The sequence below is a fragment of the Actinomycetospora chiangmaiensis DSM 45062 genome, from assembly GCF_000379625.1.
Classification (GTDB): Bacteria; Actinomycetota; Actinomycetes; order Mycobacteriales; family Pseudonocardiaceae; genus Actinomycetospora; species Actinomycetospora chiangmaiensis.
Genome location: NZ_KB903243.1, coordinates 279,072 through 334,053, shown reverse-complemented (window position 1 = coordinate 334,053; position 54,982 = coordinate 279,072). Strand labels below are relative to the sequence as shown.

The window sequence follows — 54,982 nt, the reverse complement described above, 5'->3', positions numbered from 1 at the left end:
GCGTGCAGGCCCCGACGATCTACCGGCTGTTCGGGGACAAGCAGGGCCTGCTCGACGCTGTCGTGAGCCGTGGCTTCGAGGACTACCTGGCCGAGAAGACCGTGCGGTCGCCCACCGACGACCCGGTCGCCGATCTGCGCACCGGCTGGGACCTCCACGTCGGGCTCGCGCTGGAGCGTCCTGCGCTCTACCGGCTGATGTACGCCCGCCCCCAGGCCGTCGGCTACTCGCCCGCCGCGCGGGCCGCCTTCGCCGAGCTCGCGGTGTTGATCCGCCGCATCGCGGCCGCCGGGCGGCTGCGCGTGCCCGAGGGGCGGGCCGTCGGCCTGGTGCACTCCGCGGGCTCGGGCGTCGCCCTCTCCCTCATTGCCGTGCCGCCGGAGAAGCGTGACCGGGGGTTGTCCCACGCCGCGCGCGACGCCGTGATCGCGGCGGTCACCACGGAGGAGGTCCCGACGACGGGTTCCGGTCCGGTCGCCGCCGCCGTCGCCCTGCGAGCGTCGGTGGACGACCTCGACGCGCTCACCCCGGCCGAACGGGCCCTGCTGGGGGAGTGGCTCGACAGGTGCGCTGCGCGCCCGTGAGCACTTTCGGTCGGTATGACCACGGCAGGTGCTCACGTCGCGAAGCGACCCGGCGGCACCCCGAGCAGGCGACGGAAGTGCCGCGTCAGGTGCGCCTGGTCGTGGAAGCCCGCGTCGACGGCCACCCGGGCCGTGGGCACACCGGCGAGCAGGAGGCGGCGCGCGACCTCCACGCGCCGCCCGACCAGGTAGCGGTGCGGCGGCAGCCCGAACGCGGCCGAGAACGCCTTGACCAGGTGGTTCGGGGTCACGTGCAGCTGCGTGGCCGCGTCGTCGAGGGCCAGCCCGTCGACGACGTGGGCGTCGAGGAGGTCCCGCAGACCGGCGGCCGTCCGCGGATCCCGCACCGGCCCGTCGTCGGGCACGCCGCCGCCGAGGTGGGTGGCGAGCCGGTCGGTGACCAGGGCCAGCCCGGAGCTCGCCGCGAGCTCGTCGCCCGGGTGCTCGAGCACCCGGTGCAGGCGGTCGACGGCGCCGCGCAGGGCGTCGTCGAGGACGGAGGGCCGGTCGACGGCGCGCCCGACGAGCCCCTCCGGGAAGTCGGACAGGTAGAGCACCCGCTTGCGGAGGCCGCCAGACGTCGCCGAGCGCCCGTCGTGCGCCACGCCCGGCGGCAGCAGCGTCACCGAACGGCCGAGGGCGCCGTGCTCGGCGCGGTCGAGGTCGTAGCGGACGGCGCCGTCGTCGACGACGAGCAGCGTCCACGTCGAGTGGGTGTGCCGCGGGTAGGCGTGTTCGACGAACCGGGCGTGGAAGACCTCCTCGATGCCCGGCACCCCGGGGTTCCACGCCCGCACCTGCTCCGGACCCACCCCAGGAACGTACAAGAACCGCTCCCCGGGCCCGGTCGATCGTGGACGCCATGAGCCCTCGTTTCGACACGAAGATCGTGGTGGTCGTCCGCGACGACCTCGCCGGGTGGCAGCGCAGCAACGTCGTCGCGTTCCTCGCGAGCGGGATCGCGGCGACGGAGCCCGAGCTGCTCGGGGAGCCCTACGCCGACGCCGGCGGCACCGTCTACGCCCCGATGTTCCGTCAGCCCGTGGTGGTGCTGGAGGGCGACGCGGAGGCGGTCCGTGCCGCCCATCGGCGCGCGGTCGACCGGGGGCTGCGGGTCCCGGTGTTCACGGCCGAGCTCTTCGCGACCGGCGGCGACGAGGAGAACCGCGCGGCGGTCGCGGCGGTGCCCCGCGACGAGCTGGACCTGGTCGGCGTGGCCGTGCACGCGCCCCGGAACGCCGCCGACAGGATCACGAAGGGTGCACGGACGAGCTCGTAGGTGCGCTGCGCGCCTGTGAGCACTTTCCGTCGGTATGACCACGGCACGTGCTCACAGGGCGGAGCCACCGACCGAGTAGACCTCCAGGTCGTCCGGCGCGCCCTTGAGGTGCACCCGGCGGCGCCGCTTCGCCTGCACGGTGCGGGCGTCGACGCGTCCGAGGAAGTCGCCGCTGACGAGGATCTCGTCGGCCCGGGCGGCGTCACCGAGGCGGGCGGCGACGTTGACGGCGATGCCCAGGTAGTCCCCGCCGACCCGGCGCGGGCGCCCGACGTGGAGGCCCGCCCGCATCCGGGGCGACCAGCCGTCCACGTGCAGTGTCCCGAGCCGCCGTCGGGCCTCCAGCACGGCGTCGAGGGCGGCCCGCGGGTCGGCGAACGCCACCATCAGGCCGTCCCCGAGGCGTTTGACCACGGTGCCCGCCCGCTGGGTCATCGGCGGCTCCCACGCCTCGCCGACCTGCCGCAGGACCCGGAGCACCTCGTCGTCGCCCGCCTCGAGCGACCAGCGGGAGAACTCGACGAGGTCGGTGAACACGAGCGCCACCTCGTGGTCGCCGACGCCGCGGCCGAACCGTTCGAGCACCGACTGCCACAGCTGCACCCCGCCGAGACCGAGCTCCCGCACGACGCCGGGGCGGTCCCCGGTCAGTCCCACGATCGCCCGACCGGCGGCCTCGGTGTGCCGGGCCCCGCCCAGCGACAGCGGGTCGCCGAAGTGGGCGTCGCCGGGCAGCGTCTCCCGCAGCCGACGCACGGCCCGCTGCAGCGCGGGGGACCGGTCGAGCTCACGCGCCCGCGCGGCCCCGCGGACGGCGGCGACCCGGAACCGCTCGGCCCGGGACGGGGCCGAGCCGTCGTCGTGGGCCGGGGGCGAGCCGTCGTCACGGGCCGGCGTCGAACCCCCGTCGGCGTGCTGCTCCGGGTCTCCGTCGGGAAGATCGAGATCGTCCGATCCGGTCATCGCAGCAGCCCCTCGAACACCTGACGGTCGACCGCCTCGACCAGCTCCGCCACGGGCACCCGGCCGGGCCGGTACCACTCGATCAACGAGTTCACCGTGCCGCTGAGCAGCCGGGCAGCGACGACCGGGTCGACGTCGGACCGGACGTCGGCCACGAGCCGCGCGATGGTCTGGTCGAACTCCCGGCGGCGGGCCAGCGCCCAGCGCTCGGTCTCGGTGTTGCCGTGCAGCCGCAGCAGCAGCGTCACGTACGGCAGCTCGGTCGCGAGCACCTCGACCTGGCGGCGCACGATGTGACGGAGCCGGTCGACGGGCGCGCCGGCCGACGCCCCGGGCTCGGCGAGGATGCCGAAGAGCCCGTCGAGGGCGCGGTCGAGCGCGGCGCGCAGCAGCGCCTCCTTGCCCGAGACGTGGTGGTAGAAGGACGACTTCGTGATCCCGGCGGCCCGGGAGAGGTCCTCCATGCTGGTCGCGTCGTACCCGCGCTCGTTGAACGCCCGCGCCGCGACCTCGACCAGGGAGGCGAGCGTGTACGGCTCGGCGTGGCCCGATCGGCGCCCCGCCCGCCCGGGCCGCGCCGACCCGTCGCTCCGCTCGTCACTGGTCATGATCCTGCGGACCCTAGCGGCGCGGGGCGGGATGGTTGACGCTGTCCGCCGGGACGGGTGTCACCGGTCACCCGCCGCTGCTATCGTCGCGTCCGACCGAACGATCGTTCGGTGCACCGCCAGGCTCCGGGAGAGGTCATGACGACGACCACGGGCACCGCGCCGCTGCTCGCCCCCGCGGGCGACCACCGCAACGCCACCCGCACGGTCGGGGCGCCGCTGGCCCGGGCGCTGGCCGTGTCGCCGGGCGCGACCGCCGTCGTCTGCGCCGGGGTGGAGCTCACCTACGCCGAGCTCGGCGCCCGCGTCCGCCGCCTCATCGGGGCCCTCGCGGGCCTCGGGCTCGAGCGGGGTGACCGGGTCGCGGTGCTGGGCGCCAACGGTCACCGCTATCTGGAGCTCTACCTCGCGGTGCCCGCCGCCGGCCTCGTCATCGTCCCCCTCAACACCCGGCACACCGACGTCGAGCGCTGCTACGCGATCGCCGACTCCGGGGCGCGCGTGCTGATCACCGACCGTGCCGTCGCGGGGGTCGACGCGGGCGTGCGCGTGGTGGACCTCGAGGCCGGGGCGAGCGGAGCGACGGGGGAGGGGCTCCTGTACGACCGGCTCCTCGCCGACGCGTCCGAGGTGCCGGTCCCCGACGGGGAGGACGCCCCCGCCGAGCACGACCTCGCCGGCATCTTCTACACCGGCGGGACGACGGGCGCGGCCAAGGGCGTGATGCTGACCCACGGCAACCTCGTCGCCAACGCCTTCCACTTCATGGCGTGCTGGCCGTTCACCGAGGACACGCGGTTCATGGTCGTCGCGCCCATGTTCCACGCCGCGGGCACCATCGGCACGCTCGCCACGATCTGGGCCGCCGGCACGCAGGTGATCGTCCCGGCGTTCACCCCGGGCGGCGTGCTCGACGTCGTCGAGACCGAGCGGGTCACCGCCACCCTCGTCGTCCCGACGATGATGGACGCGCTCGCCGTCGAGCAGCGCGAGCGGCCGCGGGACGTGTCGTCGCTGCGCTGGCTCTCCCACGGCAGCTCGCCCGCCGCGCGCGAGCTGCTGCGCCGCACGCACGCGACCTTCCCCGCCGCGTCGATGCTGCACATCTACGGGCTCACCGAGACCTCGCCCATCGTCACGCTGCACCCCGACGAGCAGCTCCGGCTGGACTCAGCACGTGCGATGTCGTGCGGGCGACCCGCCGTCGGGGTGGAGGTGCGCATCGAGGACCCGGTGGAGCGGACGACGCTGCCGAGCGGGCAGGTCGGGGAGGTCGCGATCCGCGGCGCCAACGTGACCGCGGGCTACTGGCACAAGCCGGAGGAGACCGCCAAGGTGCTCGACGGCGGGTGGTTCCGCTCCGGCGACCTCGGCTACCTCGACGACGCCGGCTACCTGTTCCTCGTCGACCGCGCCAAGGACATGATCGTCTCCGGCGGTGAGAACGTGTACTCCGCCGAGGTGGAGAACGCGCTGTACTCCCATCCGGCGGTCGTCGAGGCCGCGGTCTTCGGCGTTCCCGACGACCGGTTCGGCGAGGCCGTACACGCGACCGTCCAGGTGCGGGCGGCCGTCACCGCCGACGAGCTCGTCGCGCACTGCCGGCTGACGATCGCGGGCTACAAGGTGCCGCGCACCGTGGAATTGCGCGAGGACCCGCTGCCGAAGTCCGGCGCCGGCAAGATCCTCAAGCGGACCCTGCGCGACGCGTACTGGGAGGGGCGGGAGAGCAAGCTGTAGGTGCTTCGCAGGTGAGCATTAATGGGGGCTATAGGCCCACTGAGTGCTCACCTGACGGAGTCACCTGGCGAGCCGCGGCAGCAGCGCCGACGCCACCGTGATCATCACCGCGGCGGCCACGAGGAGCACAGCGAAGCACAGGCCGAGGCGGGCGGGCGTGCCGACGAGCAGTCCGCGCAGCGCCTCCACCTCGTAGCTCAGCGGGTTGACGCGGTTGACCATCTGCAGCCAGCCGGGCATCACGTCGACCGGGTAGAGCGCGTTCGAGGCGAAGAACAGCGGCATCGTGATCGCCTGGCCGATGCCCATGAGCCGGTCGCGCGAGAGCACCACACCGGCGAGCGTGATCGACAGGCAGCAGAAGAACGCCGACCCCAGCACCACGACGACGGCGGCGCCGAGCAGCTTCAGCGGGTTCCCCGTGAGGCCCACCCCGAGCAGCAGCGCGATCACGACGACGACGAGCGCCTGCACGAGCGCGCGGATGCCGGCGGCGAACGCCTTGGCGGTCACCAGGGCCGCCCGCGGCGTCGGGGTCACGAGCAGCTTCGCGAGCACGCCCGCGTCGCGCTCCCAGATGACCTGGATGCCGTAGAAGATGGCCACGAACAGCGCCGACTGCGCGAGGATCCCGGGCGCGAGGAAGTCCAGGTAGGGCGTCGAGCCGGTGGGGATGGCGTGGATCCGGCTGAACGTCGTGCCGAACACGATGAGCCAGAGCGCCGGCTGGACGGTGCGGGTGACGAGCTCGGTGCGGTCGTGGCGCAGCTTCTGCAGCTCGACCAGGCACATCGCGCCCACCCGGCGCAGCAGCAGCGTGACCTCGCCGACCGGCGAGGGACGCTCAGCCGACGCGGCGGGCGGTGCGGCGGGCAGCACGGACATCGCGCATTCCTCCTGCTTCCAGGGTGTCGCCGGTGTGGTGGCGGAAGACGTCCTCGAGGGTCGCGTCGGGACCGATCGCCGCCGTGAGCTCGGCGGGCGTGCCCTCGGCGCGGAGGCGGCCGCGGTGCATGAGGGCGACGCGGTCGCAGTGCAGCTCGGCCTCCTCCATGGCGTGGGTGGTGACGAGCACGGTCATGCCGTTGGCGCGGCGCACCTCGTGGATGCGGTCCCACACCCCGGACCGGGCCACCGGGTCGAGCCCGACGGTCGGCTCGTCGAGCACGAGCACCCGCGGCGCGCTGACGAGCGCCTGGGCCAGCTCGAGCCGCCGGACCATGCCCCCGGAGTAGGTCGAGGCGGTGCGGTCGGCCGACTCGGACAGGCCCATCGCGTCGAGCACGGCGTCGACGGCCTCCGCCCGCTCGCGGCGCGGGACGTCGAAGAGGCGGGCGAACAGCGCCACGTTCTCCCGGCCGGTCAACGACCCGTCGGCGGAGAGCTGCTGGGGGACGTAGCCGAGCAGTCGGCGCACCCGTCGTCGGGAACGGACGACGTCGAGACCCTCCACCAGCACCGTGTCCGGCGGCGCGGGCAGCAGCGTGGTGACGACGCGCAGCGTCGTCGTCTTGCCGGCGCCGTTCGGACCGAGCAGGCCGAACACCTCGCCGGGTTCCAGCGCCAGGTCGACGCCGTCGACCGCGACGTGGTCGCCGAAGGCGTAGTGCAGATCCTTCACCAGCACGGGGTTCACGGGGCTCCCTCCACCGCGTCGAGCAGGCGTTCCAGGGCGGGGACGGCCGCCTCGAGGGCGGCCCGGTCCGCGTCGGGCAGGCGGCGCAGCGCGTCCTCGACGAGCTCGCCCCGCGCCGCGCGCCACTGCTGCAACCGGGCGCGGGCGGCGTCGGTGAGGTCGAGCCGGACGGCGCGCCGGTCGGCCGGGTCGGTGTGGCGCTCCAGGTGGCCGTCGGCGACGGCGGCGCGGACCGCGGTGGAGATCGTGTTCTCGGCCAGCCGCAGCCGCCGGGCCACGGCGCCGATCCCGGCTCCCGGCAGCTCCTCGACGGCGCGGAGCAGCTCGATCCGCCCCGCGGGCAGCTGCTCCACCCCGAGCCGCTCGCGGGTGCGGCGCCGGACCGCCCGCCGGACCGCCGTCATCGCCGGCAGGAGCCGGTCGGCGAGCGCGGGGGCGAGGACCACACCCAGCAATTTAGCTCTGCTACAGAGACAAGTCGAGTCATGGGCCATACCGGGGGCCGTTCCGATCGGCCGGACGCGTCTCTACGCTCCACCTGGGAGCGGACCACGACGAGGAGGCCCCGCGTGCACCAGCACCTCGAGGTGCGGATCGGCGCCTGCCCGGACTACGTCTGGGCCGTGCTGACCGACGTCGCCCGGTGGCCGGACTGGTCGCCCACGTTGCGCGCGGTGGAGCCCTTCGACGGCGGGCCGCTGGTGGTCGGCGGCGGCGTGCGGGTGCGCCAGCGCCACCTCCCCGACCGCGAGTGGCGCGTCACCGAGCTGCGTCCCCACCGCGGGTTCACCTGGCGCGGCGTCGGTCTCGGCTCGGCGTCGTCGTTCCGCGTCCGGCTGGGGCGCTCGGCGCAGGGGCGGGGGACCGACCTCGTCGCCGACCTCGACCGCTCCGGCTGGATGGGTACGGTGCTCGGCGCCGTGACGGCGTCGACCACGGCGGCCCACCTCGACGACCTGTTCGCCGGCCTGCGCCGCCGCTGCGAGGCCGGGCAGTGCGCGCCCGTCGCGGTCGAGGCGGTGCCGGCGGGACGGCCGCGTTCCTGAGAACCGGCCGAACGGGGTACACCCCCCGGGTGCAGTTGGTCCCCACCCCCAGTCAGGTCGTCCGCGAGGCGCGGATGCTTACGTCCGCGCCGCGCGGGCTGCTCGCGCTCGGCCGCATCTGGGCGCTGCCCGGGGTCCGGGTCAACCACCGCGAGGAGCCGGGCGACCCGGTGACGGATGCGCCGCCGCCCCTGCCGAGCCCCGGCCCGCGCGACCAGACGCTGTTCGACGGGCACGGGCCGATGCTGCACCGCGTGTTCACCGTCCACGTGCCCGACGCACAGCTCGGCCCCCGCGAGCTCGTCGCCGTCCTGGTCGCGGACATCAACGCCGCGATGATCCCCGGCGCCGCGAGGTTCGACCGCGTCACGGGCTCGGCCCACGCCCTGACCGTTGGCGACGAGTACGTGGTGCGCATCCCGGGACCCTGGGACGGGCCGGTACGGGTCGTCGACCGCACGGACGAGGTCCGCCGCTCGTCGTTCCGGCTCGCCACGCTCGAGGGCCACGTCGAGGCCGGGCAGATCGAGTTCGCGGCCGAGGGCGCCGGCGACGAGGAGGGCGGTGACCGCACCCTCCAGTTCACGATCACCACCTGGGCCCGGGCGGGCGACGTCGTGGCGGACCTCGTCTACAACCGTCTCCGGCTCGCGAAGAACCTGCAGTTCCAGCTCTGGGTGCACTGCTGCGTGCGGGCGGCCGAGCTCGCGGGCGGCGAACCGGAGGGCGGCGTCGAGGTCGTCACCCGCTCCGTGCCCTGGTCCGACGAGGTCGCGGCGGAATTCTCGGCGGCCGGGTAACGCCGGCGTCGCCCCGAGCGAACTCATCGGTGGCCCCGGCGGGCCGCGGGACCCCCGACCTCGCGGCTCACCGGGGCCGTCGTCGTTCCCGGCGCGCCTGCGTGTGGTCACCGCAGCGTCGACCTAGCCTCGATCGGGTGTCCTCCGGTCGAGTCCGCGTCCCCGTCCCGGGCGCCGTCGTCGGCGTCGTCATCGCGCTGTGCGCCGTGCTGCTGCTCAAGTGGTTGGCGATCGTCGCCCTGGTCGGGTGGGGGCTGACCCTGTTCGTGCGGGAGGCGTGGCGCCGTCACCGCGGGAGCGCACCCCCGGTCCTCGACGCCGGGCTGGACCTCCTGCTCCCGGCGCCCCGGGCGGAGGCGGTCACCGCGGGGCCCGCCGTGTCCGCCGTCCCGTCCGAGGACTGCACCTGGTGCGGCCTCGTCGGGGGCCACCGCGACCTGCGCGGCCGGCTCGTCCGCCCGCGTCACGCGCATGTGCCTCCGGCAGGTGAGCAGAAAGTGGGGCTATAGCCCCACTTTCTGCTCACGAGCGCGCCTCACGTCATGTCGTCGTAGTCGCTTCCCGACGGCGGGTCGGCGCGGGTGGGGGCCGGTGCGGGCGCGGCGGCACGGGTCGCCGGCTCCAGCGCGGAGGGCGCCACGGCGGTGGAGGCCGTGACGGTGCTCGCCGACGCCCCGGCGGAGGCCATCGGCGAGGGCCCGGCCTCGTCGTCGGCCAGGCCCTGCCACGGCGCCGCCTTCGCGGCCCGCCGGTCGTGGACGCGGCAGACCTGTGCGGCGATCTCGAACAGCACGGTCAGCGAGCACCCGAGCGCGAGCATCGAGAAGGGGTCCTGACCCGGCGTCACCACCGCCGCGAACACGAAGATCGCGAAGATCAGCCCGCGGCGCCAGGCCGTGATCGTGGCGTACGGGAAGATGCCGACCCGGTTCAGCATGATCATGAGCAACGGCAGCTCGAAGCTCACCCCGAAGATCACGAGCAGGGTGATCAGCAGGCTGAAGTAGTCGTCGCCGCGCAGGGCGGTGATCTGGATGCCCCCGCCCACGGTGACCAGGAAGTACAGCGCCTTGGTGAGCACCAGGTAGGCCATCACCGCGCCGCCGACGAACAGCACCGTGCCGGTGCCGATGAACACCCGGGCGAACTTGCGCTCGTGGGCGTGCAGACCGGGCGTGATGAAGCCCCAGAGCTGGGAGAGCCAGATCGGGCTGGAGAGCACCACGCCCGCGGCCACGCTGACCTTGATGAGCAGGGTGAGCTGCTCGAACGGGGCGAAGGCGACGAGCTGGCAGCGGTTCGGGTCGCCGAGGGTCAGCCGGGCGCTCGGGGGCAGCGCGCAGTAGGGCTCGGTCAGCAGCTCACCGAGCGACGGCAGCCCGAAGATGTGGAACTGGTACCAGAGGACACCGACGATCGTGCCCAGCAGGATCGCGATGACCCCGATCGCCAGCCGACGCCGCAGCTCGTGGATGTGCTCGAGCAGCGTCATCGTGCCGTCCGGGTTCCCGGCGCGCGGGCGCAGCCAGCGGGGGACGTGCATCCACGACGGTCGTGCCACGGCTCGTCAGCCTACGGGCGGGGTGTGTACCCGCGGTGACCCGGCAGCCGGTCCGGCTCCGAGCCGCAGTCGCACCAGCAGGGCGCGGTGGTCACTGCCGGGGAGGTCGAGGACCTCGAGCGACCGCGCCTGCGGTCCTGAGCCGTCCGGAGCAGTGCGGGTGAGCACGTGGTCGATCTGGGTGCCCAGCCATCGGGGCACCCCGCTGTTCCAGGTGCCGACCAGCGAGGTGCCGGTCGCCGTCCCGGCGTCGGTGCACCCGGCGGTGCCGGCGCGGAACGCCGAGTGGTCGGGCGAGGCGTTGAGATCGCCCACGACCATCGCCGGGCCCGCGGCCGCGCACCACCGCTGCAGCATGGCGAGCTCACCGGGCCAGTAGGAGATCCACTGCGGCACCACGGAGACGAGGTGCACGGCGACGAGCCGGGTCGGGCCGAGGATCCCACCCGTGACCTCCGCCCAGGGGTAGCGGGTGTCGCCGTCGAGCCGCTGGGCCGAGACGTCCCCGGCGCGGGGCGAGCTCGCGACGACGACGCCGCGCACCTCCGCCGCGGACGGCGGCACGTTCGTCCACGTCCGCCAGCCCGGCAGCAGTCCGGCCAGCGCCCGCCGCATCCGGTCCCCGGCCTCGGGTAGCACGACGAGGTCGGCGCCCGCCCCCAGCGCCGTCGCGGCGATCGCGCGCGGGTCGGCGTGCCCCTCGAAGGAGTTGAGCTCCAGGACCGTGAGTTCGGTGCCGCCGGGGGCCGGGGCGGGCTCCGGGACCGCCCGCGGGACGACGAGCGCGACCGCCAGCACGGCGACGGCGAGCGTCGGGGCGAGCACCGGCCACCACCGCGGCCGCAGCGCCAGCAGGCCGACCCCGAGCACCCACGTCGCGACGGCGAGCGGCAGCCGCAGGGCCGCGAAGACGGCGAAGGGGAGCACCCGGTCGAGCCCGAACAGGTCCGGGAGCAGGACGAGCACGGCCAGGACCAGGGCGACGGCCGCCCCGAGCAGGCGTCGCCGGCGCCACCGCGGCCGCGTCGGCGACCGCAGTCGGTGCCACGGCGCGACCGGGGGCCGGGAACTCCAGGCGGGACCGGCCTCGTCGGCGGGACCGGCGTGATGCCCCGGGGACGGCGGTCGCGTGGTCGTGGACATCGCCGTCGAGCCTAGAAGAGGGGTGTCGGGTGGCGGTCGGACGTCTCATCCGTCCGGAAAATGGTGATCGGACGGCACGAATGGGTAATGCTGGAGTTTCAACAGGAAGGCGGATCCACGCGGTGGGCGATCGACGTGCGGCGGCAGAGGTGTTCCCGCTCCCGGAGGGCATCGACTGGCACGGCGTGGTCGGCAGCGACGCGGACTCCGTGGAGCTCAAGATGCTCCTCGCCCTCGACGGCGCCCCCGTCCCCACCGAGACCACCCGCCGTCGCGGCGCGCGCCGGGTGTACCTCCTCGACACCCCGGAGCTCGACCTCTGCCTGGCCGGCGTGAACCTCCGGGTCCGGCGCCGCGGCCCCCGCCGCTTCGACCTCGTCGTCCGGGTGCGGGACCGGGACCGCGTGACGGGCCGCCGCGGTCCGCGCGAGGCCCGGGTGGAGCTCGACGTCCTGCCCGGGAACCTGCTGCGCACCACCCAGCTGCGCCGCACCGTCGACCCCGACACCGCGACCGCCTGCCTCGACGCCGCCGCCCCGCTGGGCTCGCTGCTCTCCGGGACCCAGCGCCGCTGGCTGCAGACCCTGCTGCCCGAGGGCATGCCGGAGACGGTGCTCGACGCCCTCGTGCTCCACGGCCCCCTCACCACCCACCGCTACCGCGTGCCGCGCGCCCGGTTCGCCGTCGGCCGGGCGTTCCTGGAGCACTGCCGGTACCCGAGCGGGCGGGAGCTGCGTGAGCTGTCGGTCAAGTGCCGGCCCGTCGACGCGCCGCGCGCCGCGGTCGCCCTCGCCCGGTTCCTCGCCGACCACCGCATCGAGGTCGCCCCCGGTCACCGCACCAAGACCGCGCTGTGGATCGAGGAGATCCGCGAGGGTCGCGCGGCGAGCTGAGAGCGGGCTCGTCGAGGAGGACCGACCGCTCGTCGATCATCCGGACCCAGCCTGAGAGGCCCGGAGACCCTTCCCGGCGGAAGGGTTCGGCCGGACGGACGAGGGTCCCGACCGGTGGGCGCGCGACGAGCGCCCGTGATCGCGACGATCTCCGTGCGCTCTCAGGTTGGCCACGGACCGGTCACGGCCACACCTAGTTTTCCGGTCGTGACGACGACCGACGGTGCTGCGCTCCCCCTGGCCCCGGTGACCCGGCAGGGACTCCTGCGGGTCGGCCTGCACGTGCTGCTCGCCGCGTTGCCCCTGCTGGCGATCTCGGCGCACGTGTTCGGCCTCATCACGATGAACTGGTCGGCCGCGCTCCTGGTGATCCCGCTGGCCACGACGATCCTCGCGCTGTCGATCTTCGACCCGCACCCCGAGGACCGCGTCATCCTCCACGGCTTCGTCTGGGGGATCATCGCCTGCGCGCTGTACGACGTGTTCCGGCTCGACACCGTCTACATGCTCGGCTGGTGGGCCGACTTCATCCCGACCATGGGCACCTGGATCGTCGGTGACGGCACGTCGAAGGAGGCCGGCGCCTGGGTCGGCTACCTGTGGCGCTACGTCGGCGACGGCGGCGGCATCGGCGTGACCTTCTTCGTCCTCGCCGCCTTCCTCGGCCTGCACCGCCGCCCCGCGCCGGTCGTCGTCGCGGCGTCGGTCGCGTTCGCGGTCTTCCCCGTGTGGGCCGGCCTCATCGGCACCGTCTGGCTCGCCCCCCGCGGCCAGACGATGATGTTCCCGCTGACGCCCGTCACGCTCACGCTCTCGCTCGTCGGCCACCTGATCTTCGGCCTGATCATGGGCCTCGGCTTCGTCAAGACCCGCTCCGCGCACCGCTACTGGCCCTGGACCCCGGTCGTCGGCTGGTTCGTCGCCGACGAGGCCCGCGCCCACGGCACGCTGCGCGTCGCCCACCCGTTCCCGACGTCGGGTCCGGTCCCGTCCGCCCCCCGGCCGGCGGTCCCGACCCCGTCGCGTCCGCTCCCGGCCGTGAAGGAGCGTCCGCACGTCGTGCCGCCGCCCCCGATGCCGGTCGGGCACCCCTCCGCCCCGATCCCGCGCCAGCACCCGTCGGGCCCGTTCCCCGTCGCCGGGCCCGCGACAGGTCCGCACACCGGCTCGCACCCGACGACCGGCTCGCACCCGCGGACCGGCTCGGGCCCGATCCCGATCGCCGGGCCGACGACGGGCTCGCACCAGACGACCGGGTCGCGGACGTCCGACACCGGCTCCCACCCGACGACCGGCTCGCACCCGCGCACCGGGTCCGGCCCGATCCCGGTCGGCGCCGCCGCGACGCGTACGGGCAGCGCCGGGTCCGCGGCGCGGACGGGTTCGACCCGCACCGCCCCGTCGTCGGGAACGGGCGACACGGGCAACCACACGCTGGACCCGGAGACCTGGGCCCTGTGGCAACGACAGCTCGCCACCACCGTGAAGGGCCGCCGCACCCACCGCTGGCGCTGACGCCCTGTCGCGGGCGACCGACGAGCGCCGACCACCTTGTCGTTCTGATTCCGAACGACGAGGTGGGGCTGGCAGTCGGCTCCCCGCGACAAGCCGCCCAGGCCTCGGACCACGACGTGCGAGTGGCGCCGTCCTGACGTCGGGTGTCAGGGACGCGCCATCACTCTCGCGGGCCCGGGTCACGGGCGGCCGACTCCCACCGGTCACGATGGGCCCGTGACCCGCTGCGTGCTCCCCGTGCTGCTGCTCGTCGCCCTCCTCGCCGGGTGCGGATCGACGGGCCCGGGCAGCCCCGCCAACCCGGCCACGGCAGTACGGGCGGCGATCGTGGCGACCGCCGCGGCCGGACCGTCCCGGGCGACCCTCGACGGCCGCACCGCCGTGGCGGGCCAGGAGATGCCGCTGCAGGGGCAGGGTGTCGTCGACCCGCGCGCCCAGGCCGCGGACCTCACCCTGCAGCTGCCCTCCCTCGGTGCCGTGCGGGTCGTGTTCGCGGGCGGCCGCCTGGACGCGCAGCTGCCGCCGTCCGCGTCGGGGCTGGCCGGGATGGTCGCGGGCGGGAAGCCGTGGGTGTCGGTGGACGTCGACCGGCTGGCCCGGTCGCGCTACGGGGCGCCGCTCGGTGCGCTCGGGGTGGGCACGTCGCAGAACCCGGCCCGCCAGCTCGCGTGGCTCGACGCGATCCGTGACGACGTCCGCGAGGTCGGGCCCGAGCAGGTCGCGGGCCGGGACGCCACGCACTACGCGGGTGTCGTCGACCTCGACCGGGTGCCCGGCGCGCAGGACCCGTCGACGAAGCCGGCCGTGGACCTCCTGAAGTCCCAGCTGCGCAGCTCGACGCTGCCGGTCGACCTCTGGGTCGCGGACGGCCGGCTGGTCAAGGCCGCGCAGACCGTCACCGTCCCGGCCCAGGGCACCGGCGCGCCCACCTCCACGACGACGAGCCTCACCTTCACCGACATCGGCGGCGCCCCCGCGGTCGTCGCGCCGCCCGCCGACCAGGTCGCCGACCTCAGCGGGCTCCTGCCCACGGGCTAGCCCTGGACGTGGACCGTCACGAGCACCCCGCGGTGGTCGGTCCCCGGCACCTCCACGACGTCGAACCCGTCGACCCCGGCGCCGCCCCCGACGAGGACGTGGTCGAGCTGCGCCCCGAGCCAGCGCGGCAGCCCCGCGGGCCACGTCGCGAGCAGTCCCTTGCCCGCCGCGTCGCCCGCGTCGGTGCACCCCGCGCTGCCGGCGCGGAAGGCGCGCAGGTCCGCGGTCGCGTTGAGGTCCCCGACGACGACGGCGGGTCCGGTCCCCGGCGCGCACCAGCGCGCGAGGGACGCGAGCTCGGCCGGCCACACGTCGATCAGGTCCGGGACGGGCGAGGCGAGGTGCGCCCCGAGCAGCCGGGTGGGGCCCAGCGCGCCGCCGGTCAGCTCGAGCCAGGGGAAGCGGGCCGGGACGGGGGTCACGCGGACGTCACCGAGTGAGGGCCCGGCGAACACCGTGGTGCCCACGGCGTCGGGCTCGCTCACCGGCACGGAGGACCACGACCGGTAGCCCAGCTCCGGGATCGCGGCCGCGAGGCGTGCGCGGAACGGCTCGCCCGCCTCGGGGAGTACCAGCACGTCGGGACGGCGCTCGCGCAGGACGGCCGCCAGGGCGGGCACGTCCGCGCTCCCGCGGTCGACGTTCTGGACCATGACGACGATGTCGGGTCCCGGGTCGGGACCGGGTCCGTCCGGGATCAGCCGGGGGACCAGTGCCGCCGCGGCCACCGCACCGATCGCCAGGACCGGCACCACGGTCGGCCACCAGCGGGCACGGACCGCGAGCGCCAGCAGCGCGAGCACGACGACGGCGAGCGTGGCCGGCGCGCGGACCAGCACGAAGCCCACGAAGGGCAGCGTCTGGTCGAGCCCGAGCCGGTCCGGCACCAGCAGCACCGCGACCGCCGCGACGACGACGAGCCCGGCCACGACCCGCGAGGCCCGGGGGAGCCGCCGACGCCACCGCCGGACGACGACCGGACCCGTGGCGGCCCCGGAGTCGGCGCCGGACCCTCGGTCGGGGTCCGTCACCCGCGTTCCACCACGAGCGTCGCCGCGCCGCGGTTGCCCCGGTACCCGAGCCAGGAGTCGTTCGCGAAGGCGTAGAGGTAGCCGGGTCGCGGCAGGTCCACGACGGTCCCGACGAGGGCGGTGGTCCCGCGGGTGAGCCCGCCGTCCGGATCGCGGCGCGCGTTCGCGACGGCGGCCACCATCGCCATCCGCCGGGCGTCGCCGTCCCGGGGGGCGCCGGGTGCGTCGGCGAGCCGCGTGGTGAGACGCCGGACCGCCCGCCGGTAACCGTCCGCGACCGCGCCGACGGCGTAGTCCGGCCAGGCGCGCAGCGGCCACCGCCGGAAGCCCGACGGCGGGGTCGAGGTCCCGTGGTCGGTCCAGGTCCCGCTCGCCGTCAGGGCCCAGCGGCCCGCCTCGAGGTAGAGCCCGGTCTCGGCCCAGGGGTCGTCGGCGGGGACGACCGCGGAGACGGCGGAGGCCGCCGGGACGAGGCGGCCCGGCCGGTAGGTGGTGGCCGCGCGGCGGACGACGGCCGACGGGTGCACGTCGGGGGCGCCCTCGACGACGCGGGGCACCGAGCGGGGCTGCGGGGAGAGCACCGACCAGATGCCGCGGGGCCGCGGGTCGAGCGGTCCGAGCGGGTCACCCGTCGTCGTGACCGGTCGGTCCCAGGTGAGCCCGACGGCGGCGGTGGCCTCGTCGGCCATCCAGCGCAGCGTGATGTCGGAGAGCGCCCGGGGGCGGTCCTGGGACCCGCCGACGTCGCCGTGGGTGCCGACGAACCACTGCTGGGCGAACGAGAGGTGGTCGCCGGGCGCCGGGTCGGCCCACACCGCGGGCACGAACGGTCCGCGCCGCTCGTCGAGGGCGAGGGCCTGGCGGGCGTGGCGGACGTCGGGGGCCAGGGTCAGGTCGTGGAACCCCTCGACCTGCCGGGGGAGGAGCGTGGAGAGCAGGCCGAAGGTGCGGGGGACGCCGAGGGCGCCGACGGTGTCGAACACGCCGAGGAAGGCGATCGGCGCGGTGTCGTCGGGACCGAAGCCCGGGGCGTAGGTCAGCCCGTCGACGCGCCGGCCACGCTGGTAGCCGTCGAGGAACAGGCGCCGGACGACGCGGTTGCGCTCACGGCGGGACGTGCCCGGGACGAAGGCGACGAGCCCGGTGGCCGCGAGCATGCCGGCGAGGCTGCGGACCGTGAACGCGCCGCGGCTGAAGCCCAGCAGCACGATCTCGTCGCCGGGCCGCCAGGTCTCCGCGAGCCACGCGTAGGCCTCGCGGATCCGCCGGTTCAGCCCGAGGCCGAGCCCGCCCTCGAGCACCCGGGAGACCGGGTCGCCGTCGGCGCCCACCCCGGGGAAGTACTGCACGACCTGCGTCTCGTCCTCACGCAGGGCGGCGGCGAGCAGGGAGACGTTGGTCCGCTCGGACGGGGTGTCCCAGGTGCCGTCGCAGCACACGACCAGGCGTCGTCCCGACGATCCCGTAGCGGCCATCGGGGCCGCACGCTAGCGGCACCGCGACGGCGGGCGGGTGGGACCCGCCGGTCACCAGGTCAGCGGCGAGCGCTGCGGCTCCGCCGACGGGCGCGGCTCGGGGATGGCGGCCATCGCCGCGCGCACCTGGGCCTCACGCACGCGAGCCCGACGGAGGGCGGCGCGGTGCCGGGCCTCGGCGTCGGTCGGGTCGAAGCGGGACTCGCCCCGGATCGCGGCGATCTGCTGCTCGTCGAGCGTCCCCTTGCGGCGCATGGTGACCATCGGGACGGCGAGCCACGCCCCCAGCGCGGCGGCTGCTGCGGCGGCTCCGGTCGCGGGCTTCGACATCGTGGGTTCCTCCCGGTGAACTCTCCTCCGCGGGTGCGGAGTCACCCGGGGTGTCGCGCCACGCACGATGACCGTTAGGCCACTCGGCGTAATGTCACCCGAGAGTGTGATGAGACCTGGTCCGCGGGCCGCCGCGGACCCCGCGGACCCCACGGCGGGCCGGGCGGGGCGCTCCGTAGGGTCTGCGGGCATGGACGACGAGGTCGCCGACGAGGTCGCCGCGCGGGCGGTGCCCGTCGACGCGTTCGGACTCGCGTCCTGGCGCCCGGCGCTGCGCGGCGTCCGGGTGCTCGGCGTCGGAGCGGCCGCGTACGGCGCCCGCGAGCTCCTCGAGATGGGCCGCCGCATCGTCGAGTACGCCGTCGACGAGCTGGGCGTGCGCGTGCTGGTGCTCGGGGCGAGCGAGGCGGGGGCCACCGGGCTCGACGCCGCCGCCCGCGGGATCTCCTCGCCGAGCGACGCCGTCGCCGCCCTGGGCGGGTGGGAGTACGACACGCGCGAGATGGTCGGGCTGGTCTCCTGGCTGCGGGACCGCAACGAGATGGTGGACCCGTCCGACCGGGTGCGGGTGGTCGGCGCCGATCCCGTCCGCGCGGCGCGCTCGGTCAAGGTCCTCGGGGCCTACCTCCGGGACGCGGCGCCCGAGCTCCTCCCGCCCGCGCGGGACGGCCTCGGCGAGCTCCTCGACCGCGAGCCCGACGAGCGCCCGCTCAAGGCCCCCCTCCGCGACGGCGTCGTCGCGTTGCACGGCGAGCTGGTCGCGGCGGAGGCCCGGCTGGTCGCCGAGACGTCCCCGAGCCGCTACGCCGAGGCCCTCGACCACGCCTGGATCCTGGCGCGGGCGGCCGAGGTCGCCGCGGCGCCCCGCGGGCGGGCGTTCCCCACGGCCGCGGAGGCCGAGCAGCTGGACGACACCAGCGCGCCGGTGCTGCGGGCGCGGCTGGTCGCCGACGCCGTCAGCCGCGCGGCGGACGGCGCCGCGGGCACCCCGGCGGTGCTCTTCTGGGGCCACGACGACCTGGTCCGGGTCGCGGACCCCACGACGGCGGGCCGGCACCTGCGCGCCGCGCTCGGCGACGCCTACTACGTGGTGGGCGGGTGGTTCGCCGAGGGCAGCGCGTCGGCGGTCCGCCGCAAGCTGCTGCGGCCGGCGCGGCCCCGGCCGTCGTCACACCGGCTGCCGGTCCTGGCCGGGACCGCCGAGGCGGACCTGCGCCGCGCCCTCGGCGACACCGAGGACCAGCTCGTCGACCTGCGGGGCGCCCGCGGCGGGCTGGCCGACTGGGCCGCCAGCCCGACGACGATGCGCCGGATCGGCAGCGTGGTCGACTCCGGGCAGCTCCGGGAACGCATCCCCGTGGTCCCCGTCCGCGAGTACGACGCCGTGGCGTTCGTCCCGCGGGTGCACCCGGCCTGGATCCGCTGAGGCCCGTCGTCAGGAGGGCTTCGCCGCGGACGGCGGGGCGGCGTCCTCGTCGTGGTCCGCGACGTCCTCGCCGAAGCGCAGCGGCGGTATGTCGGGCTCCACGTCGACCCCGCTGGGGTCACCGGCCCCGTGGGTCTGGCTCGACCCGCGGTCCACCCCCGCGTCCCCGTCGCGTCGTACCCGATTGACCAACGTTCCGTCGTCCTCCACCGGGCAGGCGTTCCCCGGGTGATCACGTTCAACCCCTCCCGGACGACACACGCCCGCCACACGTGCGGGCTACGGTCCACGCGGAACTCGATCCGCGGGAGGCTCCGTTGCCCGATCGCAACTCCGACATCGCCTACCCGGGCCCCGGGTCGCGCCCGTTCCGGCGGGACCTCGACCCGATCGTCCCGCACGTCATCGTGCTGTTCGGGTGCACCGGGGACCTGGCCAAACGCAAGCTGCTGCCCGGGCTCGCCTACCTCGCCGCGTCCGAGCTCGCGCCCGACATCCGCATCGTCGGGACGGCGATGGACGACCTCACCACCGAGGAGTTCCGCGAGCTCGCCCACGACGCGGTGCAGAACTTCGGCATGCACCGGCTCGCGGAGTCCGCCTGGGACGACTTCGCGGCGAAGCTCGTCTACGTCGGCCAGCGCGAGGGCCCCGAGGCGCTCGCCTCGGCGGTGAAGGAGGCCAGTACCCAGCTCGGCGACCGGGTGCGGCTGCTGCACTACCTCTCGGTGCCGCCGAAGGCCGCGCAGGCGGTCGTCGGGATGCTGCGCGACGCCGACCTCGTCCAGGACGCGCGCGTGATCATGGAGAAGCCGTTCGGGTACGACCTGCCGTCGGCGATCCAGCTGAACGACTTCGTGCACCAGGTGTTCGACGAGTCGCAGGTGTTCCGGATCGACCACTTCCTCGGCAAGGAGGCGGCGCAGAACGTCCTCGCGTTCCGCTTCGCCAACGGGCTGTTCGAGCCGATCTGGAACCGCAACTTCATCGACCACGTGCAGATCGACATCCCGGAGTCGCTCGGGCTCGACCAGCGGGCGAGCTTCTACGAGGCGACCGGCGCGTACAAGGACATGGTCGTCACCCACCTCATGCAGGTGATGGCGTTCGTCGCGATGGAGCCGCCGACCGCGCTCGAGCCGCGGGCGATCAGCGAGGAGAAGAACAAGGTCTTCCGGTCGCTGCTGCCGGTGCACCCCTCCGACGTGGTGCGCGGGCAGTACGGCGGCTACCGCGACGAGCCGGGGGTCGCCCGCGACTCGGACACCGAGACGTTCATCGCGCTGCGCGTCGGGCTGGACAACTGGCGCTGGGCCGGGGTGCCGTTCTACCTGCGCACCGGCAAGCGGCTCGCCGAGGGCCAGCGCATCGTCTCCATCGCGTTCAAGGAGGCCCCGCGGACGATGTTCCCGCAGGGCTCGGGCGTCGGGACCCAGGGGCCCGACCACCTGACGTTCGATCTCGCCGACTCCTCGCGGGTCTCGCTGTCCTTCTACGGCAAGCGGCCCGGCCCCGGGATGCGGCTGCAGAAGCTCTCGATGCAGTTCTCCACCCAGGAGACCCAGGAGGCGTCCGACGTCCTCGAGGCCTACGAGCGGCTCATCCTCGACGCCATGCGGGGCGACCACACGCTGTTCACCACCGCCGACGGCATCGAGTCGCTCTGGGACCGGTCCCAGCCCCTGCTGGCCGACCCGCCCCCGGTCAAGCCCTACCCGCCGGGGTCCTGGGGGCCGAACGCGATCCACCAGCTGATCGCGCCCAACGCCTGGCGACTGCCCTTCGAGCGGGCCTGGCGGGAGAACCGCGGCTGACCCGGCGACGACGACGGGTCAGGCGCGGCCGCGCCGTCGGGCGCGGTCAGCCGGACGGCTCGGCCGCGGCGCCGGCCGTCCCCTGGTCCTCGGGCTCGAGGTCGATGTCGAACGCCGGGTCGGCGGCCTCCCCGCTCTCGGGGTGCGGCGGGTCCGCCGGGGTGTCGTCGCGGTCGGTGGGGTCGTCGGAATCGATCACAACCCGGGGCTACCCGCACCGGCCCGTCTCATCGCGCGCCCAGGACCGCCTCGGGCCGGCGTCGGTGGGCGGGCAGCGGCGCGGAGGGGGAGCGCCGGGCGTCGGGGAGGCCCGGCGCGGCCGGGAACGGCCGCGTCAGCGGGTCACGACGGGCGACGGCGTTGTCGATGACGACCTTCGCGGGCGTTCCGCTGCGCTGCGCCGGGGTGCCGTCGACGGGCGTCGCGGCGCCGACCTGCTCGGCGCGCCGCTGGGCGCGCGCCACGCGCGCCCGCTGCAGGCGCGCCTCGTCGCGCTCCCGCTGCAGGGAGGTGTGGTGGTGACGGCCGCTGTGACGGGACATCGCGCTCACGTCCTCTGGTCGGGGTGGTGTCGGGGTGAGGGCCTCGTGAGGCTCTTCCCTGACATCGCCCGCGACACGCTCGAGCTGGTTCCGCCGTTCGGTGTCACCTTCGGTCACGCTCGCCGCTCGCCCGGGGCGACCCGGGCGGGTGGCGGCGCGCGGACGGGTGACGGAGGGGTGAGCGGTCAGGCGTGGCGCGCGGGCGCGTCGAAGCCGGACTCGCGGTAGTCGTCCAGGCGCGGGAGCGGGATCGGCCCGGTCTCGTCCTTCCAGGCCGCCAGCGTGCGCTGGTCGGTGGTGCCGTGGACCGCGGCACTGACCAACGGCGCGGTGAGCCACGCGGCGACGGAGGAGCCGGCGGCGAGCAGGGCGTTGCTGGCGAAGGACATCGGGGGACTCCTCGGTGGGGGAGTGTCGGTCGTCCCGGGGCGCGCTGGGGCCGCGCCCGGTGTGGGAACAACATAAAGGTTCCCGAGAGGGCGTCACTAGTCCACCCGAGTGAGAGCGACGAGGGTTGCGGCGTGTCCGATCACGATCCGATCACGGACGAATCGGAAAGATCCCTCACCTCGGGGTGATGACGTGGGCCGGACGGGGGATCGCGGTCGCGATCTCGTAACGACGACGTCTCTTCGGACGACGCTTCCGTCACAGGGCGTGGCGGTATCGGGGCCCGCCGGTCGGCCGAGGGGGTTGGGGTCATGGGGATCATCGGGGTCGGTGTCGTCGCCGTCGTCGTGCTGGTCGGGTTCGCGGTCGTGCTGCGGGCCGGGGCGGGCGTCGAGCAGCTCGCGCCGCGGCTCTCGCCGGGGTACGCCCCCACGCTGCTCGCCCGGGCCGGGTTCCCGGCGACCGCGCACAACGTCGCGGTCCTGCACGACCACCTCGGGTCGGCCTTCCTGGACGCAGCCCGCACCACGCTGCCCGCCGACGCCTTCGCCGCGCTGCGCGCCCGGTGCCTCGGCGCCCGCCACGGGGTCCCGGTGGCGGGCGGCTCCGCGCGCTCCTGGCCGCAGCGGGTGCTCGACGAGATGGCCGCCGGCGGCGCGGACGTCACCGCCCTGCCCCGGCGCACCGAGGACACGATGCTCGCCACCGCCGGCACCGGGCAGGGACTCTTCGGCGGCTCGGTCTTCGCGCCGCTGCCCGCCCTCGCCGGTCAGCCCACCGTCGTGGGGGTCCCGGCGCCGCGGCAGGCGCCGACCGTCGTCGCGCCGGCCGCCTGACGGCCGGGGCGGGACCTCAGCGCGGGGACGACCGGCGCGGCACCGTGGGCCGGTCGACCGGACCGCCGTCCGCCGCGTCCCGGTCGGCCACGTCGTCGAGCTCCTCGACGTCGTCCCCGCCACGACGGGGCAGCGGCGTCCGACCGGGTCCGCCGCGTTGCGCGGGCAGGGGCTCGGGCACGAAGCGGGCGGGCGCTGGTCCGTCGTCGGCGGCGGCCGCGTCGTCCAGCTCGTGGAGTCCGCGCCCCGCGGCGAGGCCCGCGGGCTCGTCCGGGCCGACCAGGGCGAGGACCCGGTCGTAGCCCGTCCGGGCCGCGTCGGAGCGGCCGCTGTGCCGGTCGAGGTGGGCCAGGTCGAGCGTCGCCTCGGCCTCCCGCCCGGCGTCGCCGGCCGTCCGCGCCGCGGTGACGGCCGCGCGCAGGCAGCCCCGCTGCGCGTCGAAGCGTCCGGCGTCGCGCTCCAGGCCCGCGAGCAGGAGCCCGGCGTCCGAGGCGTCCCGGGCCGGGCCGTCGCGCACCACGAGTTCGAGGTGTCGACGTCGGTCGCCGGGGTCGGCGTCGCGGTCGAGACCCAACCAGAAGGCCGCGCGCGCCCGCAGCTCGCGGACCGACCCGTCGTCGGGGGTCGCGGTGAGCACGGCGGCGAACCAGCGGCGGGCCTCCGCGGCCCGCCCGGCCTGCAGGGAGGCGACCCCGAGCCGGTAGCACTGCGCCGGGGTGAGCCCGGTCGGGCCGTCCGGGGCGGGGGGCGGCCGGAGCAGGGCGGCGGCGAGGTCGTCGAAGCCCCGGACGGCGGCGAGGACGCCCACCGTGCGGCGGTCCGCCCGGTCCACGGGCGCGGCCAGCAGGTCGCCCACCACCTCGCGGAGGCGCTCCGGGGGCTCCCAGCCGTCGCGGCCGAGACGGTCGGCCGCGACCGTGAGCAGCGGGTCGGGCACGTGGTGCACCCCGTCGGGCAGCCGCAGCCGGCGCAGTGGCCGGGCCGGGCCGCCTCCCCGGCCGCCCGCCGTCGCCGCGACCAGGTCCTCCACCGCCCGCGTCAGGTCGTCCACCGCCGGCGGCTCGCCGGGCATCTCCCGGGCGTAGGCGAGGGCGAGGCGGGCGAGCAGCGGCGTCGGGAGGGCGTGGGCGACGCCGAGGCGGGTCCAGTCCACGGCCGCGCGCAGCACGGCGGCGCGGGCGGGCGCCACGGCGCGGCGCGAGGGGCGGGGCAGCCACGACGCGGCGTCGGCGCGGCCCAGCAGGAGGTCCCGGGCGGGTCCGAGGTCGACCGCTGCGCCGAGCGTGCGGGCGCCGGCCCGGTCGGACTCCGCGCGGCTGAGTTCCGCGCCGAGCCGGAGGAGCACCACGCCGGGGCCGGGGGTCGCCGGGGTGACGTCGGGGTGGAGCAGCGCGTCGTCCACCGTGGCGAGCACCCGCGCGCCCTCCGGGGGGCGGGCCGTGAGCAGGGCGGCGAGCAGGGCCGGACCGATCCCGTCGAGCCAGATCACCAGTCCGTCGTCGGGCCGCCGGCGCAGGGCGTCGACGAGCGCCGGGTCCGCGGGACCGGAGAGCGGGGCGGAGCCGCCGAGTCCGGCCGGGTCGGGACGCACGACGTGGTGGTCGCCGAGGAGCAGCCGCGCCGCGCGGGCGAGCGCGAGCGTGCCCCCGGACAGCCGCGGGGCGGCCACGACGACCACGGGGGCGTCCCCGCCGACGGCGGCCTCGATGCGGTGGTCGGCGTCGCGCTCGACGGGCCGGTCCGGGACCGGGGCGTGCACGCCGAGGGCGGCGAGGTCGAGGTCGCGCAGCCGCGGGAGGGATCCGTCGTCGGGACCCGCGCTCCACGCGCGCCACCGTCCCGTCGCGGTCATCGCAGCCGCCTCCGCCCCTGGTCCACCGGGCCGACACCCACACGGGTCGTCGACGAATCGGTGTTCTACCGGGCGGGATGGCGGCGGGGAAGCCCCGCGGCGGCGTGGCTGCGCGAGTTCCGCCGGTCGGTCGACATGGCCGATCTCACCGGGCCCGACCGACCGGGGCCGGGCTATCGCGCGCGGGGGAGACCCGTCGGGCGCTGCACCGGCACCAGGGCCGCGACGAGGTGCCGGACGCGCGCGGCGGCCTCGAGCCGCTGCTCGCCCGCGGTCTCCCGGACGACCTGCGTCGGGAGCCGGAAGGAATCGTGGTCACCAACCATGCCCGGCACGTCGTCCGCGGCGCCCGCAACGTTTCGCCGGACGCCGACGTCACCCGGACGCGCGGCGTGTCGTCGGGGCCGGTCAGACGCCGGCGACGTAGAGCTGCCGGACCTGCGCGGCGCTGAGCGCCACGGTGTACACCGCCGCGTACCCGAGGCTGCCGGTCCAGTAGCTGGTGGTCGGCGACGAGGTCCAGCCGCCGGTCGAGTCCCAGCCCACCCGCCAGAAGCCGGTGTTCGTGGTGCCGCCCTCGGCGCTGGTGATCGTGGCGTCCCCGGCGACCTGGGCGCCGTCGAGGTAGAGGGCCGCCCCCGCCGGGGAGAGGACGGCAACGGCGAGGTGCCATCGGCCGTCGTTGTACGCGGCCGGGCTGACGACGGTGCGGACGGTGTTGTTCGGGTAGACGCCGAAGACGATCTGCCCGCCGTCGGTCATGTAGACATGCCGGTCGTAGGTCGTCGAGGGGCCGGTCCGGAGGTTGCCCCAGCCGATGAGGCGACCGCCGGTGGTGGTGCTGGTCCGGAACCAGACCGCCTCCGAGAAGACGTTCCGGCTGGCGACGGCCGTGAGCGCCGTCGTGGCGACGTACGACGGCAGGGTGGCGGTGGGCGCGAGGGTCACCGCCCGGTTCGGGGTGTCGCGCGAACAGGGTGTGGTCGTGGACGTGAAGCCGTTCACGTAGGTGCCGGTGCGCGCGTTGCCCGACGCGTCGCGGGCGGTCGAGAGCGTCACGACGGCCGCGTCGTCCAGCGGCCAGACGAAGTACGTGTTCGGCGCGCCCGCGACGCCGGGGAACGCGCCGCCGCAGGTGAAGTAGGCCGCGCTCGCCGCCGTGTTCGTGCTGTTGGCGACCGTCGCGGTGTACCCGGCCTGGGTCGGGCGGGCGACGAGGGACAGGAGCAGGGCCGACACGAGCACGACCGCGGGCGCCGCCGCCATCACGCCGGGGCCCGGCCCGCGCCCCTCCGGACCCTCGCCGCCGTCCGGCGGGGCGTCGGGTAGAGGCCGGCGCACCGCGGCGACGAGGCCGTAGACCATCGGGAGCATCCAGAGCCCCATCATCGTCAGCCAGAGCCACCACGGCATGTGGACCCCGCTCGTCAGCGGCGCGCCCCGGGCCCCCGGGGGCGGGATCGTCGTCAGGGTCTGGATCTCGCCCGAGGCGAGGTCGACGAAGCCCCCCGTCATCGCCGTGACCCGGATCGGCAGCATCCCGGTGGAGATGACCGTGATGTGCGTGCCGGCCGCGTCCGCGGTGACGCTCCGCGTGATGGTGGCGACGAAGGGCTTGAGCACCAGGGTGGTGGTGACCAGCAGCAACGAGAAGCCGAGGACCCGCAGCGGGACCCGCCAGAAGCGCGTCGCCAGGAGCTTCGTGCCCCACCACACCACCGCCCCGCCGAGGGCGAGCAGCGGGGTCGCGCGCAGCAGCCACCCCACGCCGTGGGCCGCGAACACGACCTTCCCGACGACGGATCGCTGCGGGATCTTCCACGGGTCCTCGGCCCCGTTGATGTCGCCGCGGGCGATGTAGAGGGGACCGTCCGGCCCGGGCTCGATCCGGACGATGCGGTGCGTCTTGGTGTCCTGCGGCTGCGGGACCGGGGGCTGGTAGGTGATGACGTCGCCCAGCCGGTACGCCGCGGCCGGCTCGGTCAGCACCAACGTGCCGACGGGGGCGAACGTGCCCATCGACGGGGTCGCGACCACCTGGTAGCGACCCCCGTCGCGGTACCAGAGCGCGATCGTGATCATCGCCGCGAGGAGTGCGACCCCGGCGAGGGCCGTGAGGAGTGCGGACAGCCGGCGCCGCGTGCGCCGCCCGCGCCGTTCCTGAGCCTGGTCCACCGTCATGCTCCGGATCGGTGTCGGTGTCGGTCGGGATCTCGAGGGGTCGTCCGGTCCCGGGTCCCGCGGCCGGACGGCCGCGGGAGCCCGTGACGTCAGGACGAGAGCGTCCAGGTGATCGGCTGGGAGCCGGACAGCGCCTGGTAGGTGTTGCCGGCCGAGCTGTCCAGGTAGACGGTGAAGGTGAACGGCACGGTCGACCCGCTCGCGACGGCCGGGACCAGGGATGCCGGCAGGTTCACGGTGGTGTTCGCGAGCGTGGACGCGACGGTGTCGGCCTGCACGGTGGTGGCGCCGCTCGTCACCTTCACGTGGAGCTTCGAGCAGTAGTCGGTCGCCGACCCGTTGTTCGTCGTGCCGTTGTTGCTCTGGGTGCAGGCGCCGAAGGCCATCGTGAACGTCGTCGCCGCGGCGGTCCCGGTGTTCCGGAAGTTCACCGTGGTCACGGAGTTGTTGGTGGTCCCCGTGGCGTTCGACGGCACGAGCGTCGTGCTCCCGCCGTACTTGTTGAACGACGTGCACGTCGACGAGTTCGAGTTGATGCCGCCGGTGCTGTCGGTGCTGTTGCACACCGTGGTGCCCGAGGACCCGGACTCCTGCAGGACCACCGTGCCGGTGGCCGCGGTGTTCTGCGAGTTGGTGATGGTGGCGACGAACGCCGACAGCGTGTTGGTCATCGCCAGGGCCAGGACCACCGCGCCGATGAGACCGGCGGCGACGATGAGCTGGATGAAGCGACGCTGCCTCTTCGACTCGTTCGCGGAGTTGTCCGACACGTGTTGCCTCTCGGAGAGAACGGGACCTCGTCGTTCTGGGTGGTCCCGGGGTGGATGCGGCGGCGGGTCAAGGCAACGCGCCGTCGTGGTCGTTACTGCGATCGGTGTATTGCACCGGACCATTTAGCCCAATCCACTCCAATGGGCGATCCGGGACGGGCGTCCGCATCCGCGGCGACGAACGGTCGACACCCACGGGAGTCCGTCGGGTCGCGCCCGCGGACGAGCTGACGTATCGGCGGCGCGGCACTCCCGCAGCACGCGCGCGAGCGGAACTCACCCGGACGTGTCCCTCTCCTCCGGCCCGGGCGGGAGCCGATTGATCCGAGGGAGGACGACGATCGATCGTCGGTCGGGGAGAGGAGTCGCGTGCGCGGGTTGGGTGAGCGGTGGGGCCGGCAGGAACGGCCCGGCCGGTTCGGGTGGACCCGCCGTCCGGGTGCTCCGGCCCGTCCCGGGGGCGCCGTCGCGATCGCGGCGGTCGCGGCCCTGGTCGTGATCCCGGGGACGGCCCTCGCCCTCGCCGCGACATCGACCTCCTCCCCGGCGCCCGCGGCCACGCCCGCCCCGGGGGGTGCGGCCGACCTGACGGCGAGCGTGCGCTCGACCCCGACGGCACCGGGCGACGGCGCCCCGATCACCTACGTCGGGAAGGTCGCCTCGCAGGGGCCGGCCACCACCGGGCGCACGATGCTCGCGCTGACCCTCCCCGCGGGGGCGACGATCCTCACGGCGCGGGGCGACGACGGCGTGACCTGCGCGGACGAGCGCACCCGGCTCGCCTGCACCGGGCCGGGGCTGGCGCCAGGCGGGTCGTGGCAGGTCACGGTGATCGCGCGCGTCCCGGGTGGGGCGGGCGGCGGGAACACCCGGGCGACCGTCGACGTGTCCTCCGACCTCCCCGACCCCACCCCCGCCGACGACACGGCCGCCACGACCGACCAGGCGGAACGCTCCGCCGACCTCGTCGTCGCCGCGACCCCGCCCGCCGGGCCCGTCGTGGCCGGGACCCGGGTGACCGTCGGCGGCACCGTGACCAACCGCGGGCCGTCGCCGGCCGAGGACACCGTCGTCACCACGGTGCTCCCGCCCGGGGCGTCCTTCGTCTCCGGGACCGTCACCGGCGGCACCTGCCAGGCGGTCGGCGGGCAGGTCGACTGCGCCCTCGCCGCGCCGCTCGCGGTCGGTGCGAGCGCCCCCGTCGCCGTGGTGGCCGCGCTGGCGCCGTCGTTCGACGCCCCCGACCTCCTCGTCTCGTCCGCGGCCGTCACCCGCACCCCGGACCCGCGCCCGGCCGACGACGCCGCCGTCACCCGCACGCCGGTCACGGCGCAGGCCGCCCTCGACGTCGCCGGCGCGGTGGCTCCCGCGCTCGCCGCGGGCGCCCCGACGGCGTACTCCGTCGTCGTCACCAACCGCGGACCGTCCGACGCGCGCGACGTGGACCTGGACCCGGGCATCGTGGGGATGACGCCGGTCGACGTGGCCGCGAGCGCCGGGGAGTGCGGCGGCGGCGCGACCCGCCGGTGCGCGCTGGGCACGGTGCCGGCCGGCGCGAGCACCCGGGTCCGGGTGATGGCGACGGTGCCCGCCGACGCACCGACCGGGCGCCTGACCATGACCCCGAAGGTCACGAGCGCGACGCCCGGCGCGACCGGCACGGCCGCCGCGCCGCCGGTCCCCGCGGCCCCGGCGGTCCCGGCCACGACGACGGTCGCGCGCCAGGCCGACCTCGCGGTCTCGATCGCCACCGCGCGCAGCGGCGGCGGCCTGGGCCCGACGACGGCGGCCTACACCGCGACCGTCCGCAACGGGGGGCCGTCGGTCGGGTCCCCGGCCGTGCTGCAGGCGATCATCCCGGACGGCCTCACCATCGGGCCGGTCAGCGCCGGGTGCGTGGTCGTGGGGCGGCAGGTGAGCTGCCCGGTGCCGGCGCTCCCGGTCGGCGGGGCCTCCTCGGCCACCGTCGAGACCGGGATCGCGCCGGGCCTGCTCGTCACCCCGGAGCCGGTCCGGGCCCGCGTGGTGCCCGCGGCGGGGGCCGGCGGCGCGGCCGGGGCGACCGGTGACCCGCAGCCGGCCAACGACACCGCCGTCGCCGCGGTCGGCGACACCCGGGGTGCCGACCTCAGCGTGATCGCGGCCGCCGCCCCCGGGGCCGCCGGGGGCGCCGTGGTCGCGGGGACCCGCACCACCCACGTCCTCACCGTGAGCAACGCGGGACCGGCGGTCGCGCCCGGCGTGGTCGTGACGGACACCCCGGGTCCGGGCCTCGCGCCCGTCGACCTCCCCGCCGGCTGCACGGCCGTCCCGGGCGCGGTCTCCTGCCCGGTGGGCGACCTCGCGCCCGGCAGCGCGCGGGTCGTCACGCTCCCGCTCGCCGTGGCACCCGAGGCGCCGACGGGCACGGTCACCGGCACCGCGACCGCCCGGCCCGCCGCCCTCGTGGACCCGAGCGACTCGAACGCCACCGCGACCACCTCGACGCCGGTCCGCGCGGTCGCCGACCTGCGCACCGTGCTCGACCGCGTCGAGCCCGGTCCCGTCGCCGCCGGCGGGCCCCCCTCGACCTTCCGGGTCCGCACCACCAACGTGGGCCCCTCGGTGGCGCCGGCGGCGGTCGTCGACCTCGACGCCCTCCCGCGGGGACTCACCGTCGTCGGGGCGACGGTGGCGGGCGCGCCCTGCATGGTCACCGTCTCCCGCGCGGTCTGTCCGGTGGGCGACCTGCCCGTCGGGGTGACGGTGGAGGCGCTGGTGAGCGTCGCGGTGGCCGCGGATCTCCCCGTCGGGGCCGTCCCGGTCACCGCCGCGGCGTCGTCGATGGCGGTCGACCCGACTCCGGGCGCCGCGGCCGCCGAGCTCGCCGCCCCGGTGGCGGCCGCCACCGACCTGCAGGCCCGGGTCGAGGCCGACCCGCTCACGACGCCCTACGGCACCGTGGTGCCCGGGACCCGGGTGGCGCTGCGGACCTCCGCGGTGAACACCGGGCCGTCGCAGAGCGTCGGAGCCACGCTCACGACGACCCTGCCGGCCGGCTCGTCGGTGGTCTCGGTGCTGTCCAACCGCGGCCGCTGCGGCGCGACGGGGGCGCGGGTCGACTGCCCCGCGACCGACCTCGGGCCCGGCGGCACGGTCGCGGCGACGATCGTCGTGGACGTCCCGACGCGTGCGGCCGACGCCTTCGCGGTGCGCGCCGTCGCCGGGTCGCCGACCGCCGACCCGACGCCGGCCGACCGGGTGGCGACGCTGTCGCTGCCCGTGGGGGACCCGGTGGCGGTGGCCGGACCCGCGGGCGCGGGTGCGCCGGGCGGACCGGCGGCCTTCCTCGCCGGACCCGCCGCCTTCCTCGGCGCGCTGCTCACGGGCACGCCGGTCCCCGCGATCGTCGCGGCCGTCCTGGCGCTCCTGCTCGCCGTCCGGGGCCTGCTGCGGGCGGCCCGCGCCCGTCGTCGGGAAGCGGCGGCCGTGGCGCGGGCGGTCGACGCGGTGGACGCCGGCTCGGCACGGACCGAGCGGTTCGCGGCGGTCACGCCCTCCGACGGGCGCTGATCAGGCGGCGCCACGCGGGAGGTGCAGCCGCACGATGCGGATCGACACGTCGTACAGCCCCTCGGCGTCCAGCGAGGCGCGCAGGGACTCCGCGGCCACCGTGGCGTCCGGGCCGCCGTAGGGACCGTGCGCGTCGACCTCGCCGGTCTCCGGATCGACCATGAGGACGATGTAGCCGTCGCAGTCGTCGAGGGCGGCGAGCGCCTCGACCCAGTCCGGACCCTCGGCGGCGTCCTCCCCGGTGACCGGGCGGAGGGACCGCTCCAGGTCGGTGCAGGGGTGGCTCGCGAACCGGTCGCCCATGACTCACAGCTCCTCTCGTACTACGGCCAGTGACTGGATGGAGTGACCCCCCGGATCCCGGACGGGTGTCTTTCCTGGCCTCGTCACCAGGAGTGACCCGCTGGGGGTCGCTCTCTGACAGCAGACGGGTCCGATTCACTCGATCGTGGCAACGGACGGTCCGCGTCGGCGGCAGGAGTGATCATGGCTACGCTCGCGCCGTGGATCGGAGCGAGGGCGCCCGGACGGTGCGTCGGGGCGCGTCCGCCCGCGAGAGCGGCACGGCGGCGGTGGTCGTCATGCCCGATCGCGGCGTCGGCCCGCTCGTCGCGCTCGTGCGCCGGCTCGCGCTCGCGATCGGGGCGCTCGCGGCGGCGGCGCTCATCGTCTACGTGCAGCGCGACGGCTACGTCGACCACAACACCGACGGGCCGATCGGGCTGATCGACGCCTTCTACTACGCCACGGTCTCGCTCTCCACGACCGGCTACGGCGACATCGCCCCGGTCTCCGACTCGGCGCGCCTGTGGACGATCCTCGCCATCACGCCGCTGCGCGTCCTGTTCCTCATCGTCCTGGTCGGTACCACCGTGGAACTGCTCACCGAGCGCTCCCGCCAGGCGTTCCGCATCCGTCGTTGGAGGTCCCGCGTGCGCGATCACGTGGTCGTCGTCGGCTTCGGCACCAAGGGGAAGGCGGCGGTCGACACGCTGCTCGGCGACGACGCCCGGCCCGACCGCATCGTCGTCGTCGACACCGACCGGGGCCGGCTCGACGCCGCCTCCGCCATGGGGCTGGTGACCGTGCGCGGCGACGCGACGCAGTCGTCGGTCCTGCGCACCGCCGGGCTGCCGCACGCCGCCTCGCTCGTCGTCGCCACCAACCGCGACGACACCGCCGTGCTCGTCACCCTCACGGCCCGCGAGCTCGCGCCCCGCATCACGATCACCGCCGCCGTGCGCGAGACCGAGAACGTCCACCTGCTCCGGCAGTCCGGCGCCGACTCGGTGGTGGTGTCCGCGGAGACGGCCGGTCGACTGCTCGGCGTGGCGACGACGAACCCGAACGTCGTCGCGGTCGTCGAGGATCTGCTCACCCCGGACGCCGGGATGAGCCTCTCCGAGCGCGACGTCGAGCCGTCGGAGCTCGGCGGGTCGCCCCGTCACCTGCGCGACATCGTGCTCGGTGTGGTGCGCGGCAACGAGGTCCACCAGATCGACTCGCCGGAGGTCGACGCCCTCGAGCGCGGCGACCGCCTGCTGTTCGTGAAGCGCGTCAGTACGGCGAAGGCACCGAAGACCCTGTGAGGCAGTCGGGGCAGTCGGCCTGATCGGCCAGCAGCCCCGGCACCACCTGCTCGACCGGCGCGCCGCACCGGGCCCGCAGCCCGGTCGGGTCGCCCGCCTCCCCGAGGATCACGTCGACCACGTGGCGGCGGCGGTCGTCCTTCCCCACGCCGACGAAGGCGCGTTCCCGACGACGGGTGGGGTCGGCCGGGCGGCCGGGGGCCGTGGGGTCGGGGATGTCGTCCGGGAGCTCGTGCGGCGGCAGGTCGCCGGGGAACGGCGGTCGGGGCCGCCGGGTCGGCATGGGGTCCATGCCCGACGTGGGGCGGGACGGGTCGGGGACGGTCATGACGCCCTCCTCTCACCGCGTCCCACTGTCCCCGCGCGCGTCGGTGGGCGCCACCGGGTGCGAGCCGTGGCCCACCGCTGAGGTCGGACGTCAGTCGTGTGCCACCGCTGACATCGACGGGCGAGGGATCTCAGCGGCGCCGGGGGAGCGGCACCGGCGTGGCCTCGGGGGCGGGCGCGGTGTCGTCGGCGGGGAGGCGGCGCGTCTGCTCCGGGAGCGAGCGCAGGCCGTCGAGGACCCGGGTCAGCACGTCGACGTCAGGGGCCTCGGGGCGTTCGGGAGCGCTCACGCCGAGGAGGTTACGAGGTCCTCGCAGACCGGACGAACCGGCGGCGATCGACGGTCGACGGGGAGCGACGAGCGTGCACCGGGGAGTGATCGCCACGGAACGTGCGAGTGGCACTGGGCCGAACGGGCTACGCGGAGTAACGTCTGCCGCCGGGCGCCCGACAGCGTTCACACGACCCGGTGACGCCGGGCCGCTCGGGGGGACGAGGACACGAGGGATGACATGAGCGTCGACGCACTGCTCCGTACCGGGGAACCGGAGCCGCCGGAGACGCCGGGTGCGCGGCGCCGCCGTGGCCTGCGGGCCCTGGTCTACGTCCTCGTCGGGGTGCTCGTCCTCGTGCTGCTGGCCGCCGCCGGGATCGTGCTCGTGACGAACCGCCTCGGCGACCAGGTCGGCCGGTACCCGTCGGTCTTCGCCAACATCGACCCGTCGTCGCGACCCGGTGGGAAGGCGGGCCAGACGTTCCTGCTCGTCGGCACCGACTCCCGCTCGCCCGACCCCACCACCGGGCGCGACGCCACCGCGCCCGACTTCGTCTTCGGCGCCCAGCGCAGCGACGTCATCATGCTCGCGACGGTCGCCGACGACGGCCGCAGCGCGAGCGTCGTGTCCATCCCGCGCGACTCGTGGGTCGACGTCCCGGGCTACGGGAAGAACAAGATCAACGCCGCGTACTCCTTCGGCGGCCCGTCGCTGCTCATCACCACCGTCGAGCAGCTCACGCGGGTCCGCGTCGACCACTTCGCGGTCATCGACTTCGCCGGGTTCCAGCAGATGACCGACGCCGCGGGCGGCATCGACGTCAACGTCGGCCAGACCACCGACTTCGGTGGCATCACGGTGCCCGCCGGGCCGCAGCACCTCGACGGGGCCCAGGCGCTCGCGTACGTCCGGCAGCGCAAGGAGCTCCCGGGCGGCGACTTCGACCGGGTGCGCCGCCAGCAGAACGCCCTGCGTGCCCTCATCTCGCAGTCGCTCTCGGCGGGCACGCTCTCCAGCCCGACCCGCGCCTACCAGCTCGTCGACTCCGTGACCCGGCACGTCGGCGTGGACGACTCGCTGTCGAACACCGGGCTCGCCGAGCTCGTGTTCGGGCTGCGCGACCTGCGCCCGGCGAACATCGAGTTCCTCACCGTGCCCACCACCGGCACCGGCATGGAGGGCCCGCAGTCGGTCGTCTACCTCGACCGGCAGGCCGGCGACGACCTCTGGTTCGCGGTGAACAACGACCAGGTGACGCAGTGGGCGGCCGCACGACCGAGCGCGCGGCTCTCCCAGACCCCACGATGAGAGCGTGGCCTGGGACATACTGATCGTGGGGGGTGGCTCGGCCGGCTGCGCGCTGGCCGGGCGGCTCTCCGAGGACCCCCGACGGCGGGTCCTGCTGCTCGAGGCCGGTCCCGCCTTCCCCGACGCCGCGTCGTTCCCGCCCGAGGTCCGCGACGTCGCCTCCCTCGGCGGCGCGGCGGACGACCACGCCCTGAACTGGGCCTTCCCCACCGAGCTCGCCGCGGGGCGGCGCGCGACGACGGCGCGGGGCCGCCTCCTGGGCGGGTCGTCGGCCATCAACGGCGCCAACCACGTCCGGGCCACCCGGGCGGACGTCGACGGCTGGTACGGCTGGCGCTGGGCCGACGCCCTCGCCGCCTACGTGCGGGGCGAGGACGACCACGACTTCGACGGCCCCGCCCACGGCCACGACGGGCCCGTCCCGGTCGAGCGGCCCGCCGACGAGCTGCTCGCCGGGCTGACGCAGCGCGTGGTGCGCGGCGCCGCGTCGCTCGGGGTGCCCGCGGAGCCGGACAAGAACGCCGGGGGAGCGCCCGGCGTCGGGCTCGTCCCGGCCAACGCGGTGCACGGCGTGCGGGTCAACGCGGCGATGGCCTACGTGCTCCCGGCGCTGGACCGGGAGAACCTCACGGTGCGCGGGGACACCCCGGTCGCGCGGGTGCTCGTGGAGCGCGGGCGGGCGGTCGGCGTCGTCACCGCCGCCGGGGAGCGCGTCGAGGCCGCGGAGACCGTGCTCGCCGCGGGGGCGGTCAAGTCACCGCAGCTGCTCGCGCTCTCCGGCATCGGGCGGGCCGACGAGCTGCGCGCGGCGGGCGTCGAGGTCCTCGTGGACCGGCCCGGCGTCGGGCACGGCTGGAGCGACCACCCGTCGGTGTTCCTCGGCTTCCCCCACGACGAGTCGCTGCACCCCGAGGCCGTGTCCACCCAGGCCCTGGTGCACCTCGACGCGGGTGCGCTCGACCCCGCCCTCCCCGCGGACCCGGCGGGCGACCTCGAGGTGCTGCTGTTCTGCCGGCCGTTCTCCCCGGGCGGTCCGCGCCACCTCATGTGCGCGCTGCAGCAGCCGGAGAGCCGGGGGTCGTCCGTCCTCGTCGACGCCGACCCCTCCCGGTCCCCCCGCCTCGAGCACCACTACCTGGCCTCGGCGCTCGACCGCGCCCGGATGCGGGCGGTGGTCCGCTTCGCCGACGACCTGCTCGCCGCGAGCGGGCTCGCGACCCGACGGCCCCGGTCCGACGCCGAGCTGGACGCCTGGATCGCGGGCTCGCTCACCACGTCCTCGCACCTGTGCGGGAGCGCCGCCCTCGGCGCGCCCGACGACCCGGCCGCCGTCGTCGACCCGGAGTTCCGCGTGCACGGCGTCGAGGGGCTGCGGGTCGTCGACGCGTCGGTGGTGCCGGTCGTCCCGCGGCGCGGTCCGGCGGCGACGGCGCTGATGCTCGGGGAGCGCGCCGCGGCGCTCATGCGACCCTGAGGGAAGGGTGTCCCGCGCCGTTCCGTCCGTCCGGTTCCCCTCGGAGGTCGCCGTTCGGTGACGTCCGGATCACGTCACGGTTGCGACACGATGGGGTGGTTCACGGCGCCGACCCGCTGTGGCGGGCGGAGAATGTCCGTCGGCCGTGCTGCGGGGAGCGGGCCTGGCCAGGTCGGACGCGTGAGAGGCAGGCCGAGATGGGGCTGTGGGGTCGTAGGGACGGTTCGACGGGGAAGGTCCCCCGCCTGTCCCGTGCCGAGCGCAAGGAGCTCCGGGTCCGCGCCCGCGAGGACGCCGAGTTGGCGGCCCGCATCCAGCGCGCCCAGCGGCGCCTGGCCCAGGCCACCGGCCCGCTCCCGGTCATCGAGCCCCGCCCGTCGCTGGATCAGGCCGCCCGCCGGTCGGAGATCGTCGAGGGCTGACCCTCCTCGTCCGGGCACCCGCGGCGGCTGCCACGCTGGTCGCGTGCGCCGAGTCGGGGTCCTGCTCGTCGGGGTGCTGACGACGCTCCTGGCGGCCTGCTCGGGCGGCGCGCCAGCCGCGCCGCCACCCGCCTTCGACCCGCCGACGGCGTTCGGCCCCTCGTCGGGCACCCTCCTGCGGGGCACGTCCAGCAGCCTCACCGGCTCCTACGGCGCGCGCCCCGAGCTGCCCGTCGCGCTCGACGGCACCACGGTCTGGTTCGCGGACTCCGGCGGGTTGTCGCGCGCCGACTCCACCGGCGCCACCGTCGCCGTGCCGCTGCCGCCGGACCGCTGGGTGGACGGCGCCCCGCGCCCCGTGCCGTCGGCCGGCCTCGTCGTGGCCGGCGCGGCCACGACGGTGCCCGGGTCCGGGACCACCCCGCCCGGCCTCGCCCTCGAGCTGCTCGCCGTCCCCCGCAGCCAGGCGGGCGGACCCAACCCGACGCTCGCGTGGACGGTCGGGGCCCCGCTGCCGTGGAGCGAGGCGCCGCGGTCGGTGCGGACCGCCGTCGTCGGGGTCGCCGCGGCCGGGGACGGCCGGCGCGTCGCGGTGGTCACGGCGTCGACCGGGACCCACCGGAGCAGCGTCGCGGTCGACCTCGACGCCCGCCGCGTGCTGTGGGTGGCCGACGGGGTGCTCGCCGGTGCCGTGCTCGACGGGCGCGCCCCCGACGGGACGCCGGTCGCGGGCACGACGCCGGTCGGGGCGCCCGTCGTCGTGGGAGCGGCGGTGCCCCCGGGCGGCGGCACGGGCTACTCGCCGTCGTCGGTGGTCGGTCTCGACGTGCTGACCGGGGCCCGCCGCTGGTCCTCCGACGACGGATCCACCGCCCTGTCCGTGCACCGGGCCGGGCCGTCGACGGTCACCGTCGCGGGACGCCGCGCGACCTCGGCGCGGGCGTTCCTCACCGTCTACGACGCCGAGGGCGGCAGCCGCAACGCCGTCGACCTCGGCACGGCCACCGCGCCGCCGGAGTGCACATGGGACGAGGCGGCGACCGCGGTGTGCTCCGGGTCGAACCGGACCTTCGCCCTCGACGCGCCCACCGGGGCGGTGCTGTGGTCGCTGCCGGCGGCCGGCCGCGTCGCCCCCGCCGTCACCACCGCGTGGCACGGCGCGGTGTACGGGACGACGGTGAACGGCCCGGTGGTGGTCGACGCCCGTACCGGACGGGACCGGAACCCGGCACCCGGCGCGGCACCCGTCGTCGTGGACGCCTATCTCGGGGTGGGGACCGGATCGGGGCTGCTGGGCGGAGTGGTGGTGACCCCGGCCACCGGGTAGCCGCGGGGATGGCCGACTACGAGCACACCGCCCACCTCGAGACCGACCCGGAGACCGCGTTCGCCTACCTCGCCGACGTGACCCACCTCCCGGAGTACTTCTCGGGGCTGGAGTCGGCCCGCGCGACGGAGGGCGACTCGGTCCACGTCGTCGCCGTCGTGGAGGGCGAGCGCTACGAGGGGGAGGCCTGGATGCACAGCGACCCCGGCTCCCGGGCGCTGCGCTGGGGCGCCGACCGCCCGAGCGGCTACCACGGTGAGCTGTTCGTGCGCTCCGTCGGCGACACCGCGTCGTCGGTCACCGTCACGCTCCACACCGAGAAGGCCGACGGGCCGGGCATCGACGCCGGGCTCGCGGACACCCTGGCGCAGCTGAAGAAGAACCTGGACGGGCGGACCACCGATCCGGTCGCGTGACCGATCCACATGAGCAGCGTCACTCTGGCACACTGGGGTGATCCTGCTCACGTCAAGGGTCCGGTGATCATGCGCAACCCCCTCGCCGTCCTCGCACCCCGCCGCTTCGGCTCGGGCGCGTCGGACGACTCCCTCCCGCGGATCCCCGCGCCCCGGCGCGTCCCCGGGCCGGACGTCCTCGCCGGGGTCGAGTTCCTGCAGCACGGATGTGGCGCCGAGGGGGAGGACCACGCCCCCGAGGTGTCGGTGCGCGGTATCGACCCGCGCAACGACCGCGGCCCCGCCGTCGCCTCGGTGCACCTGACCGCCCGCCCCGGCGCCCCCTGCCCGGACACCGTGGAGGAGCTGCTCGCGGTCGCCGCGCCGGGCGACTTCCGGCTGCGCCGGCTCACCTTCGACGTGCGGCACCTCGACGAGGTCCTGGGCGCCCGGGGAGGCCGGACCCTGCTCGAGCAGCTCGTCGCCGCCCCGGCGGACCGCGTGACCAACGCGGTGTTCCGGGCCGCGGTCGACGCGGACCCGGCGGGCGACCTGGACTGCGACGTCCGCGTCGTCGGGGAGGGGGACTCGGTCGCGGGCCGCTGCCGGACCGACCTCGGCCGGGCCCGCCTCAGCATCACCCCGCTGCTCACCGGGTCGGAGCGCCTCGCCCGGCGGCTCGCCGAGGCCCGGGCCAGGCCGCGCGACCGCGCCGTCCGGCGCTGCCTCGAGCACGCGCTGGCCTGCGAACTCACGTCGGTGCCGCTCGCACGGCTGGTCGGCGTGCACCCCGACGCCCCGGCCTGCGCGGTGCCGCTCACCCGGTGAGCGGCCCGCGGGCCGTCGGACCGTGCGGACGACTCGGACGGCGTGGACGACCCGGACCGTGTGGACGGCTCGGACCGTGTGGACGGCTCAGACGGTATGGACGATGAGGACGTCGGTGCGGGACTTGCGGGACACGGCCTGCGGCACCGACCCGAGGAAGCGGCCGGCGAAGCTCGCGAGCCCCTTGTTGCCGACCACGACGAGGTCGGCCTTGTAGAGCTCGGACTTCTCGACGATGGCGTCGGTCGGGTCGCCCTGCACCGCGACGGTGTCGACGTTGGTCGCCCCGGCCCCGATGGCCTCGTCCCGCGCGCTGCGCAGCGTCTCCTCGGCGGGGCTCGCGCCGATGATCTTGTAGGCCTCGTCGCCGAGGGCGCGCTCCGCCTCGGCCTGGCTGCGGTTCGACGACGCGTCGCGGGTCTCGTAGGCGCAGATGATCATCAGACGGGCGCCGGAGTCGGCGGCCACCTCGGCCGCGCGGACGACGGCCTTCCGCGCGGACGACGAGCCGTCCGTCCCGACGGTCACGACCTTGTAGTCACCCATGTGCGCCCAGCCTCTCCTGGTCAGCGCGGTGGTCCAGGGGCGTCACCCTAGTGACCGGCGAATCCGGGTGATCGCGACACCCCGGGGTCGCCACCCGCTCGTGGATCCGACAGACTGTCATCACCCGGACCGGCGTGTTCCGCCGTCCGGACGACGACGGAAGACGGCAGAGGGGTCCCATGGTCCTGGCGAGCGGCAGCTACTTCGTGCTCACTGCCATCCCCCACGAGATCGTCGTGGGCCTCGTGGTGTTCGCGATCCTGTACTTCGTGCTCAGCAAGGCGCTGCTGCCGAGGCTCGACGCGGTGTACTCGGAGCGGCACGACCGCATCGACGGCACCTTCGAGCGCGCCGAGCAGGCCCGCGCCGAGGCCCGCCGCGCCGACCAGGAGTACCGCACCCGCATCGGCCAGGCCCGCGAGGAGGCCGCCCGCATCCGCGACGCCGCCCGCGAGGAGGGGCGTCGCCACTCCGAGGAGGTCCTCGCCGAGGCCCGCGACGAGGCCGCGCAGCTCGTCGCGGAAGGCCGCGGCGAGCTCGACGAGGAGCGTTCGCGGCTCCGCACGGACCTGCAGCCCGACATCGCGCGGCTCTCGCGGGAGCTCGCGGGCCGCATCCTCGGCCGTCGGGTCGGCGAGGACGAGTACCGCGACACCGTGGACTCCTACCTGGCGCAGCGCGCCTGAGCGTCGCCCCACCGGGCACCGTCGGCCACCGGCCGGCGGTGCCCGGTGTCGTTTCCGGGCACGGTTGCGCCTCCGATGTCCGAACCTGATCACGGCACGGTCTCGAACCGGCCTCCGACAGCGCGAAAAGGTCGTGATCCGGTAACGGTCGGCACCCCGCGCAGCGATCCCCGGGCAGAACAGTTCGGGGAGAGGGTGGACACGGATGTCGGGTCGTGACTGGGCGCGCCGCGTGCTCCTGGCGACGGTCGTGCTCGTGCTGGCGGGTCTCGGGTTCGCGGGCGTGGCGAGCGCGCAGGACGCGCCGCCGACGCCGCAGCCCTACGGCGGGCAGCTCGGGAAGATGGACCCGGGCGACCAGGTCACCTCAGAGCAGGTCCTCGAGGTCGGCATGCTGACCCTCGGGACCGTGAACGGCCTCGCCTTCGTGATCGCGATGGTGGCGAGCCGGCTCCGCGGTCCGACGACGGCGCAGACCCGCCGCGCGCTCATCAACCGCACCGGCGCGGGCACCGTCTCGGAGTCGCGCCGCGCCCGCCGGGCCCGGGCCGCCGCGCGCACCCGGGCCGCCGCACCCGCCGTGGTGCCGGGTCACGGACCCGTGCCGATGCCGCCGCACGCGCCGGCCGGCGCCGTGCCGCCGCAGGGCGGACCCGTCGGACCCGTCGGACGCGGGGCGCACGCGGCGTCCGAGGGCCTCGTGCCCGCGGCCCGCGGCGCCGCCTCGCCGCCGCGACCGGCCGCGCCGCGACCGGCGCCGGCGTCGCCGCCCGCCGGGGTCCGCAGCCCCGTCCGGCGCTGATCCCGGGGGCCGCACCGCCTTCTCTCCGGTCGACACTGCTCCAGGTGGGCGAGGCTGTTGCTCTGCCTCGTCGCTGGCGACGCCACGTCGGGCGATTACTCTCGGTCGGACCGGTAGGCCGGGCGCGGCGTCGCGCCCGCCCGGTCGGGCGCGGCCCGTCCGTGCCCACCACCCCGTCGAGAAGGAGCGTCGTTGACCGGCACCGTGGTCACCCGCCGGCCCGACACCGAGGCATCCGGGGTCGGCCTCGTCGCGTGCGTCCGGGAGGCCCGCGCCCGCCTGGAACCGCCGACCGTCGCCATCCCGGCGCCGCGCAGCGCCGCGGGTGTCGTGGCGCCGCCGACGATGGCCACGGCGGAGGACGCCCCGTCCGAGGAACTGCTCGCCGAGGTCGACGGTCTCACCGAGGCGCTCGACGCCGTCGAGGCCGCCGGGGACGACGATCCGATCCACCGGGTGCTCTGCCGGATCGCCGAGCTCGTCGCGGGCGGAGTCCCGGACGCCGGGTGGTCCGCGACCGAGGAGATCGACGTCGCCGTGCTCCGCGGCACCTCGGACGCCGCCCGCGGCCTCCAGGAGCGCGCGGCGACGCTGCTCGCCCGGCTCGACGCCGAGGAGCGGCCCGGTCCCGCCGCGGCCCTCGCCCCGCTCACGACGACGCTGCAGGTGGTCGTCGTGGTCGCCGAGCTCGAGCTCTTCCAGCGCGCCCGGCGATGACCCGGGCGGCAGGTGCGGCGTGACCCCGCGCGGTGGACTCGCGTTCGGGTCAGCGGCCTGGGACGATCGCCGCATGAGTGCGGGCACGGACGGGTCGCCGGAGGTCTTCCGGATGCTGTTCGTGTGCACCGGCAACATCTGCCGGTCGCCGTTCGCGCAGTTCCACACCCGCTTCCTGCTGGGCGCCCGGCTCGGGCCGTGGGCGCGGGCGTTCGCGGTGCACAGCGCCGGGACCTCCGCGGTGCGGGGGCACGGCATGCACGACGACTCCCGCGCGCAGCTCACCACGCGGCGCGACCACCCGGACGTCGCCGCCTTCGCGGCCCGCCAGCTGCCCGACCGTGACGTCCTGCTCGCCGACCTCGTGCTGACCATGACCCGCGAGCACCGGTCGACGGTGCTCGGCGACGTCCCGAAGGCCCTCCCGACGACGTTCACGCTGCGGGAGTTCGCGCGGCTGCTGCGGGCGGCCGACCCGGCCGACGTCGCCGCGCTGCCGCGCCACCCGGTCCGTCGCGCGCACGCCCTCGTCGCGCTCGCCCGCGGGGCCCGGGGCACCGTCCCCGCCGTCTCGGCGGACGAGGACGCGGTGCCGGACCCGGTGTCGGGCGGCCCCGAGGCGCACGAGGCCGCGACCCGGGCCATCGACGAGTCGCTCCGGGTGTTCCTCGACCTGCTCGTGCCGCCGCCCCCGCCGCGGCCGCTCCCGCCCCGTCCGTTCCCCCCGGGGGCGGCCCATCCCGGTGCCGTCCCCGGTCCTCCCCGGCCCGGGGCCCCCAGGCCCGGTGCCCCCGGCCCCGGTGCTCCCGGCCCCGGTGGCCCGCGGCCCGGCGCTCAGGGACCCGGTGCTCCCGGCCCCGGTGCCGTGGGGCCGGGCGCTGCTCCCGGTGCCCCGGCCGGCCCGGCGCCGCGCCAGACGCCCGTCGCGCCGCCCGCCCCGGCCCAGCGGGCACCGCAGGAGGCCGGGACCCCGGCCCGTCGCAGCACCGCCGACGAGCTGGTGCCCGAACGCTCCTGAGTGGCCCGCGCTACGCCGATCGAGTGAGTGTGTCGGTGTCGGCGGTCGTCCCGGCCACAGGGTGCAACGTCCGGCGCCCTCGCGGCGATGACCGGGACGCCCCGCAGGACCGCGCAGTCGTCGCGGCCGGGCCGACCAGGGAGTGGCGCCGATGGACGGGTGGAGCGCGGGAGGACAGCTCCCGGCGTGGCGCGGACTGCCGGCCCTCGCGCTCGCGGCAGTCGCCGACGCGCGCTGCGCCTCGCGCGACCGGTCGGCGACCGACCCGGCCCGACCCGACCCCGTCGCCGTGGCGCAGCTCGTCCGGGGCCTCGAGGTCCTGGCGGTGGCGTGCGGCGGGGACGCGTCGATCCCCTCGACCGACCCGCACCGGGTCCTCGCCACCGTCGCCGACCTCACGGCCGAGCTCGCGGACGCCGCGCGGCACGTGGCCTGGACGGCCGGGTTCTGCGGTCAGGAACAGGCGGCGGAGGTCGCCGACGCGATCATGACGACGGCGTGGGCGCTGCGGGTCCTCGCCGAACTCGGCCTCCACGTCGTCCCGGCGCCCGACGGCGGGGAACCCGCGCCTCCTCGGGATCCCGCGCCCTGACGAGCAGGGCCCGCCACACGGCGGCCGCCTCGAGGTCGCCACGCGTGACGGGCAGCCCGGAGGCGTCGGCGACCGCGTCCACGAACGCGGCCCCCGGCTCCACCGCCCCCGGCGGCCGCACGACGTGGACCCGTAGGCACTCGCCGCCGACGGTGACCCGGATGCCGCCGCGGCCGCGCCACGGCAGCCCGACCTCGAGTTCCGGAGTGTCCAGGGCCTCGTCGAAGACCACGCCCCGGCTCGACAGGAAGCTCAGCCGGCCGTGCGCGAGGCGGAGGATCCCGGGCACGTGGGTGACCTCCCGGACGATCCACGCCGGGCCGATGCAGCCCGGGGCATCGGCACCGTCGGCGTCGTCCGCGTCGGTGGAGCCGCGCGGGTGGGGGAGGGCCACGGGGACCCGGGAGGCCGGATGGGCCACCACCGGGTGCGCGCGCGACACGGACGGGTGCACGGGTGTGCCTCCCTCCGCGTACCGGGTGCCGGGGCGCAGTCTGACCGCCCGGCCCGAGGGGTGTCCATCCATCGACCACTCAACGCCCGACCGGGGGTCGGTGTCATGCTCCGCTCGGGGTAGCCTCGCGAGGCAATGGGGTGGACCTCCGCTCCGACCCCTTCAGTGATGGCGGCCTGCGGCCGAACGGGTGGCGGTCGGACTACGATCCGAACAAACCTCTCCCTGCCGTCACGCTCCGCTGGCATCATCCCGCGCATGAGTGGAGACAGTGCTCCGTACGGCCCGGGGTCGACGGACGGACAGGGTGGAGGGGCGGGCCACGGCTCGTCCGCCGACTACTCGGCGCAGTCGGCGTCGGCGACCGGTCCGGGGACCGGTGGCCAACCCGCTCACGGTGCGCCGTCCTCGGGTGGATACACCCAGCCGAGCTACGGCGCGCCCCAGCAGGGGTACGGCGCGCCCGCCCCCGGCTACGGCGCCCCCGGCGGCCAGGGGTACGCCCCGTCGGCCTCCGCGCAGCAGGCGTACGGCCAGCAGGGCTACGGCCAGCAGACCTACGGCCAGCAGACCTCCGGCCAGCAGGGCTACGGCCAGCAGGCGTACGGGCAGGGGTACGGCGCGCCCGGGTACGGCCAGCCGGGTCAGGCCGGCCAGCAGCAGTCGGCCGGGTACGGCGCGCCGACGGGGCAGGGTGTCCCGCCCGGGGCGCCGGGTTCGGTCGAGGTCGTCGGGCTCCGCGTCGGCCAGTACCTGCTCGACGCGCTGTGCCTCGCCGTCCCGCTGATCGTCATCGCGCTCGTCGGCGGGTTCCTCGCGGCCGCGGTCGACGGCGGGTTCGGTGTCCTCACCCTGCTCGTGAACCTCGTCGTGTGGGTCGTCGCCCTCGGCGGGTCGTTCGGCATCTACGCGTGGTGGCCCTCGACGCACGACGGTCAGACGCCCGGCATGGGATGGCTCGGCCTCCGCATCGTCCGGGAGGCCGACGGCGGCGTGCCGACGCTGGGCGAGTGCGCCCTGCGGTGGGTGCTCCTCGTCGTCGACGGGGCCTTCGCGGGCATCGTCGGGCTCGTCATCATGGCGACCTCGCAGCGCAAGCAGCGCCTCGGCGACATGGTGGCGCACACGCTGGTCGTGAAGGTCTGAGCCCTGGCCACGCGGACGGCGTGCCCACTCCGCCGTCCGCGTGCCCGGACCCCTCGGTGCGCCGGTGGGTGACGAACATCCGCCGAACAGGCGATATCGACCGCGTTACCCGTCCGTAGGGAAACGGATTCGGCCTACCCGACGACGACCGGGACACGAGAGCGGCTCCGGCCCCTCGTGAGACATCCAGCGAAGCCGGCCATCCGGCGCGAGGAGAGCGGCATGAACGCCGGACGAGACGCCGGACGACCGGGCGGGGCCGGCGCGGACCCGCGCGGCGGGTACGCGAGCTGGGTGGGGTGGATCGACGACTTCCGCCGCGGCGACGACCGTGGCCTCGAGGCCCTCCCACCCATCGACGGCCGCATGGGCACCTACGTCGAGGCGCGGCTGCTGGAGCGCCTCTCGGCGGCCTTCAGCGAGCGGGTCCGCACGTGGCAGACGGCGCTCGGCCGTCGCATCGTCGCGACGCCCCCACGGGACGAGGCGCAGGTCGCGGCCCTGCTGCGTGACGCGGGGCCGGGACTCGAGCCGTTGGCCCGCGTCGCCGCGTCCTCGCGGCTGCCGCGGCCGATGGCCGCCGCGATGCACGACCTGCTGGCCCACACCCGGGCCGGCGCGCGTGACGCGGTGCGGGAGAGCGCCCGCCGGGTGCAGGAGCCCGAGCTGCCGCCCCGGCTGCCCCGCCAGCCGCGCGCGGGTGCGGGTGCGCCGGCCGCGTCGACGCCGGTCGTCCCCGCGCCGCGCGATCCGGGCGCCCTCGGGTCGCTCCGGCCGACGCACGCCGCGCAGCGCGTGCGCTGACCGGCGGGCTCAGCCCGGCCCGATGCGGGCCAGGACCGCCCGGTGGTCGGTGCCGCCGACCGGGGTGATCTCGAACCCGAGGGGCCGGGGCCCGCCGGTGACCAGCACGTGGTCGATCTGGGCGCCGAGGAACGCGGGGACCCACGACGGCCAGGTGCCGGTGACGCCGTCCCCGGTCGCCGCGGCGACGTCGGTGCAGTTCGCCGTGGACGACCGGAAGTGGGCGTGGTCCGCCGTCGCGTTCATGTCACCCGCGATGACGGTGGGCCGGCCGGCGTCGCACCACTGCGCGAGGCGCCCGACGTCGCGGACCCAGCCGTTGGTGTCGCCGGGCTTCGGCGACCGGGGGTGGTCCGCCACGAACCGCAGGCCGGCCGCCACGCCGGGCGCGGACCGCGGCAGGTCCACCACGATCGCCGGGTAGGTCCCCTCGCGGTCCTGGACGACGGTCGGGCGGCCCAGGGAGGACCGGACGAAGACGGTCATCCCGGAGGCGTCGTCGGCGTCGTCGGCCGAGTAGGCGCGGTACCCCGAGCCGCCCTGCCCCTCGTCGAGCCGCGACTCGAGGCGTCGACGCAGGTCACCGCGGGCCTCGGGCAGCGAGATGAGGTCGGGGTCGCGCGCCTGGACGAGGGCGGCGAGGTCGTCGGCGTCGGCCAGGCCGGTGTAGGTGTTGAGCGCCAGCACGACGAGCCCGCCGGAGGTCCCGGCCACCGTGGCCGACCCGGCGGTGCGGCGCACGACGTCCGCGGCGCCGATCCCGCTCACGAGGCCCACCGCGAGCGCGACCACGAGGGTGCCGGCGGCCGCCCGCCGCCAGGCGCCGAACGCCGCGAGCAGCGCGAGGACGAACGCGATCGTCGTCAGCTGCGGGCGGAAGGCGACGACCTGCACGAAGGGGGAGCGCTCGTCGAGCCCCAGCGCCTCCGGGAAGAGCACCACGCCGACGAGGCCCGCCACCACCACCGCGGCGACGACCGCCTCGGCGCCGGGTGCCCGCCACCGGGAGGGCGGCCGGCGACGCGGCGCGGGAGCCGGCCCGCCGCGTGGCGGGACCGGCGGCCCGGGTGGCACGTTCCAGCCGGGCGGCCCGTCGTAGCGCGCGGTCGGAGCCGGGCGGGGCCCGGCGGGCCGCGCCGACCCGCCGTCGGGAACGGGGGGACGACCGCCCGGCGGACGGGAGGGACCGGGGCGCCCGCCGTCCGGGCCGGGCCCCTCCTCCCACCAGGCGGGCCGGGTCACCCTCGGGTGACGCGCAGGACCACGTCGTCGTTCCCGTTGTCGGTGGTCAGGTAGAGCGCACCGTCGGGACCGACGCGCGCACCGCGCAGCCGGCCGAACTCGCCGTCGAGCTCCGGCGGGGTCGAGACCGACACGATGCGCTGCGCGTCGGCACCGGTTCCGGGACGCATGATGAGCAGCTTCTCACCCTTCTGCGCGGTCACCGCGAGGACCCCGTCGAGGTCGCCCCACGCCGGGCCGGAGACGAAGGTGCCGCCGCTCGTGGCGATCGTCGGGTCGCCCGAGCTCCACGCCGCCGGGACCGCGTCGGGGTGGCGCCGCAGGTCGGTCATCGGGACGCCCTCGTCGTACCCGCCGGGGGTCTCACCGCCGCGGGCCGGGTCCCAGCCGTAGTTGCCGCCCGGGACCACGACGTTGACCTCGTCGTCGACGTCGGGGCCGTGCTCGACGCTCCACCCGGTGCCGGTGCCCGGCTGGAACGCGACCGCCTGCACGTTGCGGTGCCCGTAGCCCGAGACGAGGCGCTCGGCGGCGCTGCCCGACGACGCGAACGGGTTGCCGGCCGCCGGGCCGCCGGTCACGGGGTCGACGCGCAGCACCTTCCCGCCGAGCGCGGTGCGGTCCTGCGGGATCGTGGCGCGGGCGGTGTCGCCGGTCCCGATCCACAGCGCCCCGTCGGGGCCGAAGGTGGGCCGGCAGCCGGAGTGCCGCCCGGACGGGTTGAGCGGCAGGCCCCCGACCAGCGGGTCGTCCGTGCGGGTCGCGCTCGCCCCGTCGGCGGAGAGCTGCCACGCGACCACCCGGACGTCGACGGGCCGGCCGCCCTCCTGGTGGGTCTGGCAGGTCACGAACCGGCCGGAGTCGTCGGGGTACGCGGCCAGGCCCATGAGCCCGCCCTCGCCGCGGGCGTACACGCTCGTCAGGTCGGCGCGGACGGGCCGCACGCGGCCGTCGGCGACGGTGGCGAGGGCGCCCGCGCGCTCGGTGACGAGCATGCGGCCCCGCACCCAGGTCACGTCCCAGGGCTTGTCCAGCCCCGCCGCGACCCGCTCGACCCGCAGCGCGCCGGAGGGCGGCGCGGCGGCGGCACGCGCGTCCGTCGAGGTCGGGTCCGCCCCGGACGACGTCGGGGCCCGCGCAGCGGAGCAGGCGGTGAGCAGGACCGCCGCGAGCGCGACGGAGGTCAGCAGGGGAGCGACACGCACGGGCGGATCGTGCCCGTCCGGACGTGGGTGTCCGGTGTGGGCGGGTCGGATCCGGCGTCGCGGGACGCCGCCGGCGGGATCGGACGAGGGACTCCGGCCCCCGATCGGGAGGGGACCTGGGTCCCGTCGGCGTGGACCGGGAGAACCACGGTCTGTCAACCTTCGGCGGTGCGGACACCGGTCGGCAGCGCGCCGACCTCGGCGCTGGGGCAGATCGGCGCGTTCGGGCTGGTCGGCGGCATCGTGGTGGCGCTGTTGATCCTGCCGGCGCCGTGGCCGGACGCGGCGTCGGGCCTCTCCTACGTGCTCACGGCGTGGATCTACCTCGGGGCCGGGCTGGTGGCGTGGTCCCGACGTCCGGGGAGCCGGATCGGGCCGCTGCTGAGCGCGGGCGGCGGGGTGTGGCTGCTCTGTGCGCTGGCGGCGACCCCGGTCCCCGTCCTGGTGGGCCTCGGCATCGTGATCGCGACCGTGCCGGTGGCGATCCTGCTGCACGTCCTGCTGTCCTTCCCCTCGGGCCGGTTACGCGAGCCGGGTCCGCGGGCCCTCGTCGCCGGCGGGTACGTCACCACCGTCGTGCTGCAGGCTCCGGTCTGGTTGTTCTCGCCCGCGTCGCCGTTCGCGGTCGCCGACCGCCCGGACCTCCTGTTCGCCGGCCGGGCGGTCAACGCCACCTGCGCGTTCGTCGTGATCCTCGGGACGGCGTTCCTGCTGGCGCGGCGGCTGCGGGCCGCGCCGGCCGCCGACCGCACCGTCCTCGCGCCGCTCTACCTCTACGGCGGCGGCGCCGTCGTCGCCGTGGTGGTCGCCGGCAACCTCTACCGCGTGACGGCGGTGGACCCCCGGATCGTCGACTGGTTCCAGGTGTCCGCCCTGGCCGGCGTGCCGGTCGCGTTCGCCACCGGGGTCGCACTCGGCGGCTTCGCCCGGACCGTGGCGATCGAGGAGCTCGGGGTGTGGTTGGGCAGCACCGAGCGTCGCCGCGGCGAGGTCGGGCCCGCCCTCGCCCGCGTGCTGGGGGACCCGTCGCTGCGGGTGGTGTTCCCGGACGCGGGCGGTGCCTGGGTGGACGGCGCGGGGCGTCCCATCGCGGTCCCCGACGCCCGGGAGCTCGTCCCGATCGAACTGGCGGGCCGACCGGTCGGCGCGATCGTGCACGACCCGTCCCTGCAGCCCGACCCCGACACGGTCCGGGCCGCGGGTCGCGTGGTGGCGATCGCGGTGGACCGGGAACGGCTGACCGCCCGGCTGCTCGCCGAGCAGGAGCAGCTGCGGGAGTCACGCACACGGCTGGTGGAAGCGGGGGACCGCGAACGGCGCCGCCTCGCCCGCGACCTGCACGACCGCCTGCAGAGCCGGCTCGTCCTGCTCGCCCTGCGGGCGGGCACGGCGCGGGCGGCGGAGGCCGACCTCGAGGCCTTCCGGCGGGACGTCGACGAGGTCGCCGCCGAGGTCCGCCTCATCGTCGCCGGGGTCATGCCCGCCCTGCTCATCGAGCGGGGACTGGGTGCGGCCGTGGAGGAGATGCTCGCCCGCACGGTGCTGCGCGCCTCGCTCTCGGTCTCCGACGACACCGACGGGGCGCGCCTGCCGCCGTCGGTCGAGGGCACCGCCTTCCACGTCGTCGCCGAGGCCATCGCGAACACGGTCAAGCACGCGGGGGCGGCGGTGCTCGAGATCGGGCTGCACCGCGCGGGCGGGACGCTCCGCGTCGCCGTGCACGACGACGGGTGCGGCGGGGCCGCCGCGGCCGGCGGCACCGGGCTGCGCGGGCTGCGGGACCGGGTGGAGGCGCTCGGCGGCCGGTTCACGGTGGACAGCCCCGGCGGGCGGGGGACCACCCTGGTGGCGGAGCTCCCGTGCGGGTCGTGATCGGGGAGGACGAGGCGCTCCTGCGCGAGGGGCTGTCCCTGGTGCTGCGCCGCGAGGGGTTCGACGTCGTCGCGGCCGTCGCCGACGCCCCGGCCGTGGTCGACAGCGCGCTGCGGCTCGCCCCCGACCTCGTCCTCACCGACATCCGCATGCCCCCCGACGGCACCGACACGGGCTGCGGGCCGCGCTCCGGGTCCGGGCCGTGCGGCCCGACGTCGGGCTCGTCGTGCTGTCCCAGCACGTGCACGGGCAGTACGCCCTGGAGCTGCTCGGCGCCCGCCCGCGGGGCGTGGGGTACCTGCTCAAGCAGCGGGTCGCCGACGTCGGGAACTTCGTCCGCGACCTGCGCCGCGTGGGCGACGGGGACGTGGCCCTGGACCCGGAGGTCGTCACCGCCATGCTCGCCCGGCGCGACGACGGCGTCGAACGGCTCTCGGTGCGCCGCCGCGAGGTGCTGGGCCTGGTCGCCGAGGGGCGCAGCAACGCCGCGATCGCGCGGCGGCTCGGGATCACCGAGAAGGCCGTCGTCGCGCACGTCTCGGGGATCTACGAGGCGCTGGGCCTCACCGACCACGCGGACGACCACCGCCGGGTCCTCGCGGTCGTGCGGTACCTGACGCGCTGAACGCATCTATGCGTGCGAGCGGGCCGATCGCGCCCTCCCGGACGTGCGAAGGTGGACGACGTGACGGCCACCACCACGCTCGTCGAGTCGCTCCGCGGGGTCATCGCCGACCCGGAGCGGGTCAAGCACCGCCCGATCGACCTCGCCGCGCACGCCAACGACGCGAGCCACTACCTGCTGCACCCGCAGGCCGTGGTCGTGCCGGGCAGCGCGGCCGAGATCGCGAAGCTGCTGCAGCTCGGCGTACGGGACCGGTTGTCGCTGACCTTCCGCTCCGGCGGCACCTCGCTGTCCGGGCAGAGCGTCTCCGACGGCGTGCTCGTGGACACCCGCCGGCACTTCCGCGGCTTCGAGGTGCTCGACGACGGGCGCGCGGTACGGCTGCAGCCGGGGCTCACCGTCAACGAGGTCAACGCCCGGCTCGCGCCGCACGGCCGCAAGATCGGGCCCGACCCGGCGTCGAGCGTCGCCTGCACCGTCGGCGGGGTCGTCGCGAACAACTCGTCGGGGATGAGCTGCGGCACCGAGTTCAACACGTACTCGACGCTGCGCAGCCTGACCTTCGTGCTCGCCAGCGGCACGATCATCGACACCGGCCGCCCCGACGCCGACGACGAGCTGCGCCTCCGCGAGCCGGAGCTCTACGCCGGGCTCGACCGGCTGCGGGCGCGGGTGACGGGCAACGCGCACTCCGTCGAGCGCCTGCGGCACCTGTTCTCGATGAAGAACACGATGGGCTACGGGCTGAACTCGTTCCTGGACTTCTCCCGGCCGATCGACGTCCTCGCCCACCTGCTCGTCGGCTCCGAGGGGACGCTCGGGTTCGTCGCCGACGTGGTGCTCGAGACGTTGCCGATCCTCCCGCACGCGGCGACCTCGATGCTGGTCTTCGCGAACACGAGCGACGCCACCGACGCGCTGCCCGCCCTGCTCGACGCCGGGGCGAAGACGCTCGAGCTGCTCGACGCCCGGGCGCTCGTCGTCGCGCAGTCCGACCCGCGGGCGCCGTCGAGCGTCAAGGACCTGCAGGTCGACGGGCACGCGGGCCTCCTCGTCGAGTTCCAGACCGCCACCGCCGAGGAGCTCGACGGCGTCCAGGCCGACGCCGAGCCCGTGCTCGCCGGTCTGCCGCTGACCCGCGACGCCGGCCTGACCCGCGAGCCCACCGCCCGGGCCTCGTTGTGGGCGCTGCGCAAGGGGCTCTACACGGCGGTCGCCGCGGCGCGCCCGAGCGGGACCACGGCGCTGCTCGAGGACATCTCGGTGCCGGTGCGGACCCTTCCCTCGACCTGCGACGGCCTGACCGAGCTGTTCGACCGGCACGGCTACGAGGGCTCGGTGATCTTCGGGCACGCCAAGGACGGCAACGTCCACTTCCTGGTCAACGAGCGCTTCGACGACCCCCGCGAGCTGGAGCGCTACCGCGTCTTCACCGACGAGATGGTCGACCTCGTGCTCGCCCAGGACGGCACGCTCAAGGCCGAGCACGGCACCGGCCGGATCATGACGCCGTTCGTCCGCCGGCAGTACGGCGACGAGCTGTACGGCGTGATGCAGGAGGTGAAGCGCCTCGCCGACCCGACCGGGCTGCTCAACCCCGGCATCATCCTGTCCGACAAGGCCGACGCCCACCTCACCGACCTCAAGACCGTGCCCACCGTGGACCACGAGGTCGACGCCTGCGTCGAGTGCGGCTACTGCGAGCCGGTGTGCCCGTCCCGACGGGTCACGACGACGCCGCGCCAGCGGATCGTCCTGCGCCGCGCGGCCGCGAAGGACCCGGCGCTCGCGGCGGAGATCGAGGCCGACTACGCCTACGACGCCGTCGACACCTGCGCCGCCGACGGCATGTGCGCCACCGCGTGCCCCGTGCGGATCAACACCGGCGACCTGATGAAGCGGCTGCGCTCCGAGCGGCACTCCGAACGCGCCCAGCAGGCCGGCGCGGCCGTCGCGAAGCACTGGCAGGGCGTCTCCGGCACCGCCCGCGTCGCCCTCAGGGTCGCGGCGACGGTGCCGGGGCTGACCGCGGCGGCGTCCGCGGCCGCCCGGAAGGTGCTGCCGACCGACCTCGTCCCGCTGTACTCCACCGAGGTCCCGCCCGGCGGCGACACGCGCCCCGAGCCGGTGTACCCGTCGAACCCCGACGTCGTGTTCTTCCCGACGTGCCTGCACCAGGTGTTCGCCCCGGAAACGGGCGACGGGTCCGCGCACGCCTTCCTGCGGCTCGCGGAGCGCGCCGGCGTCGTGGTCGCCGTCCCCGAGGGCATCGGGCAGATGTGCTGCGGCGTGCCGTGGGAGTCGAAGGGCTTCACACAGGGCAGCCGGGCGATGGCCGCGAGGGTCGCCGACGGGCTGTGGGGCTCCACCCAGGGCGGACGCCTTCCCGTCGTCGTGGACGCGGCGTCCTGCACCCACGGGCTGGAGGGGATGGCGAAGCTCCTGCCCGACGATCCCCGCGTGGCGTCGCTGCACGTCGTGGACGCCGTCGCCTACACCGCCCGGGAGATCCTGCCGAAGCTCGCCGTCACGACCAGGGCCGCGTCGCTGACGCTGCATCCCACCTGTTCGACGACCCACCTCGGCATCGGCGACGACCTGCGGCTGCTCGCCGAGGCGGTCGCCGACGAGGTGGTGGTCCCGAAGGCCTGGGGCTGCTGCGGCTACGCGGGCGACCGCGGGATGCTGCACCCCGAGCTCACCGAGGGCGCCACGGCCGAGCAGGCCGCCGAGGTCCGCGCGCACCCGACGGAGCTCTACGCGAGCTGCAACCGCACCTGCGAGATGGGCATCTCGAAGGCGACCGGGCAGACCTACCGCCACGTCCTGGAGCTGCTCGACGAGGTGGCGTCGCCGGGTGACCGGTCCTCCGTGGCGGAGATCAGGCCGCCGGGACGAGCCTGACCCGGTACGTCACGGGCCAACGCTTGCCGGCCAGCAGGAACTCGTCCGTCCCGGGGATCGCCGCGATCCCGTTGAGCACGGCGTCGGGGTCGCCCCGGGTCTCCGCCGGCCGCAGCGCCGCCGCGTCCACCACGGTCGTCACCCGTCCCGACGACGGGTCGATCCCGACGATGTCGTCGGTCTGCCACACGTTCGCCCAGATCGTGGTGGGGGTGCACTCTAGCTCGTTGAGCTGCTGCACCCCGGTGTCCACGGTCCGGCGCGGCGCGAACGTCACCGGATCGCGGAAGACGAGCGTCGGCGAACCGTCCGAGGTGACGAGGTCGGCGCCGGTGTGGCACATACCCCACCCCTCGCGGTCCAGCGGGAAGGTCTGCAGCACCGCGAGGGTGGCGGGGTCACGCCGGTAGGCGATGCCGTTCTTCCACGTCAGCTGCCAGATCCCGGTCGGGGTCACCGTGATGCCCTCGCCGAACTGGTCGGGCGGGAGGTCGACCGCCCGGCGGACCGCTCCCGTCGTCGGGTCCGTCTCGCGCAGCTGGGACCGTCCCTCCAGCCCGGTGCCCTCCCACAGCGACGCTGCGCCTCCGGTCGAGCTCCGCTGCGCTTCGTCTCCTGGGCCGAGCTCGAGGCCCTCGGTGAAGGCGGCCGGGTCGTGCGGCACCGTCCCGAGCACCTGCACCGTCAGCCGCGTCACGGGCTGCCCCGAGGCCGGGACCGAGGCCGGGACCGACGCCGAGCAGCCGGCCAGGACGAGGACCAGCGCGAGGAGCCACCGCACCGGGGCAGACTCCCACGCCGGGTGCTCCGGTCGGGTCAGGCACAATCGGACGAGTGCAGGACCTCGCCGAGCCCACCACGCCGCAGCACCTCGCCGACGCCGTCGACCTCGCACGCGCCGCAGCCGTCGACGCGGCCGACGGCGAGGCCTCGCAGGTCGGCGACCATCTCGAGGTCGTCCGCGAGGACGACACCGCCGCCACCCACTACTTCGCCGCCGCCAAGCCCGGCTACCGCGGCTGGACCTGGGCGGTCACCGTGATGGGACTCGAGGAGGTGACGCTCGGCGAGGTCGCGCTGCTGCCCGGCACGGGCGCGGTCGTCGCGCCGGAGTGGATCCCGTGGAACGAGCGGGTGCGCGCCGAGGACCTCGCCCCCGGCGACCTGCTGCCGGTCGACGAGGACGACGAGCGCCTCGTCCCGGCCCACGCCGCCCTCGACGACGACGAGCCCGGGGCCGACGAGATCCGCGCGGTCGCCGACGAGCTCGGCTTCGGACGCCCCCGCGTGATGAGCCCGGAGGGTCGGTTCGACGCCGCCGAGCGCTGGACCGGCGGCGACTTCGGACCGGGCGCGGAGATGGCCCGGGCGGCCTCGGCGCACTGCGGCACGTGCGGCTTCTACCTCACGCTCGGCGGG

At 76.0% G+C, this 54,982-nt stretch carries 57 protein-coding genes and 1 pseudogene (2 of these 58 only partly in view); 32 read left to right on the top strand and 26 right to left on the bottom strand.

Annotated features, from left to right (window positions below; translation table 11 throughout):
• Positions 1 to 584, top strand: partial view of a TetR/AcrR family transcriptional regulator gene (locus tag A3CO_RS0121120; RefSeq protein ID WP_018334240.1) — the 3' portion only. The gene continues 97 nt to the left of window position 1, outside the view; 584 of the gene's 681 nt are visible here — the last part of the coding sequence; its start codon lies off the left edge, out of view; the stop codon is at positions 582 to 584.
• Between the two features lie 32 nt (positions 585 to 616).
• Here the strand turns inward: A3CO_RS0121120 and A3CO_RS0121115 are convergent, their stop codons facing one another.
• A complete protein-coding gene (locus A3CO_RS0121115) occupies positions 617 to 1,396 on the bottom strand; it encodes an AraC family transcriptional regulator (protein WP_018334239.1) in 780 nt (259 codons plus the stop codon).
• Positions 1,397 to 1,446: 50 nt separating this feature from the next.
• Between A3CO_RS0121115 and A3CO_RS0121110 the strand changes: the two genes are divergently transcribed.
• Positions 1,447 to 1,863 (top strand): DUF2000 domain-containing protein, encoded by a 417-nt coding sequence (locus tag A3CO_RS0121110; RefSeq protein WP_033414802.1) that lies wholly within the window; start codon positions 1,447 to 1,449, stop codon positions 1,861 to 1,863.
• 51 nt (positions 1,864 to 1,914) lie between these two features.
• Here the strand turns inward: A3CO_RS0121110 and A3CO_RS33560 are convergent, their stop codons facing one another.
• Both A3CO_RS33560 and A3CO_RS0121100 read right to left on the bottom strand, forming a co-directional pair.
• A complete protein-coding gene (locus A3CO_RS33560) occupies positions 1,915 to 2,826 on the bottom strand; it encodes an adenylate/guanylate cyclase domain-containing protein (protein WP_018334237.1) in 912 nt (303 codons plus the stop codon).
• Positions 2,823 to 3,434, bottom strand: coding sequence for a TetR/AcrR family transcriptional regulator (locus A3CO_RS0121100; protein ID WP_018334236.1), 612 nt, complete (start codon positions 3,432 to 3,434; stop codon positions 2,823 to 2,825). Before A3CO_RS0121100 ends, A3CO_RS33560 begins: the two co-directional genes overlap by 4 nt.
• A gap of 138 nt (positions 3,435 to 3,572) precedes the next feature.
• Between A3CO_RS0121100 and A3CO_RS0121095 the strand changes: the two genes are divergently transcribed.
• On the top strand, positions 3,573 to 5,174 hold the full coding sequence (locus A3CO_RS0121095; protein ID WP_018334235.1) for a class I adenylate-forming enzyme family protein: 1,602 nt from the start codon (positions 3,573 to 3,575) through the stop codon (positions 5,172 to 5,174).
• Positions 5,175 to 5,234: 60 nt separating this feature from the next.
• Here the strand turns inward: A3CO_RS0121095 and A3CO_RS0121090 are convergent, their stop codons facing one another.
• Genes A3CO_RS0121090 through A3CO_RS0121080 form a run of 3 tightly spaced genes read right to left on the bottom strand, consistent with a single transcriptional unit; the run spans position 5,235 to position 7,256 of the window.
• Positions 5,235 to 6,059, bottom strand: coding sequence for an ABC transporter permease (locus A3CO_RS0121090; RefSeq protein WP_018334234.1), 825 nt, complete (start codon positions 6,057 to 6,059; stop codon positions 5,235 to 5,237).
• Positions 6,019 to 6,810: an ABC transporter ATP-binding protein gene (locus A3CO_RS0121085; RefSeq protein ID WP_018334233.1), complete on the bottom strand. Its 792-nt coding sequence runs from the start codon at positions 6,808 to 6,810 to the stop codon at positions 6,019 to 6,021. Before A3CO_RS0121085 ends, A3CO_RS0121090 begins: the two co-directional genes overlap by 41 nt.
• Complete coding sequence (locus tag A3CO_RS0121080; RefSeq protein WP_018334232.1) at positions 6,807 to 7,256, bottom strand: MarR family winged helix-turn-helix transcriptional regulator; 450 nt, start codon at positions 7,254 to 7,256, stop codon at positions 6,807 to 6,809. The genes A3CO_RS0121085 and A3CO_RS0121080 overlap by 4 nt, the downstream gene beginning before the upstream one ends.
• A gap of 123 nt (positions 7,257 to 7,379) precedes the next feature.
• Between A3CO_RS0121080 and A3CO_RS36170 the strand changes: the two genes are divergently transcribed.
• The 3 genes from A3CO_RS36170 (at position 7,380) to A3CO_RS0121065 (ending at position 9,165) form a co-directional block, all read left to right on the top strand.
• Positions 7,380 to 7,856 (top strand): SRPBCC family protein, encoded by a 477-nt coding sequence (locus A3CO_RS36170; protein WP_018334231.1) that lies wholly within the window; start codon positions 7,380 to 7,382, stop codon positions 7,854 to 7,856.
• Between the two features lie 29 nt (positions 7,857 to 7,885).
• Entirely contained in the window at positions 7,886 to 8,656 is a 771-nt protein-coding gene (locus tag A3CO_RS33550) for a DUF1990 family protein (RefSeq protein ID WP_157647748.1), read from the top strand.
• A 137-nt stretch (positions 8,657 to 8,793) separates the two neighbouring features.
• Positions 8,794 to 9,165, top strand: coding sequence for a hypothetical protein (locus tag A3CO_RS0121065; protein WP_018334229.1), 372 nt, complete (start codon positions 8,794 to 8,796; stop codon positions 9,163 to 9,165).
• Positions 9,166 to 9,191: 26 nt separating this feature from the next.
• On the opposite strand, the gene tatC is transcribed toward A3CO_RS0121065, so the two are convergent.
• Together tatC and A3CO_RS0121055 are read right to left on the bottom strand one after the other, a co-directional pair.
• Complete coding sequence (gene tatC, locus A3CO_RS0121060) at positions 9,192 to 10,217, bottom strand: twin-arginine translocase subunit TatC (RefSeq protein WP_211214512.1); 1,026 nt, start codon at positions 10,215 to 10,217, stop codon at positions 9,192 to 9,194.
• A gap of 6 nt (positions 10,218 to 10,223) precedes the next feature.
• Positions 10,224 to 11,360, bottom strand: a complete 1,137-nt coding sequence (locus A3CO_RS0121055; RefSeq protein ID WP_018334227.1) for an endonuclease/exonuclease/phosphatase family protein — start codon at positions 11,358 to 11,360, stop codon at positions 10,224 to 10,226.
• A 122-nt stretch (positions 11,361 to 11,482) separates the two neighbouring features.
• Between A3CO_RS0121055 and A3CO_RS0121050 the strand changes: the two genes are divergently transcribed.
• The 3 genes from A3CO_RS0121050 to A3CO_RS0121040 all read left to right on the top strand — a co-directional run bounded on the left by A3CO_RS0121050 (position 11,483) and on the right by A3CO_RS0121040 (position 14,806).
• A complete protein-coding gene (locus tag A3CO_RS0121050; protein ID WP_157647746.1) occupies positions 11,483 to 12,253 on the top strand; it encodes a hypothetical protein in 771 nt (256 codons plus the stop codon).
• 207 nt (positions 12,254 to 12,460) lie between these two features.
• Entirely contained in the window at positions 12,461 to 13,768 is a 1,308-nt protein-coding gene (locus A3CO_RS39110) for a hypothetical protein (protein WP_211214511.1), read from the top strand.
• A gap of 216 nt (positions 13,769 to 13,984) precedes the next feature.
• Positions 13,985 to 14,806, top strand: coding sequence for an SCO4651 family lipoprotein (locus A3CO_RS0121040; RefSeq protein WP_018334225.1), 822 nt, complete (start codon positions 13,985 to 13,987; stop codon positions 14,804 to 14,806).
• Here the strand turns inward: A3CO_RS0121040 and A3CO_RS0121035 are convergent.
• Genes A3CO_RS0121035 through A3CO_RS0121025 form a run of 3 tightly spaced genes read right to left on the bottom strand, consistent with a single transcriptional unit; the run spans position 14,803 to position 17,642 of the window.
• A complete protein-coding gene (locus A3CO_RS0121035; RefSeq protein ID WP_018334224.1) occupies positions 14,803 to 15,837 on the bottom strand; it encodes an endonuclease/exonuclease/phosphatase family protein in 1,035 nt (344 codons plus the stop codon). The genes A3CO_RS0121040 and A3CO_RS0121035 overlap by 4 nt on opposite strands.
• Positions 15,834 to 17,312, bottom strand: a complete 1,479-nt coding sequence (locus A3CO_RS0121030; RefSeq protein WP_026204831.1) for a DUF2235 domain-containing protein — start codon at positions 17,310 to 17,312, stop codon at positions 15,834 to 15,836. Before A3CO_RS0121030 ends, A3CO_RS0121035 begins: the two co-directional genes overlap by 4 nt.
• A gap of 51 nt (positions 17,313 to 17,363) precedes the next feature.
• Positions 17,364 to 17,642, bottom strand: coding sequence for a hypothetical protein (locus A3CO_RS0121025; protein WP_018334222.1), 279 nt, complete (start codon positions 17,640 to 17,642; stop codon positions 17,364 to 17,366).
• A gap of 190 nt (positions 17,643 to 17,832) precedes the next feature.
• On the opposite strand from A3CO_RS0121025, the gene A3CO_RS0121020 reads away from it, so the two are divergent.
• Positions 17,833 to 19,068 (top strand): erythromycin esterase family protein, encoded by a 1,236-nt coding sequence (locus A3CO_RS0121020; RefSeq protein WP_018334221.1) that lies wholly within the window; start codon positions 17,833 to 17,835, stop codon positions 19,066 to 19,068.
• Between the two features lie 9 nt (positions 19,069 to 19,077).
• Here A3CO_RS0121020 and A3CO_RS38335 read toward each other — a convergent pair whose 3' ends face one another.
• Positions 19,078 to 19,224 (bottom strand): hypothetical protein, encoded by a 147-nt coding sequence (locus A3CO_RS38335; protein WP_018334220.1) that lies wholly within the window; start codon positions 19,222 to 19,224, stop codon positions 19,078 to 19,080.
• A 161-nt stretch (positions 19,225 to 19,385) separates the two neighbouring features.
• Here A3CO_RS38335 and zwf point away from each other — a divergent pair, with 161 nt between their 5' ends.
• Positions 19,386 to 20,882, top strand: a complete 1,497-nt coding sequence (gene zwf, locus A3CO_RS0121010) for a glucose-6-phosphate dehydrogenase (protein ID WP_026204830.1) — start codon at positions 19,386 to 19,388, stop codon at positions 20,880 to 20,882.
• 46 nt (positions 20,883 to 20,928) lie between these two features.
• Here zwf and A3CO_RS38330 read toward each other — a convergent pair whose 3' ends face one another.
• The 3 genes from A3CO_RS38330 to A3CO_RS0120995 form a co-directional block, all read right to left on the bottom strand.
• The gene (locus tag A3CO_RS38330; RefSeq protein WP_018334218.1) at positions 20,929 to 21,081 is read right to left on the bottom strand and encodes a hypothetical protein; all 153 of its coding nucleotides are present in this window, start codon (positions 21,079 to 21,081) and stop codon (positions 20,929 to 20,931) included.
• Between the two features lie 28 nt (positions 21,082 to 21,109).
• Positions 21,110 to 21,424, bottom strand: a complete 315-nt coding sequence (locus A3CO_RS0121000; protein ID WP_018334217.1) for a hypothetical protein — start codon at positions 21,422 to 21,424, stop codon at positions 21,110 to 21,112.
• A gap of 185 nt (positions 21,425 to 21,609) precedes the next feature.
• On the bottom strand, positions 21,610 to 21,813 hold the full coding sequence (locus A3CO_RS0120995) for a hypothetical protein (protein WP_018334216.1): 204 nt from the start codon (positions 21,811 to 21,813) through the stop codon (positions 21,610 to 21,612).
• Positions 21,814 to 22,125: 312 nt separating this feature from the next.
• Between A3CO_RS0120995 and A3CO_RS0120990 the strand changes: the two genes are divergently transcribed.
• A complete protein-coding gene (locus A3CO_RS0120990) occupies positions 22,126 to 22,650 on the top strand; it encodes a hypothetical protein (RefSeq protein WP_018334215.1) in 525 nt (174 codons plus the stop codon).
• Positions 22,651 to 22,666: 16 nt separating this feature from the next.
• On the opposite strand, the gene A3CO_RS0120985 is transcribed toward A3CO_RS0120990, so the two are convergent.
• From A3CO_RS0120985 to A3CO_RS0120970, 4 genes are all read right to left on the bottom strand, one after another.
• Entirely contained in the window at positions 22,667 to 24,502 is a 1,836-nt protein-coding gene (locus tag A3CO_RS0120985; RefSeq protein WP_026204829.1) for a hypothetical protein, read from the bottom strand.
• Between the two features lie 173 nt (positions 24,503 to 24,675).
• Positions 24,676 to 24,828, bottom strand: coding sequence for a hypothetical protein (locus tag A3CO_RS38325; RefSeq protein WP_018334214.1), 153 nt, complete (start codon positions 24,826 to 24,828; stop codon positions 24,676 to 24,678).
• A gap of 82 nt (positions 24,829 to 24,910) precedes the next feature.
• Positions 24,911 to 26,683, bottom strand: a complete 1,773-nt coding sequence (locus A3CO_RS36160) for a LamG-like jellyroll fold domain-containing protein (RefSeq protein ID WP_018334213.1) — start codon at positions 26,681 to 26,683, stop codon at positions 24,911 to 24,913.
• Between the two features lie 89 nt (positions 26,684 to 26,772).
• Positions 26,773 to 27,453 (bottom strand): hypothetical protein, encoded by a 681-nt coding sequence (locus A3CO_RS0120970; protein ID WP_018334212.1) that lies wholly within the window; start codon positions 27,451 to 27,453, stop codon positions 26,773 to 26,775.
• Between the two features lie 369 nt (positions 27,454 to 27,822).
• On the opposite strand from A3CO_RS0120970, the gene A3CO_RS0120965 reads away from it, so the two are divergent.
• On the top strand, positions 27,823 to 31,005 hold the full coding sequence (locus A3CO_RS0120965; RefSeq protein WP_020508845.1) for a DUF11 domain-containing protein: 3,183 nt from the start codon (positions 27,823 to 27,825) through the stop codon (positions 31,003 to 31,005).
• Here the strand turns inward: A3CO_RS0120965 and A3CO_RS33540 are convergent, their stop codons facing one another.
• Positions 31,006 to 31,308 (bottom strand): hypothetical protein, encoded by a 303-nt coding sequence (locus A3CO_RS33540; RefSeq protein WP_018334211.1) that lies wholly within the window; start codon positions 31,306 to 31,308, stop codon positions 31,006 to 31,008. It lies immediately after the preceding gene.
• Positions 31,309 to 31,508: 200 nt separating this feature from the next.
• Here A3CO_RS33540 and A3CO_RS0120955 point away from each other — a divergent pair, with 200 nt between their 5' ends.
• Positions 31,509 to 32,594, top strand: a complete 1,086-nt coding sequence (locus tag A3CO_RS0120955) for a potassium channel family protein (RefSeq protein ID WP_018334210.1) — start codon at positions 31,509 to 31,511, stop codon at positions 32,592 to 32,594.
• On the opposite strand, the gene A3CO_RS33535 is transcribed toward A3CO_RS0120955, so the two are convergent.
• Both A3CO_RS33535 and A3CO_RS38320 read right to left on the bottom strand, forming a co-directional pair.
• Entirely contained in the window at positions 32,563 to 32,922 is a 360-nt protein-coding gene (locus A3CO_RS33535; protein ID WP_018334209.1) for a hypothetical protein, read from the bottom strand. The genes A3CO_RS0120955 and A3CO_RS33535 overlap by 32 nt on opposite strands.
• Before the next feature lie 130 nt (positions 32,923 to 33,052).
• Positions 33,053 to 33,211 (bottom strand): hypothetical protein, encoded by a 159-nt coding sequence (locus A3CO_RS38320; RefSeq protein ID WP_018334208.1) that lies wholly within the window; start codon positions 33,209 to 33,211, stop codon positions 33,053 to 33,055.
• Positions 33,212 to 33,433: 222 nt separating this feature from the next.
• Here A3CO_RS38320 and A3CO_RS0120940 point away from each other — a divergent pair, with 222 nt between their 5' ends.
• The 6 genes from A3CO_RS0120940 (at position 33,434) to A3CO_RS0120915 (ending at position 38,950) form a co-directional block, all read left to right on the top strand.
• Positions 33,434 to 34,504, top strand: coding sequence for an LCP family protein (locus A3CO_RS0120940; protein ID WP_018334207.1), 1,071 nt, complete (start codon positions 33,434 to 33,436; stop codon positions 34,502 to 34,504).
• A 4-nt stretch (positions 34,505 to 34,508) separates the two neighbouring features.
• Entirely contained in the window at positions 34,509 to 35,978 is a 1,470-nt protein-coding gene (gene mftG / locus A3CO_RS0120935; RefSeq protein ID WP_018334206.1) for a mycofactocin dehydrogenase MftG, read from the top strand.
• A 197-nt stretch (positions 35,979 to 36,175) separates the two neighbouring features.
• Positions 36,176 to 36,400 (top strand): hypothetical protein, encoded by a 225-nt coding sequence (locus tag A3CO_RS0120930; protein ID WP_157647744.1) that lies wholly within the window; start codon positions 36,176 to 36,178, stop codon positions 36,398 to 36,400.
• 43 nt (positions 36,401 to 36,443) lie between these two features.
• Complete coding sequence (locus tag A3CO_RS38315; protein ID WP_018334204.1) at positions 36,444 to 37,727, top strand: hypothetical protein; 1,284 nt, start codon at positions 36,444 to 36,446, stop codon at positions 37,725 to 37,727.
• A gap of 8 nt (positions 37,728 to 37,735) precedes the next feature.
• Positions 37,736 to 38,143 (top strand): SRPBCC family protein, encoded by a 408-nt coding sequence (locus A3CO_RS38310; protein WP_018334203.1) that lies wholly within the window; start codon positions 37,736 to 37,738, stop codon positions 38,141 to 38,143.
• Positions 38,144 to 38,212: 69 nt separating this feature from the next.
• Positions 38,213 to 38,950 carry a hypothetical protein gene (locus tag A3CO_RS0120915; RefSeq protein WP_157647742.1) on the top strand — a complete coding sequence of 246 codons (738 nt, stop codon included), beginning with the start codon at positions 38,213 to 38,215 and terminating at the stop codon, positions 38,948 to 38,950.
• A gap of 87 nt (positions 38,951 to 39,037) precedes the next feature.
• Here A3CO_RS0120915 and A3CO_RS0120910 read toward each other — a convergent pair whose 3' ends face one another.
• Positions 39,038 to 39,496 carry a universal stress protein gene (locus A3CO_RS0120910; protein WP_018334201.1) on the bottom strand — a complete coding sequence of 153 codons (459 nt, stop codon included), beginning with the start codon at positions 39,494 to 39,496 and terminating at the stop codon, positions 39,038 to 39,040.
• 179 nt (positions 39,497 to 39,675) lie between these two features.
• On the opposite strand from A3CO_RS0120910, the gene atpF reads away from it, so the two are divergent.
• The 7 genes from atpF (at position 39,676) to A3CO_RS0120875 (ending at position 45,715) form a co-directional block, all read left to right on the top strand.
• Positions 39,676 to 40,182 carry a F0F1 ATP synthase subunit B gene (gene atpF, locus A3CO_RS0120905; protein ID WP_018334200.1) on the top strand — a complete coding sequence of 169 codons (507 nt, stop codon included), beginning with the start codon at positions 39,676 to 39,678 and terminating at the stop codon, positions 40,180 to 40,182.
• A gap of 205 nt (positions 40,183 to 40,387) precedes the next feature.
• On the top strand, positions 40,388 to 40,984 hold the full coding sequence (locus A3CO_RS37620) for a hypothetical protein (RefSeq protein ID WP_018334199.1): 597 nt from the start codon (positions 40,388 to 40,390) through the stop codon (positions 40,982 to 40,984).
• A gap of 192 nt (positions 40,985 to 41,176) precedes the next feature.
• A complete protein-coding gene (locus A3CO_RS0120895; RefSeq protein ID WP_018334198.1) occupies positions 41,177 to 41,701 on the top strand; it encodes a hypothetical protein in 525 nt (174 codons plus the stop codon).
• 73 nt (positions 41,702 to 41,774) lie between these two features.
• Entirely contained in the window at positions 41,775 to 42,719 is a 945-nt protein-coding gene (locus A3CO_RS36155; protein WP_018334197.1) for an arsenate reductase/protein-tyrosine-phosphatase family protein, read from the top strand.
• A gap of 151 nt (positions 42,720 to 42,870) precedes the next feature.
• Entirely contained in the window at positions 42,871 to 43,311 is a 441-nt protein-coding gene (locus A3CO_RS0120885; RefSeq protein WP_157647740.1) for a hypothetical protein, read from the top strand.
• A gap of 712 nt (positions 43,312 to 44,023) precedes the next feature.
• The gene (locus tag A3CO_RS36150) at positions 44,024 to 44,911 is read left to right on the top strand and encodes an RDD family protein (RefSeq protein ID WP_018334195.1); all 888 of its coding nucleotides are present in this window, start codon (positions 44,024 to 44,026) and stop codon (positions 44,909 to 44,911) included.
• Between the two features lie 222 nt (positions 44,912 to 45,133).
• A complete protein-coding gene (locus A3CO_RS0120875; protein WP_018334194.1) occupies positions 45,134 to 45,715 on the top strand; it encodes a hypothetical protein in 582 nt (193 codons plus the stop codon).
• A gap of 9 nt (positions 45,716 to 45,724) precedes the next feature.
• On the opposite strand, the gene A3CO_RS0120870 is transcribed toward A3CO_RS0120875, so the two are convergent.
• Together A3CO_RS0120870 and A3CO_RS0120865 are read right to left on the bottom strand one after the other, a co-directional pair.
• Positions 45,725 to 46,957 carry an endonuclease/exonuclease/phosphatase family protein gene (locus A3CO_RS0120870; protein WP_018334193.1) on the bottom strand — a complete coding sequence of 411 codons (1,233 nt, stop codon included), beginning with the start codon at positions 46,955 to 46,957 and terminating at the stop codon, positions 45,725 to 45,727.
• The gene (locus A3CO_RS0120865) at positions 46,954 to 48,162 is read right to left on the bottom strand and encodes a PQQ-dependent sugar dehydrogenase (RefSeq protein WP_018334192.1); all 1,209 of its coding nucleotides are present in this window, start codon (positions 48,160 to 48,162) and stop codon (positions 46,954 to 46,956) included. Before A3CO_RS0120865 ends, A3CO_RS0120870 begins: the two co-directional genes overlap by 4 nt.
• A gap of 168 nt (positions 48,163 to 48,330) precedes the next feature.
• Between A3CO_RS0120865 and A3CO_RS0120860 the strand changes: the two genes are divergently transcribed.
• The 4 genes and pseudogenes from A3CO_RS0120860 (at position 48,331) to A3CO_RS0120850 (ending at position 53,563) form a co-directional block, all read left to right on the top strand.
• A complete protein-coding gene (locus A3CO_RS0120860) occupies positions 48,331 to 50,034 on the top strand; it encodes a sensor histidine kinase (protein WP_018334191.1) in 1,704 nt (567 codons plus the stop codon).
• Positions 50,022 to 50,129: pseudogene (locus tag A3CO_RS40250) on the top strand (DNA-binding response regulator); the annotation flags it as partial. The gene A3CO_RS0120860 and the pseudogene A3CO_RS40250, both read left to right, overlap by 13 nt.
• 107 nt (positions 50,130 to 50,236) lie before the next feature.
• Entirely contained in the window at positions 50,237 to 50,659 is a 423-nt protein-coding gene (locus A3CO_RS35050; RefSeq protein ID WP_018334190.1) for a LuxR C-terminal-related transcriptional regulator, read from the top strand.
• Between the two features lie 60 nt (positions 50,660 to 50,719).
• Entirely contained in the window at positions 50,720 to 53,563 is a 2,844-nt protein-coding gene (locus A3CO_RS0120850) for an FAD-binding and (Fe-S)-binding domain-containing protein (protein ID WP_157647736.1), read from the top strand.
• Here the strand turns inward: A3CO_RS0120850 and A3CO_RS0120845 are convergent.
• Positions 53,541 to 54,344: a glutaminyl-peptide cyclotransferase gene (locus A3CO_RS0120845; protein ID WP_018334188.1), complete on the bottom strand. Its 804-nt coding sequence runs from the start codon at positions 54,342 to 54,344 to the stop codon at positions 53,541 to 53,543. The two genes, A3CO_RS0120850 and A3CO_RS0120845, sit on opposite strands and share 23 nt — an antisense overlap.
• A gap of 53 nt (positions 54,345 to 54,397) precedes the next feature.
• Between A3CO_RS0120845 and A3CO_RS0120840 the strand changes: the two genes are divergently transcribed.
• A protein-coding gene (locus A3CO_RS0120840) for a DUF3027 domain-containing protein (RefSeq protein WP_018334187.1) crosses the window boundary here: on the top strand, positions 54,398 to 54,982 show its 5' portion. The gene runs 186 nt beyond the window's last position; the window shows 585 of its 771 coding nt (coding positions 1–585); the start codon lies at positions 54,398 to 54,400; its stop codon lies beyond the right edge, outside the window.

Excerpts from the sequence above, each read along its gene's own strand:
- A3CO_RS0121030 (WP_026204831.1), bottom strand. The coding sequence starts at position 17,312 with ATGGCCGCTACGGGATCGTCGGGACGACGCCTGGTCGTGTGCTGCGAC.
- A3CO_RS38325 (WP_018334214.1), bottom strand. The coding sequence starts at position 24,828 with ATGGTTGGTGACCACGATTCCTTCCGGCTCCCGACGCAGGTCGTCCGG.
- A3CO_RS33540 (WP_018334211.1), bottom strand. The coding sequence starts at position 31,308 with ATGGGCGACCGGTTCGCGAGCCACCCCTGCACCGACCTGGAGCGGTCC.
- A3CO_RS0121055 (WP_018334227.1), bottom strand. The coding sequence starts at position 11,360 with ATGTCCACGACCACGCGACCGCCGTCCCCGGGGCATCACGCCGGTCCC.
- A3CO_RS0120995 (WP_018334216.1), bottom strand. The coding sequence starts at position 21,813 with ATGTCCTTCGCCAGCAACGCCCTGCTCGCCGCCGGCTCCTCCGTCGCC.
- A3CO_RS0121095 (WP_018334235.1), top strand. The coding sequence starts at position 3,573 with ATGACGACGACCACGGGCACCGCGCCGCTGCTCGCCCCCGCGGGCGAC.
- A3CO_RS36160 (WP_018334213.1), bottom strand. The coding sequence starts at position 26,683 with ATGACGGTGGACCAGGCTCAGGAACGGCGCGGGCGGCGCACGCGGCGC.
- A3CO_RS0120940 (WP_018334207.1), top strand. The coding sequence starts at position 33,434 with ATGAGCGTCGACGCACTGCTCCGTACCGGGGAACCGGAGCCGCCGGAG.
- A3CO_RS38310 (WP_018334203.1), top strand. The coding sequence starts at position 37,736 with ATGGCCGACTACGAGCACACCGCCCACCTCGAGACCGACCCGGAGACC.
- A3CO_RS36150 (WP_018334195.1), top strand. The coding sequence starts at position 44,024 with ATGAGTGGAGACAGTGCTCCGTACGGCCCGGGGTCGACGGACGGACAG.
- atpF (WP_018334200.1), top strand. The coding sequence starts at position 39,676 with ATGGTCCTGGCGAGCGGCAGCTACTTCGTGCTCACTGCCATCCCCCAC.
- A3CO_RS33560 (WP_018334237.1), bottom strand. The coding sequence starts at position 2,826 with ATGACCGGATCGGACGATCTCGATCTTCCCGACGGAGACCCGGAGCAG.
- A3CO_RS0121110 (WP_033414802.1), top strand. The coding sequence starts at position 1,447 with ATGAGCCCTCGTTTCGACACGAAGATCGTGGTGGTCGTCCGCGACGAC.
- A3CO_RS0121020 (WP_018334221.1), top strand. The coding sequence starts at position 17,833 with ATGGACGACGAGGTCGCCGACGAGGTCGCCGCGCGGGCGGTGCCCGTC.
- A3CO_RS0120930 (WP_157647744.1), top strand. The coding sequence starts at position 36,176 with ATGGGGCTGTGGGGTCGTAGGGACGGTTCGACGGGGAAGGTCCCCCGC.
- A3CO_RS0120910 (WP_018334201.1), bottom strand. The coding sequence starts at position 39,496 with ATGGGTGACTACAAGGTCGTGACCGTCGGGACGGACGGCTCGTCGTCC.
- A3CO_RS36155 (WP_018334197.1), top strand. The coding sequence starts at position 41,775 with ATGAGTGCGGGCACGGACGGGTCGCCGGAGGTCTTCCGGATGCTGTTC.
- A3CO_RS0120990 (WP_018334215.1), top strand. The coding sequence starts at position 22,126 with ATGGGGATCATCGGGGTCGGTGTCGTCGCCGTCGTCGTGCTGGTCGGG.
- A3CO_RS0121100 (WP_018334236.1), bottom strand. The coding sequence starts at position 3,434 with ATGACCAGTGACGAGCGGAGCGACGGGTCGGCGCGGCCCGGGCGGGCG.
- A3CO_RS0121025 (WP_018334222.1), bottom strand. The coding sequence starts at position 17,642 with ATGTCGAAGCCCGCGACCGGAGCCGCCGCAGCAGCCGCCGCGCTGGGG.
- A3CO_RS33535 (WP_018334209.1), bottom strand. The coding sequence starts at position 32,922 with ATGACCGTCCCCGACCCGTCCCGCCCCACGTCGGGCATGGACCCCATG.
- A3CO_RS0120915 (WP_157647742.1), top strand. The coding sequence starts at position 38,213 with ATGCGCAACCCCCTCGCCGTCCTCGCACCCCGCCGCTTCGGCTCGGGC.
- A3CO_RS0121090 (WP_018334234.1), bottom strand. The coding sequence starts at position 6,059 with ATGTCCGTGCTGCCCGCCGCACCGCCCGCCGCGTCGGCTGAGCGTCCC.
- A3CO_RS0120885 (WP_157647740.1), top strand. The coding sequence starts at position 42,871 with ATGGACGGGTGGAGCGCGGGAGGACAGCTCCCGGCGTGGCGCGGACTG.
- A3CO_RS0120985 (WP_026204829.1), bottom strand. The coding sequence starts at position 24,502 with ATGACCGCGACGGGACGGTGGCGCGCGTGGAGCGCGGGTCCCGACGAC.
- A3CO_RS0120875 (WP_018334194.1), top strand. The coding sequence starts at position 45,134 with ATGAACGCCGGACGAGACGCCGGACGACCGGGCGGGGCCGGCGCGGAC.
- A3CO_RS0121000 (WP_018334217.1), bottom strand. The coding sequence starts at position 21,424 with ATGTCCCGTCACAGCGGCCGTCACCACCACACCTCCCTGCAGCGGGAG.
- A3CO_RS37620 (WP_018334199.1), top strand. The coding sequence starts at position 40,388 with ATGTCGGGTCGTGACTGGGCGCGCCGCGTGCTCCTGGCGACGGTCGTG.